The 56,388-nt window shown below is 63.7% G+C and carries 47 protein-coding genes, 1 tRNA gene and 1 pseudogene (1 of these 49 cut by a window edge); 29 read left to right on the forward strand and 20 right to left on the reverse strand.

The window, feature by feature from the left end; genetic code table 11:
* On the reverse strand, positions 1 to 1,365 hold the beginning of the coding sequence (gene mfd, locus ACQY39_RS11745) for a transcription-repair coupling factor (protein WP_428506398.1). Its footprint begins 2,112 nt before the window's first position; only the first 1,365 of its 3,477 coding nucleotides appear in the window; the start codon lies at positions 1,363 to 1,365; its stop codon lies off the left edge, out of view.
* 211 nt (positions 1,366 to 1,576) lie between these two features.
* Here mfd and ACQY39_RS11750 point away from each other — a divergent pair, with 211 nt between their 5' ends.
* Complete coding sequence (locus tag ACQY39_RS11750; RefSeq protein ID WP_428506400.1) at positions 1,577 to 3,133, forward strand: methyl-accepting chemotaxis protein; 1,557 nt, start codon at positions 1,577 to 1,579, stop codon at positions 3,131 to 3,133.
* A gap of 12 nt (positions 3,134 to 3,145) precedes the next feature.
* Here ACQY39_RS11750 and ACQY39_RS11755 read toward each other — a convergent pair whose 3' ends face one another.
* The 9 genes from ACQY39_RS11755 to ACQY39_RS11795 all read right to left on the reverse strand — a co-directional run bounded on the left by ACQY39_RS11755 (position 3,146) and on the right by ACQY39_RS11795 (position 14,355).
* The gene (locus ACQY39_RS11755) at positions 3,146 to 4,201 is read right to left on the reverse strand and encodes an RNA methyltransferase (protein WP_428506402.1); all 1,056 of its coding nucleotides are present in this window, start codon (positions 4,199 to 4,201) and stop codon (positions 3,146 to 3,148) included.
* Between the two features lie 60 nt (positions 4,202 to 4,261).
* On the reverse strand, positions 4,262 to 5,371 hold the full coding sequence (locus ACQY39_RS11760) for a hypothetical protein (RefSeq protein ID WP_428506404.1): 1,110 nt from the start codon (positions 5,369 to 5,371) through the stop codon (positions 4,262 to 4,264).
* Between the two features lie 35 nt (positions 5,372 to 5,406).
* Positions 5,407 to 6,720, reverse strand: a complete 1,314-nt coding sequence (locus ACQY39_RS11765; protein ID WP_428506406.1) for a sensor histidine kinase — start codon at positions 6,718 to 6,720, stop codon at positions 5,407 to 5,409.
* Positions 6,721 to 6,738: 18 nt separating this feature from the next.
* Positions 6,739 to 8,124: a sigma-54-dependent transcriptional regulator gene (locus ACQY39_RS11770; RefSeq protein WP_428506408.1), complete on the reverse strand. Its 1,386-nt coding sequence runs from the start codon at positions 8,122 to 8,124 to the stop codon at positions 6,739 to 6,741.
* Between the two features lie 126 nt (positions 8,125 to 8,250).
* Positions 8,251 to 9,498 (reverse strand): ABC transporter permease, encoded by a 1,248-nt coding sequence (locus ACQY39_RS11775; protein ID WP_428506410.1) that lies wholly within the window; start codon positions 9,496 to 9,498, stop codon positions 8,251 to 8,253.
* An 11-nt stretch (positions 9,499 to 9,509) separates the two neighbouring features.
* Positions 9,510 to 10,826 (reverse strand): ABC transporter permease, encoded by a 1,317-nt coding sequence (locus tag ACQY39_RS11780; RefSeq protein ID WP_428506412.1) that lies wholly within the window; start codon positions 10,824 to 10,826, stop codon positions 9,510 to 9,512.
* On the reverse strand, positions 10,826 to 12,172 hold the full coding sequence (locus ACQY39_RS11785) for a TolC family outer membrane protein (protein WP_428506414.1): 1,347 nt from the start codon (positions 12,170 to 12,172) through the stop codon (positions 10,826 to 10,828). Before ACQY39_RS11785 ends, ACQY39_RS11780 begins: the two co-directional genes overlap by 1 nt.
* 8 nt (positions 12,173 to 12,180) lie before the next feature.
* A complete protein-coding gene (locus ACQY39_RS11790; protein ID WP_263519220.1) occupies positions 12,181 to 12,909 on the reverse strand; it encodes an ABC transporter ATP-binding protein in 729 nt (242 codons plus the stop codon).
* Positions 12,910 to 13,074: 165 nt separating this feature from the next.
* Positions 13,075 to 14,355 carry an efflux RND transporter periplasmic adaptor subunit gene (locus ACQY39_RS11795; protein ID WP_428506417.1) on the reverse strand — a complete coding sequence of 427 codons (1,281 nt, stop codon included), beginning with the start codon at positions 14,353 to 14,355 and terminating at the stop codon, positions 13,075 to 13,077.
* Between the two features lie 204 nt (positions 14,356 to 14,559).
* Here ACQY39_RS11795 and ispD point away from each other — a divergent pair, with 204 nt between their 5' ends.
* Positions 14,560 to 15,270, forward strand: a complete 711-nt coding sequence (ispD, locus tag ACQY39_RS11800; protein WP_428506419.1) for a 2-C-methyl-D-erythritol 4-phosphate cytidylyltransferase — start codon at positions 14,560 to 14,562, stop codon at positions 15,268 to 15,270.
* A gap of 158 nt (positions 15,271 to 15,428) precedes the next feature.
* Positions 15,429 to 16,172, forward strand: a complete 744-nt coding sequence (locus ACQY39_RS11805) for a helix-turn-helix domain-containing protein (RefSeq protein WP_428506421.1) — start codon at positions 15,429 to 15,431, stop codon at positions 16,170 to 16,172.
* Between the two features lie 20 nt (positions 16,173 to 16,192).
* Here the strand turns inward: ACQY39_RS11805 and ACQY39_RS11810 are convergent, their stop codons facing one another.
* Complete coding sequence (locus ACQY39_RS11810) at positions 16,193 to 18,493, reverse strand: patatin-like phospholipase family protein (RefSeq protein ID WP_428506423.1); 2,301 nt, start codon at positions 18,491 to 18,493, stop codon at positions 16,193 to 16,195.
* 125 nt (positions 18,494 to 18,618) lie between these two features.
* On the opposite strand from ACQY39_RS11810, the gene ispF reads away from it, so the two are divergent.
* Positions 18,619 to 19,143, forward strand: a complete 525-nt coding sequence (gene ispF, locus ACQY39_RS11815; RefSeq protein ID WP_428506425.1) for a 2-C-methyl-D-erythritol 2,4-cyclodiphosphate synthase — start codon at positions 18,619 to 18,621, stop codon at positions 19,141 to 19,143.
* 51 nt (positions 19,144 to 19,194) lie between these two features.
* On the opposite strand, the gene ACQY39_RS11820 is transcribed toward ispF, so the two are convergent.
* Positions 19,195 to 20,538, reverse strand: coding sequence for an ATP-binding protein (locus ACQY39_RS11820; protein ID WP_428506427.1), 1,344 nt, complete (start codon positions 20,536 to 20,538; stop codon positions 19,195 to 19,197).
* Positions 20,539 to 21,273 carry a two-component system response regulator OmpR gene (gene ompR / locus ACQY39_RS11825; protein WP_428506430.1) on the reverse strand — a complete coding sequence of 245 codons (735 nt, stop codon included), beginning with the start codon at positions 21,271 to 21,273 and terminating at the stop codon, positions 20,539 to 20,541.
* A 186-nt stretch (positions 21,274 to 21,459) separates the two neighbouring features.
* Between ompR and ACQY39_RS11830 the strand changes: the two genes are divergently transcribed.
* Complete coding sequence (locus tag ACQY39_RS11830) at positions 21,460 to 22,197, forward strand: SIMPL domain-containing protein (RefSeq protein WP_428506432.1); 738 nt, start codon at positions 21,460 to 21,462, stop codon at positions 22,195 to 22,197.
* Positions 22,198 to 22,225: 28 nt separating this feature from the next.
* Here ACQY39_RS11830 and ACQY39_RS11835 read toward each other — a convergent pair whose 3' ends face one another.
* Positions 22,226 to 23,008, reverse strand: coding sequence for a 3-hydroxybutyrate dehydrogenase (locus ACQY39_RS11835; protein ID WP_428506434.1), 783 nt, complete (start codon positions 23,006 to 23,008; stop codon positions 22,226 to 22,228).
* 142 nt (positions 23,009 to 23,150) lie between these two features.
* Here ACQY39_RS11835 and ACQY39_RS11840 point away from each other — a divergent pair, with 142 nt between their 5' ends.
* The 7 genes from ACQY39_RS11840 (at position 23,151) to ACQY39_RS11870 (ending at position 31,174) form a co-directional block, all read left to right on the forward strand.
* On the forward strand, positions 23,151 to 24,035 hold the full coding sequence (locus ACQY39_RS11840; RefSeq protein WP_428506436.1) for an alpha/beta fold hydrolase: 885 nt from the start codon (positions 23,151 to 23,153) through the stop codon (positions 24,033 to 24,035).
* Positions 24,032 to 26,314, forward strand: a complete 2,283-nt coding sequence (locus ACQY39_RS11845; protein WP_428506438.1) for a RelA/SpoT family protein — start codon at positions 24,032 to 24,034, stop codon at positions 26,312 to 26,314. Before ACQY39_RS11840 ends, ACQY39_RS11845 begins: the two co-directional genes overlap by 4 nt.
* 61 nt (positions 26,315 to 26,375) lie before the next feature.
* A tRNA-Val gene (locus tag ACQY39_RS11850) sits at positions 26,376 to 26,452 on the forward strand.
* Positions 26,453 to 26,659: 207 nt separating this feature from the next.
* On the forward strand, positions 26,660 to 27,748 hold the full coding sequence (locus tag ACQY39_RS11855; RefSeq protein ID WP_428506440.1) for an adenylate/guanylate cyclase domain-containing protein: 1,089 nt from the start codon (positions 26,660 to 26,662) through the stop codon (positions 27,746 to 27,748).
* A gap of 87 nt (positions 27,749 to 27,835) precedes the next feature.
* Entirely contained in the window at positions 27,836 to 28,411 is a 576-nt protein-coding gene (phaR, locus tag ACQY39_RS11860) for a polyhydroxyalkanoate synthesis repressor PhaR (RefSeq protein ID WP_428506442.1), read from the forward strand.
* A gap of 43 nt (positions 28,412 to 28,454) precedes the next feature.
* Complete coding sequence (gene rimO / locus ACQY39_RS11865) at positions 28,455 to 29,876, forward strand: 30S ribosomal protein S12 methylthiotransferase RimO (RefSeq protein WP_428506444.1); 1,422 nt, start codon at positions 28,455 to 28,457, stop codon at positions 29,874 to 29,876.
* 77 nt (positions 29,877 to 29,953) lie between these two features.
* Complete coding sequence (locus ACQY39_RS11870; protein WP_428506446.1) at positions 29,954 to 31,174, forward strand: PLP-dependent transferase; 1,221 nt, start codon at positions 29,954 to 29,956, stop codon at positions 31,172 to 31,174.
* 2 nt (positions 31,175 to 31,176) lie between these two features.
* Here ACQY39_RS11870 and smpB read toward each other — a convergent pair whose 3' ends face one another.
* On the reverse strand, positions 31,177 to 31,707 hold the full coding sequence (gene smpB, locus ACQY39_RS11875) for an SsrA-binding protein SmpB (protein WP_428506448.1): 531 nt from the start codon (positions 31,705 to 31,707) through the stop codon (positions 31,177 to 31,179).
* 83 nt (positions 31,708 to 31,790) lie between these two features.
* On the opposite strand from smpB, the gene ACQY39_RS11880 reads away from it, so the two are divergent.
* Both ACQY39_RS11880 and ACQY39_RS11885 read left to right on the forward strand, forming a co-directional pair.
* Positions 31,791 to 32,252: a type II toxin-antitoxin system RatA family toxin gene (locus ACQY39_RS11880; RefSeq protein WP_428506450.1), complete on the forward strand. Its 462-nt coding sequence runs from the start codon at positions 31,791 to 31,793 to the stop codon at positions 32,250 to 32,252.
* Positions 32,239 to 32,595 carry an RnfH family protein gene (locus ACQY39_RS11885; protein ID WP_428506452.1) on the forward strand — a complete coding sequence of 119 codons (357 nt, stop codon included), beginning with the start codon at positions 32,239 to 32,241 and terminating at the stop codon, positions 32,593 to 32,595. The genes ACQY39_RS11880 and ACQY39_RS11885 overlap by 14 nt, the downstream gene beginning before the upstream one ends.
* A gap of 28 nt (positions 32,596 to 32,623) precedes the next feature.
* Here ACQY39_RS11885 and ACQY39_RS11890 read toward each other — a convergent pair whose 3' ends face one another.
* Entirely contained in the window at positions 32,624 to 33,202 is a 579-nt protein-coding gene (locus ACQY39_RS11890) for a DUF4124 domain-containing protein (protein ID WP_428506454.1), read from the reverse strand.
* A gap of 142 nt (positions 33,203 to 33,344) precedes the next feature.
* On the opposite strand from ACQY39_RS11890, the gene guaB reads away from it, so the two are divergent.
* The 5 genes from guaB (at position 33,345) to ACQY39_RS11915 (ending at position 40,951) form a co-directional block, all read left to right on the forward strand.
* Positions 33,345 to 34,814, forward strand: a complete 1,470-nt coding sequence (gene guaB, locus ACQY39_RS11895; RefSeq protein WP_263519239.1) for an IMP dehydrogenase — start codon at positions 33,345 to 33,347, stop codon at positions 34,812 to 34,814.
* Between the two features lie 144 nt (positions 34,815 to 34,958).
* On the forward strand, positions 34,959 to 36,236 hold the full coding sequence (locus ACQY39_RS11900) for an MFS transporter (protein ID WP_428506456.1): 1,278 nt from the start codon (positions 34,959 to 34,961) through the stop codon (positions 36,234 to 36,236).
* Between the two features lie 34 nt (positions 36,237 to 36,270).
* Positions 36,271 to 37,875 carry a glutamine-hydrolyzing GMP synthase gene (gene guaA, locus ACQY39_RS11905; RefSeq protein ID WP_428506458.1) on the forward strand — a complete coding sequence of 535 codons (1,605 nt, stop codon included), beginning with the start codon at positions 36,271 to 36,273 and terminating at the stop codon, positions 37,873 to 37,875.
* A 220-nt stretch (positions 37,876 to 38,095) separates the two neighbouring features.
* Positions 38,096 to 39,403: a tyrosine-type recombinase/integrase gene (locus ACQY39_RS11910; RefSeq protein WP_428506460.1), complete on the forward strand. Its 1,308-nt coding sequence runs from the start codon at positions 38,096 to 38,098 to the stop codon at positions 39,401 to 39,403.
* 786 nt (positions 39,404 to 40,189) lie between these two features.
* Positions 40,190 to 40,951, forward strand: a complete 762-nt coding sequence (locus ACQY39_RS11915) for an OST-HTH/LOTUS domain-containing protein (protein ID WP_428506462.1) — start codon at positions 40,190 to 40,192, stop codon at positions 40,949 to 40,951.
* 531 nt (positions 40,952 to 41,482) lie between these two features.
* On the opposite strand, the gene ACQY39_RS11920 is transcribed toward ACQY39_RS11915, so the two are convergent.
* Together ACQY39_RS11920 and ACQY39_RS11925 are read right to left on the reverse strand one after the other, a co-directional pair.
* Entirely contained in the window at positions 41,483 to 41,950 is a 468-nt protein-coding gene (locus tag ACQY39_RS11920) for a hypothetical protein (RefSeq protein ID WP_428506464.1), read from the reverse strand.
* Positions 41,951 to 42,064: 114 nt separating this feature from the next.
* Positions 42,065 to 43,000, reverse strand: coding sequence for a hypothetical protein (locus ACQY39_RS11925; RefSeq protein WP_428506466.1), 936 nt, complete (start codon positions 42,998 to 43,000; stop codon positions 42,065 to 42,067).
* A gap of 150 nt (positions 43,001 to 43,150) precedes the next feature.
* Between ACQY39_RS11925 and ACQY39_RS11930 the strand changes: the two genes are divergently transcribed.
* The 6 genes from ACQY39_RS11930 to ACQY39_RS11955 all read left to right on the forward strand — a co-directional run bounded on the left by ACQY39_RS11930 (position 43,151) and on the right by ACQY39_RS11955 (position 49,469).
* Complete coding sequence (locus ACQY39_RS11930; protein WP_428506468.1) at positions 43,151 to 44,014, forward strand: hypothetical protein; 864 nt, start codon at positions 43,151 to 43,153, stop codon at positions 44,012 to 44,014.
* A gap of 947 nt (positions 44,015 to 44,961) precedes the next feature.
* Positions 44,962 to 46,488, forward strand: coding sequence for a phosphorylase (locus tag ACQY39_RS11935; protein ID WP_428506470.1), 1,527 nt, complete (start codon positions 44,962 to 44,964; stop codon positions 46,486 to 46,488).
* A 61-nt stretch (positions 46,489 to 46,549) separates the two neighbouring features.
* Positions 46,550 to 47,503 (forward strand): CBASS oligonucleotide cyclase, encoded by a 954-nt coding sequence (locus ACQY39_RS11940; RefSeq protein WP_428506472.1) that lies wholly within the window; start codon positions 46,550 to 46,552, stop codon positions 47,501 to 47,503.
* Complete coding sequence (locus tag ACQY39_RS11945; protein WP_428506474.1) at positions 47,500 to 47,997, forward strand: hypothetical protein; 498 nt, start codon at positions 47,500 to 47,502, stop codon at positions 47,995 to 47,997. The genes ACQY39_RS11940 and ACQY39_RS11945 overlap by 4 nt, the downstream gene beginning before the upstream one ends.
* Entirely contained in the window at positions 47,994 to 48,884 is an 891-nt protein-coding gene (locus tag ACQY39_RS11950) for an AAA family ATPase (RefSeq protein WP_428506476.1), read from the forward strand. The genes ACQY39_RS11945 and ACQY39_RS11950 overlap by 4 nt, the downstream gene beginning before the upstream one ends.
* Positions 48,885 to 48,920: 36 nt before the next feature.
* Entirely contained in the window at positions 48,921 to 49,469 is a 549-nt protein-coding gene (locus ACQY39_RS11955; RefSeq protein WP_428506478.1) for an exonuclease domain-containing protein, read from the forward strand.
* Between the two features lie 474 nt (positions 49,470 to 49,943).
* Here the strand turns inward: ACQY39_RS11955 and ACQY39_RS11960 are convergent, their stop codons facing one another.
* Positions 49,944 to 50,189: a helix-turn-helix domain-containing protein gene (locus tag ACQY39_RS11960; protein ID WP_428506480.1), complete on the reverse strand. Its 246-nt coding sequence runs from the start codon at positions 50,187 to 50,189 to the stop codon at positions 49,944 to 49,946.
* A 238-nt stretch (positions 50,190 to 50,427) separates the two neighbouring features.
* Between ACQY39_RS11960 and ACQY39_RS11965 the strand changes: the two genes are divergently transcribed.
* From ACQY39_RS11965 to ACQY39_RS11975, 3 genes and pseudogenes are all read left to right on the forward strand, one after another.
* Complete coding sequence (locus ACQY39_RS11965) at positions 50,428 to 50,907, forward strand: RNA polymerase sigma factor (RefSeq protein ID WP_428506482.1); 480 nt, start codon at positions 50,428 to 50,430, stop codon at positions 50,905 to 50,907.
* Between the two features lie 128 nt (positions 50,908 to 51,035).
* Positions 51,036 to 51,131 (forward strand): annotated as a pseudogene (locus ACQY39_RS11970) (FecR/PupR family sigma factor regulator); the annotation flags it as partial.
* A 117-nt stretch (positions 51,132 to 51,248) separates the two neighbouring features.
* Positions 51,249 to 52,013 carry a FecR family protein gene (locus tag ACQY39_RS11975; protein WP_428510793.1) on the forward strand — a complete coding sequence of 255 codons (765 nt, stop codon included), beginning with the start codon at positions 51,249 to 51,251 and terminating at the stop codon, positions 52,011 to 52,013.
* A 791-nt stretch (positions 52,014 to 52,804) separates the two neighbouring features.
* Here the strand turns inward: ACQY39_RS11975 and ACQY39_RS11980 are convergent.
* Complete coding sequence (locus ACQY39_RS11980) at positions 52,805 to 54,853, reverse strand: P-loop ATPase, Sll1717 family (protein ID WP_428506484.1); 2,049 nt, start codon at positions 54,851 to 54,853, stop codon at positions 52,805 to 52,807.
* Between the two features lie 200 nt (positions 54,854 to 55,053).
* Between ACQY39_RS11980 and ACQY39_RS11985 the strand changes: the two genes are divergently transcribed.
* Positions 55,054 to 55,176: a hypothetical protein gene (locus ACQY39_RS11985; protein ID WP_428506486.1), complete on the forward strand. Its 123-nt coding sequence runs from the start codon at positions 55,054 to 55,056 to the stop codon at positions 55,174 to 55,176.
* Positions 55,177 to 56,388: the final 1,212 nt, after the last annotated feature.

Here is a 56,388-nt window from a genome sequence, read left to right on the forward strand (position 1 = left end):
CTCGGTGAAGATCTGAATCTGGTGACCGCCCTCGGGGTCGTTCCAGAAGAAGCCGGCCGCCAGAGGCGCTGCCGTGATGGCGAACTTTTCCGGGCTGGTCTCGAAATCGGCCAGGCCGCTGACCGAGGGCGGGTCGATCTTGTTGTCGCGCAGCAGCTCCAGCAGGCTCTCGCGCCGGCCTTCGCTTTCGGCCAGCAGCAGCACGCGGTGCGGTGTGCTCAGCAGGTGCGCAGCCAGGCGGGCCAGGGGCTCTTGCGCGCCGCGCTCGACGGACACATCGGGCAGGGGGCGGGCATAGTCCACCGCCTCCTTGCCGCGCACGGCCAGCACCGCGTGGCTGTGAGTCAGGGCGAAGAACTCCTCGCTCTTGAAGTAGATCTCCTCGGGCGGCAGGATGGGCCGCTCGGGGTCGTGCTGAATGAAGCGGTGACGCTCGCGGGTGTCGGTCCAGAAGCGGCCCAGGGCCTCGTCGATCTCGCCGTGCAGGGCCAGCGCGCATTGCTCGCCCAGGAACTCGAAGATGCTGGCCGTCTGCTCGAAGAACAAGGGCAGGTAGTACTCGATGCCGCCGGTGGCGATGCCCTGGCCCATGTCCTTGTAGATGCGCGAGCGGCTCGGGTCGCCCTCCATCTTCTCGCGCCAGCGCGAGCGGAAGGTCTGGCGCGCTGCCTCGTCCATGGGGAACTCGCGGCCCGGCAGCAGGCGCACCGCCGGCACCGGGTAGAGGCTGCGCTGGCTGTCCGGGTCGAAGGTGCGGATGGAATCGACCTCGTCACCGAAGAGGTCGACCCGGTAGGGCACCAGCGAGCCCATGGGGAAGAGGTCGATCAGGCCGCCGCGCACGGCGTACTCGCCCGGCGACACGACTTGCGCCACATGGTTGTAGCCGGCCAGGGTCAGCTGCGATTTGAGGCTGGCTTCGTCCAGGCGCTGTTTTTGCGCGAAGTTGAAGGTGGTGGCGGCCAGGAAGCTGGGCGGGGCCAGGCGGGTCAGCGCCGTGGTGGCGGGCAGCAGCACCACGTCCAGCTCACGCTCGGCGGCCGGCTTGCCGCGGCTTTGCAGCAGCTGCCAGAGCGTGGCCAGGCGCTCGGAGATCAGGTCCTGGTGGGGCGAGAAGGTGTCGTAGGGCAGGGTTTCCCAATCGGGGAACACGCCCACGCGCAGCTCGGGCGCGAAGAACTTGAGCTCGTCCTCCAGGCGCTGGGTGTCGCCCGGCTCGGCGGTGATGATGGCCGTCAGCCGGCCGGCGCCCAGTTGCTGCTGAGCGAAGCGCGCCAGCAGCAGCGCATCGGCCGAGCCCGTGGGTCGGGGCAGGCTGAACTTTTTTCCGGGCTGGATCAGGGGGAACTGCAGGGACGAGGGCATGGCGGGCGCACAAATGAGAGCAGCCCCGAATCGGGGCTAGCGGGATTGTAGGTTTGGCGCCGGGATCGAGCGGCGATCCGAACGATTGGCCCGCTCTCGGTAGCGTGCATTGAAATAATAGAAAAGACAAAAAATCACGCGCAACTGCCGAGTAAAAATGATTAAATTGATTCGTCACTGCATGCAAATCAAACGGACCAGGAGTCAGGCCATGAGCAATTGGAGTCAGAAGTACGGGATTGCCTCGCGCCTGTATGCCTTGGGCCTGGTTTTGGCGGTCGCCTTGAACGGGCTGGCGTGGGTGGCCTATGTCAATTTGTCACGCGTTGATGTGATTGCCGAAACCACCAGCGCCTTGCGAGTTCCTCAGCTGATTCGCATGGGGGATGTGGAGCTCAATGTCACGCGGGTGTCACTGCAACTTCGCCATGCGATGTTGGCCCGTGATCAGGCGGAGTTGCAGCACGCTTTGGCCGATGTGGCGCAGAAGCGCGTGGACATTGACGCCTTGTTGAAGGCATATGAAGCCGACCTGCATACCGCCGTGGGACGCGAGGGCTATGTGCAGCTGACCCAGGAGCTCGGGAACTTCTGGCGCGTCGGCGCCGCCAATGTGGACTTGATCAAGAAAGGTCAGAAAGACGAGGCCTTTGCCTTCTTGAACGAACAGACCATACCGGCTCGGAACTCACTGCTTGCAAGCCTGGCGCAGGCGGTCGAGCATCAAGAGCAGGAGCTCCACGCGGACATCGAGAGCATTCAGGCGCAGGCGCGCCGCACCTGGCAGCTTTTGCTGGCGCTGGTTGCCGCAACGGTGCTGACCCTCGTGCTGTTCTCGACGCATGTGGCGCGCTTGCTCAAGCGACGCGTCGCCCAGTCGCAGAATTTGGCAGAGCGAGTCCGTGATGGCGATTTGAACTCTGTCGAACACGATCCAAGACATGACGAATTCACCCCCTTGCTGGCCGCGCTGGGTGATATGCGCATGGCTCTCAGGCGGGTGGTGGGCGGCGTGCGTGGCAGCGCGGAGAGTGTGTCCACAGCCAGCGTGCAGATCGCCTTCGGCAACCAGGATCTGTCGGCGCGTACCGAACTGCAAGCTTCAGCACTTCAGGAAACAGCGTCCACCATGGACCAGCTGGGGCAAACCGTGCGTCATAACGCCGAGAACGCCCAGCAGGCGAAGAAGTTGGCGGAGAACGCCTCCTCGGTTGCCATGCAGGGCGGCCAGGTGGTCGGTCAGGTGGTCCACACCATGAAGGACATCAATGCGTCCTCGCGCAAGATCTCGGACATCATCGCCGTGATCGACAGCATTGCCTTCCAGACCAATATCCTGGCGCTGAACGCGGCCGTGGAAGCGGCGCGCGCCGGTGAACAGGGCCGCGGCTTTGCCGTGGTGGCCAGCGAGGTGCGCAGCTTGGCGCAGCGCAGCGCCGAAGCGGCCAAGGAGATCAAGAGCTTGATCACCGCCAGCGTCGAGCAGGTCGAGCAAGGCAGCAGCCTGGTTGATCAGGCCGGCCAAACCATGGACGAGATCGTCGGCGCCATCAAGCGAGTGGCCAATATCGTCGGCGAGATCAGCGTCGCCAGCCAGGAGCAGAGCCGCGGCGTCGAGCAGGTGGGCCACGCCATCACGCAGATGGACCAGAGCACGCAGCAGAACGCCGCCCTGGTGGAAGAATCAGCCGCCGCGGCCGAGAGCCTCAAGGGCCAGGCTGCTCAGCTGGTGCAAGCCATGGCGGTGTTCAAGCTGCAGCAGCGCTGAGCGCGCTGCGCTTCAGGCCGGCGCGCTGCGCCGCTGCACCCGAATCACCGCCTCGCTGGCGCTGCCATCGCTGGCCAGCGCCCGAGCGCGCAGCTGGCCACAGCCGCCGTCGACATCCTGGCCGGCCGAGTCACGCAGCTTGGTCAACACACCGCGTTGGTGCAGGGCGCGGGCAATGCCCTCGGCCTTGTCCCAGCTGGGCCGGGTGAAGGGTAACTCGGGCACGCTGTTGTAGGGAATCATGTTGAGGATGGCGTACTTGCCATGCAGCAGGCGGACGATGCCGTCCAATTCCTCGGCCGTGTCATTGATGCCGTCCAGCAGGGTCCACTGGTACTGGATCGGGTAGCCGGTCTGGCGCGCGTAGTCTTCGCCCAGCTCGACCAGCTCCTCGGGCGTCAGCCGCGGCGCGCGCGGCAGCAGGCGCTCGCGCAAATCGGCGCGGCTGGTGTGCAGGGACAAAGCCAGGGCCGGCTTGACCGGGCCCAGGGGCAGACGCTCGAACACGCGCGGGTCGCCCACAGTCGAGAACACCAGGCTCTTGTGGCCGATATTGCCTTCCAAGCCCAGCAGCTCGATCGCCTCCATCACATGCTCGAGGTTGTGGGCCGGCTCGCCCATGCCCATGAACACGACCTTCTTGACCGGCCGCAGGCTGCGCGCCAGGGCCACTTGCGCAATGATCTCGGCGCTCGTCACCTGGCGGATCAGGCCCTCGCGCCCGGTCATGCAGAACTGGCAGCCGACCGCGCAGCCGACCTGGCTGGACACGCACAAGCCATCGCGCGGCAGCAGCACGCTTTCCACCGTCATGCCGTCGCGCAAAGCCAGCAGCAGGCGGGCCGAGCCGTCTTCGCCGGGGTGGCTGGAGACAAGCCGGGTCAGGCCTTGCAGCTCGGCGTCCAGCGTTTCCAGGCCTTCACGCAAGGCCAGGGGCAGGAAGTTCTCGGGCTTGCGTCGACTGCGCTCATGCGGGCGCGCCCGCACCCAGTCACGCAGGAGGCGGAGTTCATGGGGCGGCTTGGCGCCCAGGGCGCGCAGGCGCTGGCGGATGTCTTCGATGCGCATGGGGCGGCGATTGTCGCTCAGGGCCGTCACGGCGCAGAGGGCCGAGCCGTGCGTCCGGGTTCAGCGCCGAAACTCTGCGCGCGGCGAGCGCGTGCCGCTTGGCGCCTGGAACATCAGGCCGACGTGGATGATGTCACCCTCGTGCCCGATCTTCGGGCGCTGGTAGCCGGGCAGGATGCAGTCGCTGTCCTGTGGGTCTTCGGGGTCATTCTGGCTCAGCGGCCTCATATAGGGCTCCTGTCCCGCTCCGCCGTCCATGCTCAGATACACACGGCTGCGCGGGATCGCGGCGCTGGGGTCCAGGCCGCGGGGACGGAAGCCGATCCGAAATTCCTCGGCCTCGCTGCCCTCCGCCGTGGGCCTGGTCGCCGGGGAATGCGCCGGGGAATGCGCCGGGAAGTGCGTCGGGAAGTGCGCCGCCTTGTGGTTCTGTCCGTAAGCGTCACGCCAGTGCAAGCGAAGCTGGGGTGTGGGCTCTTGCGATGACCACATCAGATGCAGATCGCCACCCCGGGTACAAAACTGCGGGTGGCTGACGCCTGCGCTGGGGTACCAGGGCCCGGCCACACGTTGGTCGATGCTGAGCAGGCGCAGGCCTTCGGGCGCGATCAGGCTTTGAGTCCAGACCAGGCCGACCCCGGGCATTCGGTAGAGCTTGGGCGGCAGCACCCGATGAGGCAGCGGCGATTCGTCGGGCGCTTGCTGAGGGCTGGCACTGAGCCGGCGCGCTTCCTTGGCGATCTCCATTTCCACCATCTGCGCGGCCATCAGGGGCAGACCGAGCAGCAGCACCAGCCCGAGCAAGGCCATCACCAGCGATTCCAGCCAGCTCATTGGCGGCCGCAGCCGCCGCCCCAGCCACGCATGGCTGCCGAACCACAGGCCCGGGCCGACGGTCAGCAAGAGCAGGTAGAACACGCCCAGGGCCATGGGCCCGGACACCGCCCGCGCGGGCAGCCAGACCACAGCGAAGCACAGCGGCGCCATCAGCAGGGACAGCAGGCGCAGCTTCAGCCAACTTCCCGCCTTGGCCCGGCGGCGGAAATACAGCAGCTCCAGCAGCAGGGGGGCCAGCAAAGCCAGGCCGAAGCCGACCGCACCTTGCCACCACAGCGCCCGGCGATCCGGCGCCATGGCCAGCCAGGTCTCTTGCATCTGTGCGAATTCCATGGACTCCCCCTTCGCCCAAGCTGTGGGCACCCAGTCTAGGCCGGCTGAGGCAGGCTCAAACGCACTTCCAGACCGCCACCCTCGCGGTTGCTCAGGCCGACGCGGCCGCCGTGCGCCTCGGCGATCTCGCGCGCCAGGGCCAGGCCGAGCCCGGTGCCACCCTGCTGGCCGCCGCTGCGCTTGGTCGAATAAAAGGGCAGCAAGGCCTGGGCCAGCACCGCTTCGCTCATGCCGCTGCCGCGGTCGCTGACGCTGAAGCAGAGTTCGCCGGCCCGCCATTGCACGGCCAGGCTGACCTCCTCGGCCGGGCCGCCGGCTTCCTGCGCGTTCTTGAGCAGATTGAGCAGGGCCTGGGCGATCTGGCCGGCGTCGAAACGGGCGGCTTGCGTCGGCGCCTCGCCGTCCAGGCGGTAGGGCTGCTGGGCCAGCAGGCCACCCAGAAAGCTCGGCCAGTCCACCGCCTGCCACTGCGGTGCCGGCAGTTTGGCGAACTCGGCATAGGCGGCCAGAAAGCTGTGCAGATGGCGCGAACGCTCGCCGATATTGCGGAACACCGCCTCCAGGCGCTCGATCTGGCCGCGCCGCGCCAGTTCGGCGCCGCTGTGGGCAAAAGAGGAGATCGGCGCCAGCGAATTGTTGAGCTCGTGGCTGATGACGCGGATCACCCGTTTCCAGCTCGCCACCTCCTGGCGCGAGAGTTCGCGCGTCATGCGCCGCAGCAGCAGCAGGCGCTGCGGCTGGCCTTGCAGCTGCAGGCGGCGCTGGGAGAGGTGGAAAAGCTCGTCCTGCCCGCCCTCGCTCATGGCAAACACCTGGTCCTGTTCGCTGGCCAGAGCCTGGCGCAAGCTCTCGGGTGCCTCGCACAGCAGCTCGGCCAGGCTGCGGCCAGCGAGGCTGCGCCCCTGGTCCAGCAGCTGGCGGGCGGCGATATTGGCATAACTGACCCGGCCCTCGGGCTCGCTGAGCAGCAGCAGGGCCAGCGGCGTGTTCTGCACCACCGTGTCCAGCAGCAGCTCGCGCCGGGCCAGCTGCTGGCGCTGCTCGCGCAGGGCCAAGCCCAGTTCCTGGTGGGCGCGCAGCAAGGCCGCCAATTCCTTGCCGCCCAGGCGGCCCATGCCGCCGGCAGCGATCGACATGCTGAAGTCGCCATCTCGGTAGTTCAGCACCGCGCCCTCGAGCGCGCGCAGCAGGCGGCGCAGCGGCGCGAGCAGCACGCCGCTCAGCCAGAGCAGGGGCAGCAGCACGAGGGCCAGGCTGGCGAGCGGCAGCTGCCACCGGGCCACCGCCGCCTGGGCCGCCATGCCGAGCAAGGCGGCCACGAGCAAGGCCAGGAAGAGACGCAGATGCATGGTGAGGCGTGCTCGGACTCAGAGCGGGTCGGCGATGCCGTAACGCTCCATCCGCCGGTACAAAGCCTGACGCGACAGACCCAGGGCCTGGGCGGCCCGACTGACCACGCCGCCACTGGCGTTCAGTGCGGCCTGCACCGCAGCGCGGCTGGGCTCATCGAGATTGCGGTGGTTGGCATTGGCGCCTGGGCCCACAGCTGATACTTGCGCGCTGAGCAGGCCCAGGTCGGCCGGCTGGATCAGGCCCTCGCGGCAGAGCAGGGCCGCGCGCGCCATGGCGTTCTTGAGCTCGCGCACATTGCCCGGCCAGGGGTGGGCGAGCAGGGCGGCGCGGCTGGCCTCGCTGAGTTGGGGTCGCAGGCCCTTGGCGGTCTGCGCCGCCGCCAGGAAATGCTCGGCCAGAGGCAGGATGTCCTCGCGCCGCTGGGCCAGGGGTGCCAGGCGCAGCTCGATCACATTGAGGCGGTAGAACAGGTCTTCGCGAAAGCTGCCGGCCGCCACCATGGCTTGCAGATCGGCATTGGTGGCCGAGAGCACGCGCACCCGGGTTTCGCGCGTGCGGTTGGAGCCCAGGCGCTCGAAGCGGCCGGTCTCCAGCACGCGCAGCAGCTTGATCTGGCCGGCCAGGGGCAGGTTGCCGATTTCATCCAGGAACAAGGTGCCACCATCGGCCGCCTCAAAGCGGCCCTCGCGCGCTTTGTTGGCGCCGGTGTAGGCGCCGCTCTCGGCGCCAAACAGTTCGGCTTCGAGCAAGTCGCCGGGCAGGGCACCGCAGTTGAGTGCGATGAAGGGCCCACCAGCCACCGCCGAGTTGGCATGGACGATGGCGGCAATGCGCTCTTTGCCGCTGCCGTTCGGCCCGGTGATCAGCACTGGCAGCGGTGCGCGGGCAACCTGGCAAGCAGTCTCCAGCGTCGCCAGCATGGCGTCGGAGCGGCAGACCAGGTCATCGAGGCGATAGCGCTGATGCAGCTGTTCCAGGCGCTGGCTGCGTGCCTGGCGGCTGAGCTGCAGCTCGCGCGTGGATTCCGACAGCTCCAGCAGGTTTTCCACCGTGGCCAGCAGCTTGTGGTCGTCCCAGGGTTTGGCCAGGTAGTCGGCGGCGCCGGCCTTGACCAGGGCCACGGCCTGCTCCAACTGGGTCCAGGCGGTCAGCAGGATCACAGGCAGGTCGGGGTGGGCCGCACGCACGCGCTGGAACAGGGCCCGGCCTTCCTCGCCCGAGGTGGTGTCGGCGCTGAAGTTCATGTCCTGGATCAGCAGGTCAACTTCGTTACGTGCGAGCAGCTCCAGGCCTTGCTCGGGGCTGGGCGCGTAGAGGGCGCGGATGTCGTGCAGCGAGAGCAGCAGGCTCAGTGCCTCGCCCACGCCCGGGTTGTCGTCAATGATCAGAATCGTTCGCATGGCGGGGCGGAGCATAGCCCGGGGGGAGGGGGGGACAGGTGAATGTGTGAACGGGTGAACAGGTGAGCGGAAGGGGGCGATCCATTCACGGGTTCCCCTGTTCACTTGTTCACCGGTATTCCACCCTCATGCCGCACGCAGCGCCGCCACCGGCGGCAGAGCGGCCGCGCGGCGGGCCGGGCCGAGCACGGCCAGCTGGCCCAGGGCCCAAAGCGTGAGCGCACCCACCGGCAGGTAGTAGGCCGGCAGCAAGGGCAGCTCGTAGCTGCGCATCAGCGCCAGATTGATGCCGTAGGCCGCGGCCATGCCCAGGCCGATGCCGAGCGTGGACAGCAGGAAGTTCTCGAGCTGGAAGTAGCGCAGGATCTGGCCTCGCGTGGCGCCCAGGGCGCGGCGCGTGCCAATCATGCGCGTGCGCTGTTGCACCCAGAAGCTGGCCAGACCGACGATGCCCAAAGCGGTGACCAGCAACAGGGCCACACAGACGCCGCCAAGCAACCAGATCATGGCGCGGTCCTGCGCGTAGTAGGCGCTGCGCATCTCTGCCAGGGTCTTGGCCTCGCGCACGATGCGGCGGCCGCCGATGCGTTCCAGCGCCGGGGCGACGGCCTTGAGCACTGCCTCGCGCTGCGCCGGGTCCACCCGCAGCACGTAGTAGCCGCCGCGGAAGCTGTTGCGCAGCGGCAGCAGCATGCCGTACTGGCCCGCGCCTTCGGCTGCGTCCGGGCCCTTCGCGTCCCGGCCGGGATGGACATTGCCCAGCGTCTGCACGACACCGATCACCTCGATCGGCGTATCGCCGAAGACATAGACCTGCCGGCCCAGGGCGGAACTGTCGGGGAACAGTCGCTTGGCCAGGGCCTGGCTGAGCACGATCTGGCGCGGCCGCGGCGGGTTTTCGCCGGGGCCGTTGAAGGCGTTGTCGAGCACGATTTCTTCGGTGCGGAAGTTGCGGCCCTCGACCAGCTTCAGGCCCAGGGTCGTCAGGCCATGCTCGTCAACCGAGTGCTGCGGCACGCCGAGGCTGCTGCCCTCTCGGTTGGGTTGCAGGCGCACGCCGCTGAAGGTGTTGCTGTTGCCGTACATCACTTGGTTGCTGATGCTGGCATCGCGCACGCCGGGCAGGGCGCGCAGGGCCTGCAGGTCCTGGCTGGTGATCTCATCGACATTGCCAGCCGCGCCAATGCCGCTAACCCGCAGGGTGACCAGCTCGGATTCGGCCTGGCCGCTGTCGACCTGGATGCGCTCCAGGCGTTGGTGGATCAGGTGCAGGGCATTGCAGACGATGGCGCAGCTCAAGGCCACTTCGAGCACGATCAAGCCGGCGGCCGTCTTGTGGCGGCGCAGGGTGGAGAGGATGGGCATCAGTTCCATGGATCGAAACCTCACTGTGTTTTCAGTTGTCGGGCGGGGCTGACACCGGCGGCATGCCAAGCCGGCAGCAGACCAGCGGTGAGGCTGGCCAGCAGGGCCAGGCCCAGGGTCAAGGCCAACATGGGCCAGTCCATCTCGGCGAAGCGGGCATAGGGCGCCGGGCTCAGCCGCACCAGCCACAGCCCCAAGGCCGCCAGGGCCAGGCCCAGCAGGCCGCCGATCAGGCCCAGCACCCCGGCCTCGACCAGGAACTGCTGGAAGATGGCGCGGCGGGTGGCGCCCAGGGCGCGGCGCACGCCGATTTCGGCCGAGCGACGCAGGCTCTTGGCCAACAGCAGGCCCACGGTGTTGGTCAGGCAGACCAGCAAGAAGCCAAAGGCCAGCCAGACCTGCAGCCGCACATCGTTGGGCAGCACCTGCTGCTGCTCCAGCCAGTCCATCACCGGGCGCAGGCGCACATTGCTCGGCCGCTCAAAACGCCCGGCGCGGCGCTGCTCCTCGGAGTACTGCTGCAGGTAGCGACGGTAGTCCTCGGCTTGCGAGGCCGACTCCAGCTCGACCCAATACTGCAGCCAGGCGCAGGGCACGTTCAGGTCGCGCGGATTCTTGCCGTCCAGATCGCCCCAGCAATTGAAATTGCCGGAGGCGCCCATGTTCAGGCGCAAGGAGGTCGAGATCGGTGCGAAGACCTCGGCCGGCAGGTTGTAGGAGCCCAGGGTCAGGTCGAAATAGTGCGGTACCGGCCGCCAAGGCTTGAGCACGCCGACGACGCGGAAACCTTGCTCGCGCAGGCGGATCTCGCGGCCCACGCTGTTGACGCCACCGAACAGCTTTTCGTTCAGACTGTGTGAGATCACCACCACCCGGGCGTCGGCCTGGTCGGCGGCTCCGTCCCAGCCGCTGCCGTACAGGAACGGTGCGTCGAACATGGTGAAGAAGTCGGCGCTGGTCCAGCGTGCCGAGGCGATAAAGGGTTGGAGCGCGGGGTCTTCCGGCAGCACCGCCGTCTGTGCGCCCGTCATCATGACCTGGCGCTTGCCCTTTTTGGCCCGCAGCAAGGCCTCGGCATCGAAGCGGGTCAGCTGCAGCGTCGGTTCGTCGCCGGGCTTGAAGCTGGGGTCGCTCCGCTCGGCGTCCAGCTGCACATTGAACAGCCGATCGCTCTTGCCCGGAATCGGGTCGCCGCCCAGCACATGGAAGACCGTCAGCGTGGTCATGCAGGCACCGATGCCCAGGCCCAGGGCCAGGATCATCAGCAGGCTCAGGCCTCGTGAGGCGCGGAAGCTGCGCAGGGCGAGGTCCAGGTAGTAGCCCAGCATATTCATCATCAGGAGTTCTCCTTGGCGCTGCTGGCTTTGCCAGGCGCTTGCAGCAGTTGATTGACGGCGGCCAGGCTGGCCTCGTTGAGCTGACCGGCGGCTTGTTGCAAAAGCACGGTGGCCAGCACATGGCGATGACGCGCCTGTTCATGGGCGCCTTGCGCGGCGGTCTGCGACTGAATCGCCAGCAGCAGGTCGGTCATGCTGCGGGTGCCCAGGGCTTGGCCTGCGCGGGTGGCGGCCAGGGCCTCGTTGGCGGCCTGCACGGCCGCGGCGGTGCTGTCCAGGAGCTGGGCGCTGAAGTGCACGGCCTGGTACTGGGCCTGGGTTTCGCGCTGCAGGGCGCGGCGCGCTTGCTCCAGCTGCTCGCGCTGAGCGTCGCGCTGGTGAACGGCGCGCTGACTCTGCGCCCGGGTGGCGCCGCCGGTCAGCAGCGGGATGGTCAGGCGCAGGGCCACGGTGTGCTCATTGCGGCCCTCCAGCGCCACCGGCACGGCCGCGCCCTGCAGGCGCTGGCTGTCCAGGCCCAGGCTCAGGCTGGGCAGATGGGCGGCGCGGCTGGCGGCGATGCGGTCTTCGCTGGCTTGCAGGCGCAGGGTTTCGGCGCGCAGGGCCGGGTTCTGGCGCAGGGCTTGCTCGACCCAAGCTTCGCGCGAGGCCGGCTGCGGGGGCTGGGCTTGCAGCTCGGGGCTCAGTCCTTGCAGGGTGGCCGGGGCCTGGCCGGTGATTTCGGCCAGGGCGGCGCGGGCGTCTTCCAAGGCCTCCAATGCGTGCAGGCTGTTGCCGCGCGAGAGCTGGTGGTAAGTGCGCGCCTGTTCGACATCGACTGCGGCTGACAAGCCCGCCTCGAAGCGCTTCTGTGCTTGCCCCACCTGGCCGGCAAAGGCCGCCTCATTGGCCTGCGCATTGCGCAGGGCGGCCTGGGCCGAGAGCACGCCGAAGTAGGCGCTGGCGACCCGGGCGCAAAGGGCTTGCTCGGCCGCCTGCAGCTGGGCCTCCTCGGCCGAGAGCAGGCGGCTTTCGGCGTCCCATTCGCGCAGACGGCTGAGGTCGAACAGCGCCTGGCTGATGCGGCTGCTCAGCTGCTGTTGGTGGGCACCGCCGGGCTGGCGCCTGGCGGCCAGCTCCAAGCTCCACTGCGGCAGCAAGGCAGCGCGGGCCTGGGCCACGCTTTGCTGTTGCACGCCGCGCAAGGCCTGGGCCTGGGCGAGGCGCGGGTCGGCGGCGTGGGCCTGGGCGTAGACCTGGAGCAGGTCCTGGCTCGCCTCGGCCCGCACCGAGCCGGCCAAGCCCAGGCCCATGCTCACAAGCGCCGCGGCGGCCAGCCGGCGCCAGGTCGGGTGTGATCGCTTCATCGTGTGGCTCACTGCGCTGCGTGCTCGGTGCTCTGGCCATGCAGCAGCTGCGGGTCCAGGCGCAGCTCGGCCGCCAGGTCGACCACCTGGCCGTCGATCACATGGACATTGCGCTGCGCGCGCGCGGCCAGCTGCATGTCATGGGTGACCATGACGATGGTGGCGCCGTCGCGGTGCAGCTCTTCCAGCAGATCCATCACGCTGCGCGCCATGCTGCTGTCGAGGTTGCCGGTGGGTTCGTCAGCCAGCAAGAGCTTGGGTTCACCGGCCAGGGCGCGAGCGATGGCCACGCGCTGTTGCTGGCCCCCGGACAGCTCGGCCGGGTAATGCTTGGCGCGTGCCGACAGGCCCACGCGGGCCAAGGCTTCGGTGGCACGCTTTTTACGTTCGGCCGCGCCCATGCCGCGGTAGCGCAGCGGCACCTCGATGTTGTCGAGCACGTTCAGATCGGGGATCAGATTGAAGGCCTGAAAGATGAAACCGATCTTCTGGTTGCGGATGCGCGAGCGGGCGTCGTCGTCCATGGCGCTGACGTCTACGCCGTCCAGCTCGTAGCGGCCGCCGCTGAAGGCTTCCAGCAGGCCGGCGATGGTCAAAAACGTGGTCTTGCCCGAGCCCGAGGGCCCGGTCACGGCGACAAACTCACCGGCCTTGACCTCGAGGTTGAAGTTGCGCAGGGCATAGGTCTCGACCATTTCGGTGCGGTAGACCTTGGCGAGCGATTGCATCTTGAGCATGGGTGGGTACCGGTTGGGTGTGAATGGGTGTGGGGCGGATGAGTGAACAGGTGAACGGGTGAACAGGTGAACAGGTGAACAGGTGAACAGGTGAACAGGTGAACAGGTGGTGGCAGGGGAGTGATTCACTTGTTCACTCGTTCACCGGTTCACCCAAGAGTTCAACTACTCACTCACCGTCCCCCGTTCTTTGCCTTGAAAGAGTTCGCCGCCGTTGCTGACGATCTGCTCGCCGGCTTGCAGGCCTTCCAGCACTTCGATGCGTGCCAGGCTCTGGGCACCAAGGCGGATGGCGCGGCGCTGCACCTGGCCGTCTTTCAACACGTAGACAAAGCGGCCGCCGCCTTCGTCGACAAAGCTGCCGCGGGCGACGCTGAGCACGCGTGCGCGCTGGTCCAGCTGCACACGCACCGAGAGGCGCTGGTTCTGGCGCAGCTGCTCGGGCCGCTGGCCCTCGAAGCGCAGACGCGCCGCCACTTCGTTGTTGACCACCTCGGGCGAGATCGAGCTGACCACGCCCTTCCATTGCTGGCCATTGCCCTCGATGGTGCCGGGCATGCCGGGCTGCAGCTCGCGGGCAAAGCTTTCGGCCACCTGCATCTGAACTTCCAGCGCGCTCAGGTCGACCACCGAAAGCAATTTGCCGTCCTTGGCCGTGCTGGCCCGGTCGGTGATGAAGAGCTGGCCGACCTGGCCGTCCACGGGCGAGCGCACGGCCAATTCCTCGACCTGGCGGCTCAGGTCCTGCACATTCAGCTGCTGGCGCTCGAAGGCCTGTCGCTTGGCCTGCAGTTCGAACTTGCTCGCCTCGTCCTTGAGGTCCAGCAGGCCGCGGGCCTGGCGCAGGGCCACCTCGGCGCGGGCCAGGGCGTCCTGTGCCTGGTCCACCTGCATGCGCGCGGTGGCGCCGGCCTCGAAGGCCTGGGTCTGGCGCCTGAGCTCGTTGCGCGCGCTTTGCTGGGCGATGGTGGCGGTTTCCAGATTGCTCTGGCTTTGGGCGCGCTGTTGGCGGGCGTCGGCTTCGGCGCGCAGCCATTCGCTCTTCAGCGCATCAGCATTTGATCGCTCCTGGGCCAGGCGGGCGGCCAGCTCGGGGCTTGCGATGCGGGCCAGGATCTGGCCCTGCTTGACCGGGTCGCCGGCCTGCACCGCCAGGCTGACACTGCCAGCATTGCCGGCGTAGAGCGTGGGGCTGACGGCGGCCACCACCTTGCCCTCGCCGCTGACTTCACGCGTCAGCGGGCCCCACTCGGCGGTGGACAGGCTCAGACGCGCGAGCTTCACCGAAGACGCGCCGCTGCCGCCGACCTGCTCGCGCAGCTTGGGCACGGTATAGCCCAGGGCCAGCACGGCGGCCAGGCCGATGCCGGCCAGCAGCCAGCGTCGGGCCCGGGTGTTGCGGCCCGGGCTGAGGATCTGGTCTTGTGCGGAAGTGTCTCGGATCATGGGGTCTGGCTCTCGCTGAAGCGGTTTTGCTCAGAACGTTCGCAAGCCCCGTGCCAGCTGGCGTCCGAGAGCCGGCGCCTTGTGAATCAAGCACTTGAAGGTGTGGACGCGGCGGCGGCAGTGTCCGCGGACAGTGAGGTGGACAGACGCGTGGACAGTCCGCCGGACAGGGTGACCCGGTGGTGGCCCCCTAGAATCCGCGCCATGAGCAATTTCCCCATCGGGCTGCAGCCGCGCTGCTTCGCCCTGGTGCCGGCCGCCGGCATCGGCGCCCGTTCCGGCGCGGCCGGCCCCAAGCAGTACGTGCCGCTGGCCGGTCGGCCCATGATGGCCCACACCCTGGAGGCCCTGGCCCAGGTGGCGGCGCTGGAAGCCACCTTGGTGGTGCTGGCGCCCGAAGACGATCAGTTCGAGGCTGCCATCCCGGAGTTCCAGGGCGGGCGCGCCTGGCTGGCCCGGGTCGGTGGTGCCAGCCGCGCCGAGACCGTCAGCGCCGGCCTGACCGAGCTGATGGCGCGCGGCGCCCAGGCCCATGACTGGGTGCTGGTGCACGACGCAGCGCGCTGCCTGATCCGCCCGGAATGGGTGCTGCGCCTGATCGAAGCCTGCGCCGAAGACGAGGTGGGTGGCCTGCTGGCCTTGCCGCTGGCCGACACCCTCAAGCAAGCCGAGGCCGGCCGCGTCGCCGCCACCGTGGACCGGCGCCACAAATGGGCCGCCCAGACGCCGCAGATGTTCCGCCTCGGCTTGCTGAAGCCCGCGCTGATGATGGCCGGCGATTCGGTCACCGACGAGGCCAGTGCCGTCGAGGCGCTCGGTCATGCGCCGCTGCTGGTCGAGTCACCGATGGAGAACTTCAAGGTTACGTGGCCGGCGGACTTCGCCCTGGCCGAGCGCCTGCTGAAGAGCCGCTGAAACTGGCCGGCAGGCCAGGATCGCACCGAACCGCAGTTCGTCGAGCCTGGCTGCAGTTCATGCCGAGGATTCGTAAAACTGAACTTTCATTGTTGAATTCTGTAATTTGGTATTACGATGCGCTACCAAATTGAGTTCAGCGAGAGGAGAGTTCCATCATGAGCAGCCCCGAAGTCCTGATCCAGGTCCTGCGCAGCGAGATGCGCGCTGCCGGCATCACCTACAAGCAATTGGGCCAGCGCCTGGAGATGAGCGAGTCCAGCATGAAGCGCATGTTCTCCCAAGGGGACATGAGCTTGTCGCGGCTGGCGCAGATCTGCAAGGCAGTCGGCGTGGCGATGGAGGATGTGCTGCGCCAAGCGGCCGACGCCACGCCACACGCCGATACGCTGACCCTGGCGCAAGAGCGCAGCTTGGTCAGCGACCCCAAGCTCTTGCTGGTGGCCATCTGCTGCCTCGGGCATTGGACGCTGGAGCAGATCGTCGAGACCTACACGATCAGCGAGACCGATTGCATCCGCTACCTGGTCAAGCTCGACCGCCTGGAGCTGATCGAGCTCAAGCCGCTGAACCGCTATCGCATGCGGGTGTCGATTGCCTTCCACTGGCTGCCCGACGGCCCGGTGCAGAACTTCTTCCGCAAGTACGTGGTCAACGACTACTTTGCCGGCCGCTTTGATGGCACGGGTGAGGCTTTGCTTTGTGTGCATGGCCGCCTGTCCAACCCGAGCGCTCAGGAATTGGTGCAGAAGATCCGCCAGCTGGCCGCTGAGTTGGCGCGTTTGCACCAGGACGATCAGCGCCTGCAAGCCAGTGAGCGTGATGGCTTCACCCTGCTGCTGGGTCTGCGCTCCTGGGAGTTCGAGCAGTTCACGGCCATGCGCCGCAGCAAGAACGACTGAGGGTCAGTGAGCCCGGCGCGCTACCAGGTTGGGCCGAGGAAGAGGTAGGCCGAGGTGTCGCCGCGGCGGGTGCTGCCGGCCCCCAGATAGAAGGGGCCGAAGCGGGTGTCGAAGGCCAGGAACGCGCTGCCCGCCAGCTTCAGCTGCTCGCGCGCAAAGGACTCGCGGTCCCGGATGATGCCGCCCAGCTCCAGCGACATGCCGGCGCGGATGGCACCGCCCAGACCGAGCGGCATGTCGCCAATGCGGCGCGCCATCACCAAGCGGGCGAAGCCGATGGTGCGGCCGCTGAGCGAGTTCTCCGTCGTGCCTGACAGACGCAGGAATCCGCCCAGGCTGCCGCCGGTGCTGCCCAGGGCTGCGTGGCTCCACTCGGTGTAGAGATGGCCGGCCCAGCGGCCGGCGCGGAAGGCGGCCATGCCGATGGCGTCGAAATTCAGGTAGTCGCTGCCGCTGTCGGACCTGACGTACTGGGCGCGTGTGCCCAGCAGGTAGCCGCGGCTCGGAAATGCCAGGGAATCGAGCGTGTCGGCGCGCAGCTGCAGGAAGCTGGCGCGGAAGCCGTTCCGCTCCAGGGTCCGCTCGTCCGGCTCGGGGATCAGCACCTTGCTGCTGCCGGAGACCCGAGCCAGGCCGAAGCGCACATCGCCCCAGTTGGACAGGCGCCGGCCGAAGGCAATCTGGGATTGCGTCTGCTCGTTGCTGATCCGCATGCGGCGCCGGCCATTGATGTCGTGCAGGTCGCCATTGCTCGCGCCCAGCTCCACACTCATGTCGACATACCAAGGCGAGCCGGCGCCCAGGGGCTGGATCAAGTCCAGGGACAGGCCGCGATCCTCGCCCAGGCTGGCATAGCTGCGCAATTCGGCACCCCAGCGGTTGAGCCAGGTGCTGACATGCATGGCGCTGATGCTGAAGCGGTTGGTGTCACCGAAATTACTTTGCAGGGCCAGGCCGAAGCGCAGGCGGTTGTGGGCCCATTCAGCCTCTTGCACATGCAGGGTTACATGGCGCTGATCGCCCTGGTCGCTGATTTGGGCGTCGATGCGTTCGAAATCTCCCAGGCCGTAGAGGGCTGCCGTGGCGCGCTTGATGTCCTCGGGGCCGGTGAGTTCACCCAGCTTGAGGCCAAGCTCTTCGCGCAAGGCCTTGGGGTTGCTGCGCTGCGTGCCCTCGATCTTCAAGCTGGCCAGGCGCAAGGCCATCTGCGACAGGGGTTCCGGTTCGCGCAAGCGCAGGCGCTCGAAGCTCGCGTACTGCGCGTCGTCCACGGCCAGGCCGAGCAGGCGCTCCTGGGCGGCCAGGGCCGAGCGCTGGCCCGAGGCCATGGCTTCGCCAAAACGGTCGAAGTCCATGAAGCCGATATTGCCCAGGTCGGGGTCGATCAACACATCCACGCCCTTGAGTTCGCGCAGGGACTGGGCCACGTTCTGGTTGGTCAGGATCTGCAGCATCTGGTTGGCCACGCCGACCGCGCTGGTGATCTCGCGCTCTTCCAGCAGGGGCGATCCGACATTGACGGCGATGATCAGCTCCGCCCCCATCTTGCGGGCGATGTCCACGCCCAAGTTGCGCACCAAGCCGCCGTCCACCACTGCGCGGCCGTTGACCCGCACCGGCGAGAACACGCCGGGCACGGCCATGGAAGCACGCATGGCCAGGAACAGCGGCGTGTCCACCATCTCGACCAGGTCGCCATTGAGCAGGTCGGTGGCCAGGGCGCGGAAGGGCAGGCGCAGGCGATTGATGGGGGTTTCGGCCTGCTCGCCGCGCACCAGGCTTTCCAGCGCGGCTTCCAGCGCGCTGTTGCCCGCCGCGGATGGCGGCAAGGTGGTGCGGCCGCCGCGCGGGTCAACGCCGAGTTCCAGGCGGGACGGAATCAACTGATCCTCTTCACGGCGCCGGTAGCTGAGGTTCTGGCGTGGCGGCCGGTCGGCCAGCACGGCGGGCCAGTCGGTGTGCTGGACGAACTCTTCCAGCTCCTCGATGCTACGGCCCGAGGCATAGGCACCGCCGACCACGGCGCCCATGCTGGTGCCGACCACCAGATCGACCGGGATCTTGAGCTGCTTCAGCACCTTGAGCACGCCGATATGGGCCAGGCCGCGTACGCCGCCCCCCGAAAGCACCAGGCCGACCTTGGGCCGTTGGCCCTGGGCGTTCATCAGCAGGCTGGGCAGCTGCGGGTCGCCGGGCAACACGGTCTGGGCCCAGGCGCCGCCGCTGCTCAGGAGGGCGCACAGGATGGCGCAACCGGTGGCCAGGTTCGGGCGGAGCAAGCGGTGGAGCAAACGGTGGCGCAAACGGTGAAGCAAGAGCATGGGCAGCGGTGCAAAAGTGGCGAGGCGTAGCAGGCGGACAGGTCGCCACGATAGCGCGTTCGAGGCTGGCGATACGCTAAGCTGCGCCGCATTGGAACTCCTGGCCGCCACTGCGCCCACTCGTCATGCCCCTGAACGACCCCGCCCCCGCTCCTTCAAACCCTTGGTCTGCGCTGCGCATTGGCGAGGGTTGGGACACCCATGCCTTGGTCGAAGGCCGGCCACTGGTGCTGGGCGGCGTGACCATCCCGCACAGCCACGGCCTGCTCGGTCATTCGGATGCCGACGCTTTGGCGCATGCCATCACCGACGCTTTGCTCGGGGCTGCCGCGCTGGGCGATATCGGCAAGCTCTTCCCGGACACCGCGGTGGAATTCAAGGGTGCCGATTCCATGGTTTTGCTGGCCGAGGCCTATCGACAGGTGAAGGCCGCCGGCTGGCAGATCGTCAACCTGGACAGCACCATCGTCGCGCAGGCGCCCAAGATGGCGCCGCACATCCTGGCTATGCGCAGCCGCCTGGCCGAAGTGCTGGGCATCGAGTTCGCGCGGGTCAATGTGAAGGCCAAGACGGCCGAGAAAATGGGCCCGGTGGGCGAGGGCAAGGCGATCGAGACGCGGGCGGTCTGCCTGCTGATGGCCGGGGGCTGAACGGCTCAGAGCTTGAGAATTTTTGTCGCGCAGTAAAAAATTTTCGAGCTCTCAGTTCGCGCGCTGCAGGCGAATCAGGGTCTGCAGGCCGCCGTCAACGGCATTGCCGATGCGCAATTGCCCGCCCAGGCGCAACACCGATTTCTCGACGATGGCCAGGCCCAGACCGGCGCCGTTGGCGGCCGTGCGTGCCGCATCACCGCGGAAGAAGGGTGTGGTCAGGCGCGCCAGCATCGCGGCGGGCACGCCCGGTCCGTGGTCGCGCACCTGCAACGTGACCCAAGGGCCGCTCTGGGTGCAGGTGACTTCCACCAAGGCCGCCACATCGGGGGCATGGCCGTAGCGGCGCGCGTTCTCGAAGAGGTTCAGCAACACCCGGGCCAACTCCGTTTCGTCGGCCCAGACCTTGGTGCCCGAGGGCAGGGCCACGGCGATGCGGATCTGCTCCGGCCAGCGGAAAGCTTGGGCCTCGCGCTCGACCAGGGCGGCCAGCTCCAGGGGCTCGCGCCGCAGCTCGTTGGGCCGCGCGTAGTCCATGAATTTGTGAATGATGGCATCGAGCTGGTCGATGTCCTGGGCCATGAATTGGCGTGCTTGCTCGTCGGGCACGCTCATCTCGGCCTCCAGGCGCAGCCGGGCCAGGGGTGTGCGCAGGTCGTGCGAGATGCCGGCCAGCATCACGGCGCGGTCTTCCTCGACCTTGGCCAGCTCGCGCGCCATGCGGTTGAAGCCGGTGTTGACGTCGCGGATCTCGCTGGTGCGGGTGGTTTCGTCCAGGCGCGAGTCGTACTCGCCCTCGCGGATGCGGTGGGCCGCTTCGCTGAGCGCGCGCAAGGGCTGGTTGATCAGCCGGGTGATGGCAGCCGAACCGAGCACGCTGGCGATCAGGGCGATCACCAGCCACCAGCCCTTGCCCGAGAGGCTGACCGAGACCGGCGCCGCGCTGGTCTGCAGCCAGTAGGCATCCGGGCCGATGCTGAAGCGAACCCACAGGCCGGCTTCGTCGTTGACGCTGCGTGCCACCACGGTGTTCGGCCCCAGGCTCTGGCGCAGCTCGGCGGCCAGGCGCATGGCAAAGGTGTTGATGTCATAGGCCAGCCAGCGGTCGGTCTCTTCCGCCACCCGCACCTTGACGGTGTTGCTGCGCGCCAGCGACTTGAGGGTGGTGACGCGGTTGATGGCGTCGCTGCCTTCCAGCGCCACCCGGCTCAGATTGACCAGGCCGGCCAGCTGCTGGGCGGCCTGCAAAGCCCGGGGCTCGGCCTCCAGCACCTTGAAGGTCTGCTGCCATGCCAGCACGCCACCGGCCAGCAGCAGGGCCAGCAGGGCAAACGTGCGCCAGAACAGGTTCAGTGCGAACTCCGGCTTGGGCAAGGACGCAGAGGCGATTGGCACTCAGCTGGCTTCATCAGGCACAAACACATAACCAACGCCCCAGACGGTCTGGATGTAGCGGGGCTGGGTCGGATCGGTTTCCAGCAGCTTGCGCAGGCGCGAGATCTGCACGTCCAGGCTGCGATCAAAAGGCTCGAAATCACGGCCGCGCGCCAGCTGGGCCAGCTTGTCGCGCGAAAGCGGTTGGCGCGGGTGCCGCACCAGGGCCTTGAGCATGGAGAACTCGCCGGTGGTCAGGGGCAGCACCTCGCCGCCACGGGCCAGGCGACGCTGCGCCAGATCGAACTCGAAGGGCCCGAAGCTCACCGTCATCGGCTCCTTCGAGGGCGCGCCAGGGGCTTCCAGGGCCGGACGGCGGCGCAGCACGGCGTTGATCCGGGCCAGCAGCTCGCGCGGGTTGAAGGGCTTGGCCAGGTAGTCGTCGGCGCCGACTTCCAGGCCAACGATGCGGTCCACCTCTTCGACCTTGGCGGTCAGCATGATGATGGGGGTGTTGTCGCTGGCCGCGCGCAGGCGCCGGCAGATGGTCAGGCCGTCTTCGCCTGGCAGCATCAGGTCGAGCACGATCAGGTCCACGGTTTCGCGGGTCAGGTGCTTGTTGAGGGCGCGGCTGTCTTCGGCCAGCAGCACCTCGAAACCTTCCTGAGTCAGGTAGCGGCGCAGCAGTTCACGGATACGGGCGTCATCGTCGACGACCAAGATGCGGTTGGGCCGGGGGTTGCTGGTGCTGGTCATGGCCGGGTCCTGAGTGCTTTGAATTTGTAACAGAGCCATTGTCAGCCGGTTTTTCGCACTTGCAGCTCGGCGGTGACCAGCGTTACAGCTCGTTAACAATTTTCCGGCCATCGGCCTTGCAAGCTTGTGCGTTGTGACCAGCTAAGCTGTTCCGGCTTGCCATGCCCCACAAGGAGAACCCGCATCATGAAGAAGCACAAGACCCGCAAGATCCTCGCCGCCGCCCTGGGCGGCCTGCTGCTGCAGGCCAGCGCCCAGGCGGCCCCGGGCGACCAGTTGCCGCGCGACCGACTCAATCTCTCGGCCACGGCCAGCGTCGAGGTGACCCGCGATGTGCTGGGCGTGGTCTTCAGCACCAGCAAAGAAGGCAGCGACGCCGGCGCCGTGCAGCAAGCGCTGAAGCAGGCGCTGGACAGCGCCCTGGCCGAGGCGCGCAAGATCGCCAAGCCGGGCCAGGTCGAGGTGCAGACCGGCAACTTCTCGCTCTATCCGCGCTATGCGGCCAAGGGCGGCATCAATGGCTGGCAGGGCAGCGCCGAGCTGGTGGTCGAGGGGCGTGACAGCGCCGCCATCGCCCAGCTGACCGGCCGCATCGGCAGCATGAGCATCGCCCGCGTCGGCTACAGCCTGTCCAAGGCCCAGCGTGAGAAGGTCGAGGCCGATGTGGTGGCTCAGGCCATCGCGCTCTACAAGACCCGAGCGGCCGACTACGCCAAGCAGTTCGGCTACCCGGGTTTTCAGATCGGCGAGGTCAGCGTCAACACCGGCGACAACGCGGCCCAGCCCATGGCGGCGCCACAGGTCCGCTACAAGGCGATGGGCGCTTCGGCTGAGATGGCCCTGCCGGTGGAAGCCGGCCAGGCCACGGTCAGTGCCACGGTCAATGGCTCGGTCTTGCTGGTGCGCGAGGCGATTTCACGCTGAAGCCTTGCCCGGGCCGGGCACGCCGGATTTATTGCGCTGTCCAGCCGCCGTCCAGGCTCCAGGCCTGACCCTGCACATTGCTGGCCGCGCCGGAGCACAGGAAAGCGGCCAGCTCGCCCAGCTGCTCGGGCGTGGTGAACTGCAGCGATGGCTGCTTTTCCGCCAGCAGGCGGCGCTTGGCTTCTTCGCCGTCCACGCCGTCCGCCAGCGCTCGCGCGTCCACCTGCTTTTGCACTAGCGGGGTCAGTACCCACCCGGGGCAGATGGCATTGGCCGTCACGCCGCTGGTGGCGATCTCCAGGGCCACCGATTTGGTGAAGCCCACCAGACCATGCTTGGCCGCCACATAGGCTGACTTCTGCGCCGAGGCCACCAGGCCATGCACCGAGGCCACATTGATGATGCGGCCCCAGCCCTTGCTCTTCATGCCGGGCAGGGCCAGGCGGGTGGTGTGAAAGGCCGAGCTCAGATTGATGGCGATGATGGCGTCCCAGCGCTCGACCGGGAAGCTCTCGACCGGCGCCACATGCTGGATGCCGGCGTTGTTGACCAGGATGTCACAGCCGCCGAATTCGCTCTGGGCATAAGCCATCAAGGCCTCGATCTCGGCCGGCTTGCTCATGTCGGCGCCGTGGTAGCCGACGCGAATGCCGTGAGCCTGTCCGGCTGCCTGCACCTCAGCGAGCGGGCCTTCATGGTCGCCAAATCCGTTCAGCACAATGTTCGCGCCCTGGCGTGCCAGTACCAGCGCCATGCCCAAACCAATACCGCTGGTTGAGCCAGTAATCACGGCGCATTTGCCTTGAAGCATCAGGATTCCTTTCGAGGGTTGCTAGGATGGACTGTAGTGGGACTTGCGAAAAACCGTTCCAGCGTCGTTCTGACGTACTGCCTGCGGCGTCATGCCTGGCTGGCACGGCTTTTCGCAAGTCCTCGTTTTTTGGATCTCAATCATGGCCGAACCACAACTGAATTTCGTGAAATGCCTGGGGCAGGGCGGACTGCACCGCATGGCCTATTGGGAGTGGCCCTGCCGCGCTGCCTTGCCGGTGGGTGAGAAAGCGCCGGTGCTGGTCTGTGTGCATGGCCTGTCGCGCCAGGGGCGGGACTTTGATCAGTTGGCGCAAGCCCTGAGCGAGCGCTACCGCGTCATCTGCCCCGATGTGGTCGGCCGCGGCCGCTCGGACTGGCTGGCCCAGCCGGCCGGCTACCAGGTGCCGGCCTATGTGGCCGATATGGTGACCTTGCTGGCCAGGCTGGACGTGGATCAGGTCGATTGGGTGGGTACCTCCATGGGTGGTTTGATCGGCATGGGCCTGGCCAGCTTGCCGGGCAGCCCTGTGCGCCGTTTGGTGCTCAACGATGTGGGGCCGACCATCCAGTTCGACGCCTTGCAGCGCATCGGCCGCTATCTGGGCCAACCGCGGCATTTCGCCAGCGTGGCGGAGGGCTCGGACTACCTGTTGAGCATCTCAGCGAGCTTCGGCCCGCACACGGCCGAACAATGGGCGGCCTTGTCTGCGCCCATGTTCAAGCCCGAGGGTGAGGGCTTCAAGCTGCACTACGACCCGCAGATCGCCCAGGCCTTCCATGCCGTGACGCCCGACTTGGCTCAGGCCGGCTCGGCCGCGCTTTGGTATGCCTTTGACGCGCTGCGCTGCCCGACGCTCTTGCTGCGCGGCGCCGAGTCGGACCTGCTCAGCACGGAAACGGCGCAGGCCATGACGCAGCGTGGCCCGCGCGCCCAGTTGCGTGAAATCGCCGGCGTCGGTCATGCGCCGACCCTGGTGCAGCCCGATCAGATTGCACTCGTGCGGGCATTTCTCGAGGCGGCATGAAAACAGGTTTGACCAGCCAGGCGCCGGCCCTGGATCAGGCGGCGCCCATCGTGGCATTGCTGGACACGCCCGCGAGCGGTCTGCCCTCCGAGGCCTTGCCCTTTGCCCGCGCCCGGGCGTTTGCTGAGCCATTGCTGGCCGGCCAGCCCTTGGATACCGGCGAGGACGCCCTGGCCCATGCCGATGGCGTGGCCGCCATCCTGGCCGGCATCGGCGCTGCGCCGACCATGCAGGCGGCCTCCTACTTGGTCTATGCCGGCGAGTATCTGCAGAAGCCCGAGGAAATCGTCGCCAAGGCTTTCGGCGAGTCTTACGCCAGCCTGGTGCTGCACACCCGGCGCCTGGTGCAGATCCAGCGCGCTGCGCGCGAGGCGCGGGTGGAGGACGAGCGCCGTGGCGAGCAGACCGAGCGCGTGCGCAAAATGCTGCTGGCCTTCTCGCGTGATCTGCGCGTGGTGCTCTTGCGCCTGGCTTCGCGCCTGCAAACTCTGCGCTACTTTGCCGCCTCCAAGCGGCCTTGCCCGGCCAGTCTGGCCCAGGAAACGCAGCAGGTCTTCGCGCCCCTGGCCAACCGCCTGGGCATCTGGCAGATCAAATGGGAGCTGGAGGACCTGTCCTTCCGTTTTTCCCAGCCCGAGGCTTACCGCGAAATTGCGCGGGCTCTGGACGAAACCCGGGTGCTGCGCGAGCAAGGTATCGAGGCCACCCGCGCGGCCCTGCAGGCCGATCTGCAAGCCCATGGCCTGCAGGCGCTGGTGCAGGGCCGGCCCAAGCACCTCTACAGCATCTACAAGAAGATGCAGGGCAAGAGCCTGCAACTGGAGCGGGTCTTCGATCTGCGCGCCCTGCGGGTGGTGGTGCCGACGGTGGCCGACTGCTATGCCGTGCTGAGTCGCTTGCATGAGCAGTTCACGCCCGTCGCCGGAGAATTTGACGACTACATCGCCCGGCCCAAGCCCAATGGTTATCAGTCTCTGCACACCGTGGTTCAGACGGCCGACGGCAGGGCCATGGAGGTGCAGATCCGCACGCAAGCCATGCACGAGCATGCCGAACATGGCGTGGCGGCGCACTGGGCTTACAAGGAAGCGGGGGCGCGCGGCTATGCCGGCGTCAGCGCCGCAGGTGAGTTCGAAGATCAGGTGGCGCAGGCGCGCAAGGCCGTGCTGCGTCAGCTGCTGGCCTGGGAGCGCGACTTTGTCGAAGGCCATCCGGAGGATGCGCGGCCTGAAGCCGGCGATGGGCAGGCTTTGTTCGATGAGCGCATCTATGTGTTCACGCCCCAGGCCACCATCATTGAGCTGAGCGCCGGCGCCACGCCGGTGGATTTTGCCTACGCCGTGCACACCGACCTGGGCCACCGCTGCCGCGGTGCCAAGGTCGATGGCGCCATGGTGCAACTGAACACGCCGCTGCAAAGCGGACAGACCGTGGAGATCACCGCGGCCAAGGAGGGCGGCCCCTCGCTGGACTGGCTCAACGCCGAGCTTGGCTACCTGCAAAGCCAGCGTTCGCGGGCCAAGGTGCGCGCCTGGTTCAATGTGCTGGCTCAGGCGCAGACGGCGGCGCGCGGCCGCGAGGCGGTGGAGAAGCTGCTGCAACGCGAAGGCAAGACGGCGGTCAAGCTGGAAGACTTGGCCGCGCGCCTGGGCTTCAAGAGCGCTGACGCTCTGTTCGAGGTGGTGGGCAAGGACGAGTACTCGCTGCGCAATATCGAGCTGCTGCTGCGCCCGCCCGTGCCCGAGCCCGACAACGACGAGCTGCTGGCCCAGCGCCGCACCAAGCCCACGCGGGGCGGCCCGCGCGGCGGCGTACTGGTGGTGGGCGTCGATTCGCTGCTGACCAATCTGGCCCGTTGCTGCCGGCCGGCGCCGCCGGATGCCATCGGCGGCTATGTCACCCGCGGCAAAGGCGTGGCCATCCATCGCCTGGATTGCAGCAATTTCCGCCAGATGGCCCAGCAGGCCGGTGAGCGGGTGATCGAAGTCGAGTGGGGTGGGGCGGCAACGGCCGGGAGCGGCGCCAAGGGGCCGGCCATGTACCCGGTCGATGTGGTGGTCGAGTCCAACGATCGCCAAGGCCTGCTGCGCGATGTGTTGGAAGTCTTCGCCAAGGAGAAGATGAACGTCATCGCCGTCAACACGCAGTCGGTCAAGTCGGCGCGCAGCGACACCGCCTGGATGAATTTCACGGTCGAAGTGGCCGACTCCGGCCGCCTGGCCCAGGTGCTGCGCAGTGTCGCCCAGGTCAGCGGCGTGAGGGCTGCGAGAAGAAAATAGAAGTTTTTTCAGCAAAGACTAGACAGACCTTAAAAACGTGGGCTATACTGCGAAGCTCTTGAGGCGCGTAGCTCAGCTGGTTAGAGCACCACCTTGACATGGTGGGGGTCGTTGGTTCGAGTCCAATCGCGCCTACCAAAATACGTAAGTAAGACGGTAGGCGTTACTCTCAAGTAACGTTGTTGCAGAAGCCCGGTAGATCCCAGATCTCCCGGGTTTTTTGCTTTTCGGGCCCGGCATCTGCGTGTCGCCTGGCTTGGGTCTGAAGAGGGGTGGTGAGCTGTGCTCAAATGCGGCGCCTCTCCTGTATCTTCACCGCTCTCGATTCTCTATCGCCGTATCCCGATGACTTCCGCGGACCACCCCAGTCGCCTCGATCAGTTGGATCAGCTGAGCATGACGGAGATCCTGCGTTGGCAGGCCCGGCTGGAGCAGGAGCTCAAGCGCCGGTTCGAATTCAGCCGGGCGCTCTTGTTTTCGGACATGGTTGGTTCCTCGAGCTATTTCCAGCGCTTTGGCGATGCGGCAGGGCGCCAGTTGCAGCAGATCCACCAAGATCTCTTGCAGGCTGCGGCAAGTCAGCATGGCGGGCGCGTGGTCGATACCGCCGGGGACGGCGTCTTCCTGGTCTTTTCCGACAGCGCACAGGCCTTGGCCGCGGTGCAGCAGGTGCAGGCGCAACTCAGCGAGCGCAATCTCGCCCATGCCCGGCCGCACCAGCTGCAGCTCCGTATGGGGCTGCATTGGGGGCGCGTGCTCAGCGACGGGCAGTCGGTGTCTGGCGATGCAGTCAATTTTTGCGCCCGGGTCTTGGCTTCGGGCGAGCCGGGCGAGGTGCGCTTGAGTCGCGAGGCCTTTCAGGAGCTGCCTGCTGCATGGCGCGTGCAATGCCGGCCGCTGGCGCCGACCTTGCTCAAGGATGTGGCCGGCGCGGTCGAGCTGATGGCTTTCGATTGGCGTGACCGCAGCACCTTTCCTACCCATGTCTTGATCGGGGACGCCAAGGAGCCCCAGGCCTTGCCTCTGCTGGACATCATCAGCTTTGGTCGTCTGCGTGAGCATGAGGGCGTGCCTGCCAATGATGTGGTGCTCTCTCATGTTGATCCGTTACAGGCTTTGCAGATCAGCCGCTGGCATTTCGAGCTGCGCTGCGGGGCGCAGTGCATGGTTCTGAGGGCCTTGTCCGACAGCGTCACCTTGGTCGACGGCCAGCCGGCGCCCAAAGGCCAGGACCTGCCGGTGCGGGTCGGTTGCCGCATTGACGTGGCCCATGTCCTCAGCCTGCGCCTGCTGGCGCCCTTGTCCCGTCATGCGCCTGATGCCGACCAGACCTTGGTCAGCCTGAGTCGCGCCCGACTTGATCTGGCGGCCGTGGCCGCCGCCGGCCCGCTTCCGGGGGAAATCCCCGCCGGTTTGAACCGCCCGGGCTCCTAGAATATTGCTGCACCTGCACAACATCCTGTGCCGGTCGGATAAGGAGCATCCATGGTGACGGCCCGTAGAGGCAGCAAGGCAGCAGGCATGGGGTCATCCCCGGCTGGCGGCAGCGATGAAGCACAAGCGCCCGCCGTGCGCGTGCTCAAGAAGTACCCGAACCGCCGTCTTTATGACACCCAGACCAGCAGCTACATCACGCTGGCTGATGTCAAGCGGATGGTGCTGGATGGGCAGACCTTTGAGGTTCGCGATGCCAAGACGGCTGAAGACCTGACGCGCAGCATCCTGCTGCAAATCATCCTGGAAGAAGAAACCGGGGGCGTGCCGATGTTCAGCACCGCCTCGTTGGAGCAGATCATTCGTTTTTACGGCCATGCCATGCAGGGCGTGATGGGCGACTATCTGGAGAAGAATGTCCAGACCTTTGGTGCTCTGCAGAGCAAGTTTGCCGAGCAAAGCCAGGGCCTGGCCTTTAGTCCGGAGCTCTGGACCCAGTTTCTCGGCGCCCAGGCGCCGGTGATGCAGAACCTGATGGGCGGCTATGTCGAGCAGAGCAAGAACCTGATCGAGCAGATGCAAGAGCAGATCAAGCAGGCCGGGGCCATGTTTCCGGTGATGCCAGGAATGCCGGGAATGCCCGGCTTTGGCGGCAAGAAGTAGGGCGCGGGCCGATGCCGGCGGCTGGCTCAGGCAAAATCGGGGGATGAGCGAAACCATCACCCCTAGCCCGGCCGCCGCGCCTGCCGCAGCCGCCCCCAAGATCGGCTTTGTGTCCTTGGGCTGTCCCAAGGCCCTGACCGACTCCGAGCTGATCCTCACCCAGCTGCGGGCCGAGGGCTATGAAACTTCCAAGACCTTTGCCGGCGCCGACCTGGTGATCGTCAACACCTGCGGCTTCATCGACGATGCCGTCAAGGAAAGCCTGGACACCATCGGCGAGGCCCTGGCCGAGAACGGCAAGGTCATCGTCACCGGTTGTCTGGGTGCCAAGGCCGGCGCCAGCAGCAGCGATGCCGGCAGCCTGGTGCGCGAAATGCACCCCAGCGTGCTGGCCGTGACCGGCCCGCATGCCACCCAAGAAGTGATGGATGCGGTGCACACCTATGTGCCCAAGCCGCACGACCCCTTCATCGACTTGGTGCCCGAGTCGCGCGGCATTGCCGGCATCAAGCTGACGCCCAAGCACTATGCCTACCTAAAGATCAGCGAGGGCTGCAACCACCGCTGCACCTTCTGCATCATTCCCAGCATGCGCGGCGATCTGGTCTCGCGCCCGGTCGGCGATGTGCTGAACGAGGCGCGCGCGTTGTTCGAGTCGGGCGTCAAGGAATTGCTGGTGGTCAGCCAGGACACCAGCGCCTACGGCGTGGACGTCAAGTACCGCACCGGTTTCTGGGACGGCAAGCCGGTCAAGACCCGCATGCTGGACCTGGTCGCACAGATGGGCGAGTTGGCCAAGCAGCACGGCGCCTGGGTGCGCCTGCACTATGTCTATCCCTATCCGCATGTCGACGAGGTGCTGCCCTTGATGGCCGAGGGCCTGATCCTGCCCTACCTCGATGTGCCGCTGCAGCATGCCCACCCCGATGTGCTCAAGCGCATGAAGCGCCCGGCCAGCGGCGAAAAGAATATGGAGCGCATCCTGCGCTGGCGCGAGACCTGCCCGGATATCGTCATCCGCTCGACCTTCATTGCGGGCTTCCCTGGCGAGACCGAAGAAGAATTCCAGTACCTGCTGGACTTCATGAGTGAAGCTCGCATCGACCGCGCCGGCTGCTTTGCCTACTCGCCGGTGACTGGCGCCACGGCCAATGAGCTGCCAGGCGCGCTGCCGATCGAAGTGCGTGAAGAGCGCCGCGCCCGTTTCATGCAGATTGCCGAAGCCGTTTCCATCGACAAGCTGCGCGCCCGCGTCGGCGCCACCATGCAGGTGCTGCTCGATTCCGCGCCGGCTCTCGGCCGCAAGGGCGGTGTCGGCCGTACTTATGCCGACGCGCCCGAGATTGACGGCACGGTGCGCCTGTTGCCGCCCGAGAAGGCCAGCAAGACGCTCAAGGTGGGCGAGTTCACTCGAGCACGCATCGTCGCGGTTGAGGGCCATGACTTGATCGGCATGCCGATCTGAGCCCTGTTCGATCTGAGTCAGAATCAAAGCGGGCTTCGGCCCGCTTTGTTTTTTCAGCGCCCTTCTAGGACCTCATCGTGAGCAAGCACGCCCCAGCCCCAGACCTCGCATTGGCCACTCAGCAAATCCACCATCCTTACCAGCCGCCTGAAGGCTGGGCGGCCCATCCGGTCGGCGTGTACAAGGCCTCGACGGTGCTGTTCAAGAACACCGCAGATCTGCATCAATACCGCCCGCGTGACGGCAAAAGCTACCGCTACGGCCTGCATGGCACGCCGACCAGCTACACCTTGGGTGCGCGCATCGCCAGCCTGGAAGGCGCCGAACATTGCCTGCTGGTGCCCAGCGGCTTGGCGGCCGTGACCCTGGTGTCGCTGAGCCTGCTGCGGCCCGGTGACGAGGTGCTGGTGCCGGACAATGTCTATGGACAAAACCGTTACTTGAGCGAATCGCTGTTGCCGCAGTTTGGCATCCAGCATCGTTTTTACGATCCGCTCGATGTGGAGGGCTTCAGTGCGCTGATCAACGAGAAGACCAAGCTGGTCTGGCTGGAGGCGGCGGGATCCATCACGCTGGAGTTCCCGGACCTGATCGGTCTGCTCCGGGTCTGCCGTGAGCGCGGCATCACCACGGTGCTGGACAACACCTGGGGCGCCGGAGTGGCTTTCAAGGCTTTCGACCTCTTGCCTGAGAGTGAACCCGGTTTTGGCGTCGACATCTCCATGCACGCGCTGACCAAATACCCCTCGGGTGGTGCCGATGTGCTGATGGGCTCGGTCTGTACCCGTGACCTGGCCCTGCACGAGCGCATGAACTACATGCACGAGCACCTGGGCTACGGCCTGGGGCAAAACGATGTGGAGCTGGTGCTGCGCAGCCTGCCAACGCTGGAGCTGCGCTACGGGGCCCAGGATGCGACGACGCGGGCGCTGGCCGCCTGGATGGAGGCGCAGCCGGCGGTGGCTCAGGTGCTGCATCCGGCCTTGCCCGGCTCACCGGGCCATGCGCACTGGCGCGAAGTCAGCAGCGGAGGTGCGGCTTGTTTGTTCTCGGCGGTTTTCCAGCCGCAGTACAGCGCGGCGCAGGTTGATGCCTTTGTCGATGCGCTGCAGTTCTTTGGCATCGGCTACTCCTGGGCGGGCCCCATGAGCCTGGCCGTGCCCTACAACATGAGCCGCAGCCGCTCGCTGGGTCTGCCCTATCGCGCGGGGCATCTTGTGCGATTTGCTATCGGCCTGGAGGCGGAGGCCGATCTGCGCGCCGATCTTGCGCAGGCCCTGTCGGTACTGGAAACCTGAGCTCAGCTGCGCGTCTTGGTGGCCTGCCGCATCAGCTGGCCTTTCTCTTTTTCCCAGTCGCGCTTCTTCTCGGTGTCGCGCTTGTCGTGCTCGGCCTTGCCCTTGGCCAGGCCGATCTCGGCTTTGACGAAGCTGCCCTTGTAGTGCAGGTTCAAAGGCACCAGGGTGAAGCCGCGCTGCTCGACCTTGCCAATCAGGCGGCGGATGTCGCCCTTGCTCATCAAGAGCTTGCGGGTGCGATCCGCCAGCGGGCTGACGTGGGTGGACGCCGTGCGCAGCGGGTTGATACGACAACCGATCAAGAAAAGCTCGCCATTCTTGATCAGCACATAGCCATCGGTCAGTTGCACCTGGCCGGCACGAATCGCCTTGACCTCCCAGCCTTCCAGCACGATGCCGCATTCATGCCGCTCGTCGATGAAGTAGTCGAAGCGGGCGCGCCGGTTCTCGGCGATCGGGGCAGTGGACACGGCGGCCTTGGCCTTTGGTGGCGGACGCGAGCCGTGGTTGTGAGCGGTGGCAGCAGTGGACATGAATCTCGATTCTGGGTGGGCGGCTTGGGTCAGCTTGGGCGGGCCTGGCGCGCCAATACAATCCGGCCATTGTATGAAGCGCTATGAAACACGTTAGGAAGTCTGTTTTGCTCTGGTACTCGCCGCGCGAGATGTACGAGCTGGTGCTCGGGATCGAACGCTACCCCGAGTTCCTGCCCTGGTGCGAACGCGCGGAGGTGCTCGATCGTCAGGACGAGTCGGTGACTGCCCGCCTGTCTTTGGCCTACGCCGGGGTGCGCCACGCCTTCACCACCCGCAACACCCATGTCAGCGATCGCCGTGTCGGCATGGCCCTGGTCGATGGGCCTTTCTCTTCATTGGACGGCGTCTGGAATTTCCTGCCTTTGAGCAAGCCGGGCAGCGACAGTGCGGAAGAGGTGGCCTGCAAGATTGAGTTCGAGCTCAGCTACGCGTTTTCCAGCGTGGCCTTGGAGGCTGTGGTCAGCCCGGTCTTCGACCGCATCGCCAACACCTTTGTCGATCGTTTTGTGCAGCGCGCGGAAAGCGTCTATGGTCCGCGTTGATCTGGAGCCGGCTGTCCTTTCCATCGAGTTGGTCTGGAGCTTGAAGGCGGGAGAGTTGTGCCGCGTCGATCTGCAGCTGCCTTCGGGCAGTACCTTGGGGCAGGCCTTGCAGGTCTGTCCAGAGTTCGCATCTGTGCTGCCGCGGCTCAGTGAATTCAAGCTGGGCATCTGGGGGCGGCAGCAGCCGCTTGCGACCCCGCTGCGTGACCGCGACCGCATCGAGGTCTATCGCCCCTTGACTGTCGACCCCAAGGAGGCGCGACGTCAGCGCTACAAGGACCGCGGCGAGCGCATCGTTTCGCGCCACCGGCCGCTGGCTGGCAAGACCAGCCGTCAGGCCTGAAAGCCGGCCGGCTGGCAGGCCTCCGGGCTCATTGGCATTCGCTGGCGATCGCGGCCCGGCTGCGTTGAATCTCTTCGGCGCGCTGCCGGTCGTCGATGATCACCGTTTCGCCGCGCTCATTGCGCCGGCTGATGCGCATGCCATCTTGCAACATACGCAGGTTCTCCTGGGCGCGGCTGCAGTTCTCGCGCTTTTGTTCGGCGAAGCGTCGGTCTTCCTGCTTCTGCTTTTCTTGGGCTTCGCGCTCTTGCTGTTTCTCCAGCTCCTTTTGGCGGGCTTGACGGTCCAGCTCGGCTTTGCTGGGGCTGCTGCTGGGCGCCGAGGCGGCGCTGGCGGCCGCATCGGCCTTGCTGCCGAAAGGAACGATGAAGACCGGCGGAGGCTTGTAGCCGGCCGGGCGTTGCAAGATATCCTTGTCCGGCGTGCCATGAGGGGGCGGCAGGTCGCTGATCTGCAGGCGACCCGAGCCATCGCGCCATTTCCACTGCGCCTGTGCGGGCAGGGCGATGCACAGCATGAGGGCCAGGCTCATCCAAGCTGCCCAGCGCTGGGTGCGAAGGGCGGTCGGAGCTTGGCCCGAATGAGTCGTAGAAAGGCTGATTTTCATGGGCGAAGTGTAGCGGCCCCGGTTGCTTGACGTCGCCTCGCAAACTGCGTCAATTTGCGCAAATTCAGCGTGTCACAGCCGTGCGCGGGAAAAGCAGGCCCCGTCCTCCGTATAATGCCGCTTTGCGACTGGAGCTTCCCTCATGCGCCTTTTAGGAAAAGCGCTCACCTTCGACGACGTGTTGTTGGTGCCAGCGTTCTCCCATGTGTTGCCTCGCGACACCTCTCTCGCCACCCGGCTGTCCCGCAATATCCGTCTGAACCTGCCCCTGGTCTCTGCGGCCATGGATACGGTGACAGAAGCGCGCCTGGCGATCGCCATCGCGCAAGAGGGTGGCATCGGCATCGTGCACAAAAACCTCTCGGCCGAGCGCCAGGCGATCGAGGTCGCCCGCGTCAAGCGTTATGAGTCGGGCATCGTGCTGGAGCCCTTCACCATCACGCCGTCGACCACGGTGCGCGAAGTGGTCGAGTTGCAACGTCTGCACGGCGTCTCTGGCTTCCCGGTGCTGGAAGGCAAGAAGGTCGTCGGCATCGTCACCGGCCGTGATGTGCGCTTCGAGACCCGCATGGACCTGGCCGTTCGCGAGATGATGACCCCGGCTTCCGCCCTGGTCACTGTCAAGGAAGGCGCCTCGCTGGAAGAGGCCAAGGCCTTGATGCACAAGCACAAGCTGGAGCGCGTGGTCGTCATCAATGACGCCTTCGAGTTGCGCGGCCTGATGACCGTCAAGGACATCACCAAGCAGACCAGTTTCCCCAATGCCGCCCGCGATGCCCAAGGCAAGCTGCGTGTCGGTGCTGCCGTCGGTTTCGGCGATGACACCGAAGAGCGCGTGGCCATGCTGGTCAAGGCCGGCGTGGATGCCCTGATCGTCGACACCGCCCACGGCCACAGCGCCGGTGTGCTGGAACGCGTGCGCTGGGTCAAGCAAAACTTCCCCGGCGTGGATGTGATCGGCGGCAATATCGCCACCGGTGCGGCTGCTCTGGCCTTGGTCGAAGCCGGCGCCGACGGCGTCAAGGTCGGCATCGGCCCCGGTTCCATTTGCACCACCCGCATCGTCGCCGGTGTGGGCGTGCCCCAGATCACCGCCATCGACAATGTCGCCACCGCCTTGCGCGGTACCGGCGTGCCGGTGATCGCCGACGGTGGCGTGCGCTTCTCAGGTGACCTGGCCAAGGCCATCGCTGCGGGCGCCGATTGCGTGATGATGGGTGGCGCCTTTGCCGGCACCGAGGAAGCCCCTGGCGACCTGATCCTGTACCAGGGCCGTTCTTACAAGAGCTACCGTGGCATGGGTTCCATGGGTGCGATGGCCAAGGGTTCGGCCGATCGCTACTTCCAGGACACCTCGGCCAACAATCCCAACACCTCCAAGCTGGTGCCGGAAGGCATTGAAGGCCAGGTGCCGTACAAGGGTTCGGTGGTGCAGGTCATCTTCCAGATGGCCGGCGGCTTGAAGGCTTCGATGCACTACTGCGGTTGTGCCACGATTGCCGACATGCAGAACAAGGCTGAGTTCGTGGAGATCACCTCGGCCGGCATGCGCGAAAGCCATGTCCACGATGTGCAGATCACCAAGGAAGCACCGAACTACCGTTCCGAGTGAGGCTGAAGTCCCGCCGCCTGCGCTGAGGCCTCAGGGCAGGGCGGGGCGTCGGGGAACTTCCAGAAAAGGGGCTTTGGCCCCTTCTTTCTTTTCTTCGTACGCGGCTTCAAGCCGTCAAAGCAAGGAAATCGATTGAGCGAGCGAGTGACAGAAGGCAGTGGCCAGCAGGGCGGTAAGGTCAGGTCGGCCGGCATGGGCTTCATCTTGATTGCCGTGCTGATCGACATGATCTCGATCGGCCTGATCATTCCCGTGCTGCCGCCCTTGGTGGGCACCTTCACCCAGGGCCCATCCGAGCACACGCTGGCGCAGCTGGCCGTGGCCTTTGCCTTCGGCATCGCCAATTTCTTCGGTTCGCCCATTCTGGGCGGCCTGTCGGACCGCTACGGCCGCCGCCGCGTCATGCTGATCGGCTTCTCGGGCCTGGCGCTGAGCTTCTTCGTCACTGCCATGGCCGATGCGCTGTGGATGCTGATCGTGGTGCGTCTGTTCTCGGGTGCCATGCAGGCCAATGCGGCCGTGGCCAATGCCTATGTGGCCGACATCACGCCGCCGGCCGAACGCGCCAAGCGCTTCGGCATGCTCGGCGCCGCCTTCGGCATGGGCTTCATCCTGGGGCCGGTCATGGGCGGCTTGCTTGGCGACATCAATCTGCACCTGCCCTTCTATGTGGCCGGTAGCATGGCGGTGCTGAACTGGATGTATGGCTTCTTCGTGCTGCCCGAGTCGCTGAAGCCCGAGAATCGCCGCGCCTTTGACTGGCGCCGTGCCAACCCGCTCAAGTCCCTGAGTCGCGTGCGCGATCTCAAGGGCGTGGGGCCTCTGGTTTATGTGCTGGCGCTCAGCGGCCTGGCGCAGATGATTCTGCAGAGCAGCTGGGTCATGTACACCACCTACAAATTCGGCTGGGGCCCCAAGGACAACGGCCTGTCCCTGTTCGCCGTCGGCGTGATGGCGGTCTTGGTCCAGGGCGTGTTCCTCAAGCACATCCTCAAGCGCGTGTCGGCTGCACGCCTGGTGCTGCTCGGCCTGGCTTCGGCCGTGCTGACCAACACCATCTGGGGCCTGTCCAGCGCCGGCTGGATGATGTACGCCGCCATTGGCGTGGGCGTGCTCAGTTATGCCGCCGGCCCAGCTTTGCAAAGCCAAATTTCCAATGCCGCCGATGCCCGCAACCAGGGCGAGACCATGGGCGCCATCTCCTCGCTGAACAGCCTGATGGCCGTGATCGCGCCGGTGCTGGGCTTGGGCCTGATCTACTTGGTCAGCGAGCTGCCCAAGGGCGACTGGCGCATTGGCGCCCCGTTCTATTTTTGCGCTGCGCTGCAGGCGCTGTCCCTGTTCTTCGCCTGGCGGCACTTTGCCCGTGTGCCGCAGGAGAGCCCCGTGGAAGCCGCACCTGCCGCCCCAGCCGGACCTTGAATTGAAAATCCAGACAGAGAGTGAAAGACCGACCATGCATGACAAAGTCCTGATCCTTGATTTCGGTTCCCAGGTCACCCAGCTGATCGCCCGCCGCGTGCGCGAGGCCGCGGTGTTCTGCGAAATCCACCCCAACGATGTCTCGGACGAGTTCATCCGCAGCTTCGCGCCCAAGGCCATCATCTTGTCGGGCAGCCACGCCTCCACTTACGAAGACCACGAGCTGCGCGCGCCGCAGGCGGTCTGGGATCTGGGCGTGCCGGTGCTGGGCATCTGCTACGGCATGCAGACCATGGCGGTGCAGTTGGGCGGCAAAGTCGAGTGGAGTGACCACCGCGAGTTCGGCTACGCCGAGGTGCGTGCCCATGGCCACACCAAGTTGCTGGACGGCATCCAGGACCACGCCACGCTGGAAGGCCACGGCATGCTCAAGGTCTGGATGAGCCACGGCGACAAGGTCACCGCGCTGCCGCCCGGCTTCAAGCTGATGGCCGAGACGCCCAGCTGCCCGATCGCCGGCATGGCCAACGAGGAAAAGGGCTATTACGCCGTCCAGTTCCACCCTGAGGTGACACACACGCTCAAGGGCCAGGCCATGTTGACCCGCTTCGTGCGCGACATCGCTGGCTGCAAGGGCGACTGGATCATGGGCGACTACATCGAAGAAGCTGTGGCCAAGATCCGCGAGCAGGTCGGTGATGAAGAGGTCATCCTGGGCCTGTCCGGCGGCGTCGATTCCTCGGTCGCCGCGGCCCTGATCCACCGCGCCATCGGCGACCAGCTGACCTGTGTCTTCGTCGACCACGGCCTGCTGCGCCTGAACGAAGGCGATATGGTCATGGACATGTTCGCTGGCAAGCTGCACGCCAAGGTGATCCGCGTGGACGCCAGCGAGCTCTTCCTGGGTCAGCTGGCCGGTGTCACCGACCCCGAGAAGAAGCGCAAGATCATTGGCGGCCTGTTCGTCGATGTGTTCAAGGCCGAGGCGGCCAAGCTCAAGGCGGCCGATGCGGGCGCCAAGGGCGCCAAGTGGCTGGCTCAAGGCACCATCTACCCCGATGTGGTGGAAAGCGGCGGCACCAAGACCAAGAAAGCCACCACCATCAAGAGCCACCACAACGTCGGTGGCCTGCCCGAGCAACTGGGCCTGAAGCTGCTGGAGCCTCTGCGCGAGCTGTTCAAGGATGAAGTTCGGGCCCTGGGTGTGGAGCTCGGCTTGCCGCCCGAGATGGTCTACCGCCATCCCTTCCCAGGCCCCGGCTTGGGCGTGCGCATCCTTGGCGAAGTGAAGAAGGAATACGCTGACCTGCTGCGCCGTGCCGACGCCATCTTCATCGAAGAGCTGCGCGGCTGGAAAGACGAGGCCAGTGGCAAGAACTGGTACGACTTGACCAGCCAGGCTTTCACTGTCTTCCTGCCGGTCAAGAGCGTGGGCGTGATGGGCGACGGCCGCACCTACGACTATGTCGTGGCCCTGCGCGCGGTGGTCACCAGCGACTTCATGACCGCCGATTGGGCCGAGCTGCCCTACGGCCTGCTGCGCAAGGTCTCGGGCCGCATCATCAATGAGGTGCGCGGCATCAATCGCGTCACCTACGACGTCTCGACCAAGCCGCCGGCGACCATTGAGTGGGAGTGAAATATCGTTGTGCCGGGTCGTCCAGAACGATTCGGTGTAACGGTAAAAACCTATGCGCGACAAGGACTTAGTGTCCAAGTTCGTCTAAGGTCTTCCCAGTTCAACCGACATTTGCTGACGGTACTGGTTGCGGTAGTGAAGCACTGGTTCTCGATGACCCGTTTTGATACCGTCAGGCTCGCTGACGGTACTGCTAGCGGTATCAGACGAGGAGAGCCAGATGCTCACAGACATGCAGTTGAAGGCGCTGAAGCCTGCTGAAAAGATCTTCAAAGTGGCCGATCAGCAGGGGCTGTATGCAGCGGTGACTCCCACCGGTGTGATCAGCTTCCGATTTGACTATCGGATACATGGCCGGCGTGAAACGCTGGTGATTGGGAAGTACGACGCCTCTCGGGGTGCTAGGAAGCCGCGGGAAGCGGCCGAGCTGGCCTACGGGCAGGCGGTGACTTTGGCCGAGGCGCGCTTGCTGTTGGCGAAAGCGCATCGATCTGTCGATGTCGGCGAGAGCCCATCACGTTCAAAGACTGACAAGCGACTGGAGGCGGCAGAAGCGCTGACCTTTGGCTCTTGGGCAGAGAAGTACTTTGCCGAGGCAGATTTGGCCGATTCGACCAAGGCAATGCGCAGGTCGGTGTACACAAGGAACCTGGCTGCCGAATTTGGTCGCTTGAAACTGGAAGAGATCACTCCTGCTCGCTTGTTGGCCAGGTGCGAGAAAATCAAGGAACGAGGTGCTGCAGCACCAGCGGTCCACGCCCGCGAAATCGTGCTTCAGGTGTATCGCTTTGTCCAGGCTCGGGGCTTGAAGATTGACAACCCAGCAGAGGACATTCGGCCGAGCGCGATCGCCACCTTCAAGGCGCGAGACCGAGCGCTTTCACCGTCTGAAATCCATGTGTTCTTCAACGCTTTGGAGCAGACGGCGACCATGCCAACCTTGCGTCTGGCCGTTAGGTTCTTGTTGCTGACCTTGGTGCGCAAAACAGAGTTCATCCAAGCCACCTGGGACGAGGTCGATTTCGAGGCGGCGGCCTGGTGCATTCCCAAGGCGCGCATGAAGGCAGGGCGGCCTCATAACGTCTATCTGAGCCAGCAGGCTCTGGACATCCTTGTCGCATTCAAGACCTGCTTCGGTGCCAGTGCCTACCTGCACCCCGGGCGCTACGAAACGAATCTGCCCATCAGCGCAGCGACGCTGAACCGCGTCATCGATGCGACCTTGAAACTGATCCGCGCTCGCGGTGAAGACTTCGAGCCGTTCACGGTCCATGACTTACGCCGCACGGCGAGCACTTTGCTGCATGAGGCTGGCTTCAATACCGACTGGATCGAGAAGTGCCTTGCCCATGAACAGAAAGGCGTGCGCGCCGTCTACAACAAGGCCGAGTACGCCGAGCAGCGACGAGCGATGATGCAGGCGTGGGCCGACATGCTTGACGGATGGATTCATGGGAAGACTGCGGTTGACGCGCCGAGCGAGCACCGGTTCGAGTTCGCGAAGAAAGGCTTGGTGTCTCACTCATAAGCAGGAGCGAGTCAGATGGCAGAGGTGTGCTGGTGTAAGGGGCTGGCTGATGTGGCGTCGAAATCCAAGTTGCATGGGGTGCAAGGGGTAGTGAGTTCGAATCCCACCGTTCCGACCATTTTATTGAAGTAAATCAACGGGTTAGCAGCGAAAGCAGCTAACCCGTTTTTCTTTTCCGGCAGCGATTACGCTCAATGGGTAAACCAATGGGTAAACCGGGGGGTGGCTGTTGGGGTGCTTCGCTGGACGTTTTTGGCCTCAGCCCAACGTACATTTTTGCTGGCGGTGACTTTTTTCTGCGATTTGCGCGGAGCCGGGCGCCGAACCTGGCGCGAGTTCGTGTCATCGGGGATGCCAGCCTCGTTCGTCAGCAAAAGTGCCCCATGCGACGCTTCAACAGGTCGTCGCGAGTGGATCACCATCGATGCTTTTCGGCATCGCCCCGGCGATGCTCGCTATTGAGCGTTCCCACGGTACGAATGCGGCAGCTTTGGTCGGAGCAGTCTTGGGTTATTGCCCGGTGTAGCAGGCCGTGGATACTTCACCAAGCCGCGTGAGTTGCACGATGCCGGCCCAGGCTTGCCTGTTTCTCAAAGAAACCAGCTTTGCCAAGGCTAACCTTGCGCATGCGCCGAGGTGCGCTCCAGCCGTCTGCATAAGGCCTTAGATACAGTTTTTTTCGTGACCCGATATGCGATGAGTGATGATCGACGTACTGAGCCACAAGTAGAGGTCGAGCGCCTCTTGGGCCGATGCATGCTGCGCCTGCAACAGTACGAGTGCTTGATGAAGGCTCTGCTGGTCCACCACGAGTTGGCGGGCCCTGCACGGACCATTGAGACGCAGCTTGCCACTCGCGTCGAGAAGTTTGCTGACAAAACCCTTGGCACGTTGGTCAAGTCTTTGTTCGAGACTTATGCCGTCCCTGACGGCTATGAGCGCGACCTGCTACCAGTAGGCGAAGTGCCCACCGACCATACCTCCCTGGCGGTGAGTCATCGGATCACGATGGAGCCTCAACGGCTGGCCATAACGCGGGCAGCTATCGAGGAATTGGTGGTCATGCGAAACCAGCTGGTGCACCATCTCATTGAGAAATTCGACCTTGGCAGCGACGCGGGTTGCACTGCCGCCCTGGAGCACCTCGAACACTGCTACGAGCGTATTGAACTCCACCACTGCGAGTTGCTCGCCTGGGCTCAGGGTATGGAGAAGGCACGCGCAATGATGGCGGCCTTCGCAGCAACTGAAGCCTTCCATGACATGGTGGTCAACGGCATCGCGCCAGACGGCAGCTTCAGTTGGCCTTTTTCCGGCATCGTTTCGGTGCTAAGGCAGGCTGCCACGGAGCTTTCTGAGGATGGCTGGGCGAGGCTGGAACGGGCCCAGGCTTGGATAGAGGCTGACCACGCCGAGCAGACTCCCGCCAAGTACGGCTGTCGGACCTGGCCGCAGGTGCTTTCGGAATCTCGAATGTTCGACTTGGAGTACCGGGTGAGCGACGATGGTCGTAGGGTGGCCTGGTTTCGCTTGCGGTCCGGGATGTGAATTCGGGGGCTCTTGACGCTGCAATCCAGCTTGCGATCAATTTGTGATGACGCTTCACATCTGACGGCTGTGGGTCGATGTCGACAGAAGCAAGACGGGGCGTTCAACAGTAATCGCTTGAACCGCCATTCGGCGAGCTCCGCACTGAGGGGCTGATTCCGGCGGGGTCCGGACGTTCAGACACCCAGACTGAGCGTCGGAAAAAATCCCAAAGCCGACAGGTGGGTTCATAGGCGGAGGTCAGCAGGCGATCAGCCGCCGAGTTCACGCTGCCCGGCAAGAAGCAACCGCTGGCGCTCTTGCCAGTTGACGGCTTCGACGACCGGAATCGAAGGTGCTGCTCTCGCGACGCTTGTCTGCCTGTGGCTGTCGGCGTCAAATCGCGCCGGAATGTCTGGTCCTCGAAGCTTTGGAATGGCACTTCCGACCCGGAGCGAAAGCTAGCGCTTCCGAAATGAATCGCTGCAATGCAGTCACTCAACCGCCCAACCGAAGGTGCCTACTCGTCACCTCGGCGCGAAGCGCGGGCAGTTAGCGCACATCCTTCGGTTGCATAGACCACTGCCTAAATCCAATGAAGGCCGCTGCAATGCCACCCAAGACGCAAGCGGAAGCAACAGTGAACCAGAGATTTCGAAGCAACTGAAGATGAGCCGCCAAATCCACGTGCTTGCGTGAATCGCCCAATATGCCATCCATCTCCCGCCCCAAACTCTCAGTGTCGGGATTCAATGCGTGAATCCTGGCGGCGATCTCCTTGCGCTCTTTGCCTGTAACAACACTGGCGACGGCTTCGTTGCTGATCCGGATCATCTCGTTCACCTTCTCAGCGTAGCGGCGATAGGCAGATGCGGCCTTTCGATCCTTGGCCTTTGCTTCAATCCGGTGGACATCAGCTTCGTGGTACTTCTGGAGCGGGACCGTGAAGCCAAGTGCGACCAAGGCAAGCCCACCCAGTGCGAGCAATTCATTAAGCCGATTAGTAGGTGGTGTAAGCATGCGTTCAAGCCTACTCGAAGGCCGTCAATCGTCGAAAGCCGCTTCTGGCCGGCACTTCGAATTCTCAGCGGATACCGACGTCATCCATCTAGCGATTTCGGACCGGATACATGCTCAAGTGCCAGGCCGAGTGACAGCGCCTGACTGATTTGCCTTTGAAGCGCTTTCGGGTTGGGGCACCGGAACTTGAACTCCCGCAGAACCAGGGGGCGCTGCGTTTGCTCTAGGAGATGCGCCCCCCGCGGAGGCCGCGCTGCTCGCTGCCGAGCCTGCGGACAGCTGTGTTGCAGTCGCTGCAACGCTGGTCCCAGTAAGCGCACTGCTGGTCAACGTGAGGACCTTTATCTCGGATGCCGCAATGAGCGATACCGAACGCGCGTCCGGATCATAAAATGCGAAGCGGTCACCGAGCTTGCCGATGAAACGCTGTTTATCAGCATGAGCAAGCCTCGCCGTTGCATCTTTGGTCGGCAGTTCAGAAGTCACGGTCTGATAGCTGGCTCCATCGACCACAGCGCTTCCTTCTGAGCGACCACGGTCGAACGCGACGGGCACCGCCATGATGAGCATAAAGATGATGATGGATCGAGCGCTGTCCGACGGAATTTCGTTGGCAAGCAATGCCGACTTCTTCAGCTGAAAGTAGACCGGGACCGCGACAAGCACTCCCACGACGAGCCACTTGTTCGGCCAGCTAAACATCACCGCAACGGCCAGCAAGACAACGTAAGCTGTTCCGAGAAATGGCAAGGAGTTATTGAGCAGCTTGCCAATGCGCGTGTTGGCGCCGGCACCCGGCTCTAGCCGCGGCGACATCAGCTCGCCCAGCAGCGCTCCTACGGCAAGGGCTATCAGTCCCGTCATGACGGGGTAGACCGCCGCCTTGACGATGTCGCTGATTCCGATGTAGTCCAGCACGTTGATTCCGAAGGTTCCCCAGTAGCCCCAGAGATAGAGGGTGGAGACCGCAAGTGCGTAAGGCGCGAGCCAGAACTTGACGGACAGAAGTGTGGAGGAAGTCAATTCAGAGGTAGGGGGCGACGTGGTCATGTGTCTTGTAGTTCGTTTGCGCGGGGTTGTGCCTGCGCTTCGGGCGATTCTTCCCTATGCGCGCCTGCGCACGCTACTAGCGGCGCCCGGAAACTTGGCGGTTAGCATCCCCGAATGAAACCGCCTCTGCGGCCGGCCTGACAGCCCGGCTTGACCCCGCCTCGTAATCTTCAGCTTCGACGTTGCGGCATCGCCACGCTGGAGGTCATGCCAGTAGGGGTGTCGTCGCACTGGGATAGCTGGCTCTCCCGAGGAGCGTCCATCTTCCAGATCGTGGGGATCGGGTTGGCCTTGGCAGGCTTGTTCTACACGGTTATACCGCTTTACCAGAGGGCTGCAGTCGACGAACAGCTGGCGCGCCCAGAGGCAGGGCTGAAAGCGGTTGAGAGTTCCCTGGCCGAGGCAAGGACGGAGACGTACCGGCTCAGCCGTGACAACTACCTACGCAATGCGACACGTGCCGCTGCTGATGAGTGCGCTGACGTGCGCCAAAGCTTCATGACGATTCCGCCCGGAGCACCTGAATCCGAATTCCGCCTTCGGTTGGACGTTGACGTGGTCGAGTGCGTCAATCGTTACCTCGCCCGCGCGGATGAAGTGAAAGTGCTGAACCCTGCTGACTTGGTAGTTTGGCGAGATTGGGCTACGTCCATTGCATCCGACCTCGAAGCGGAGCGGCAGTCTGCTGACGAGAAAGTCGTCGGTGTACGCCAGAAGGCCGCGGCAGACCTATCGGTGCTTGAGTCGCTCGGCGACTTCGCGCGCCGAATCGATGAATTTCTCTCCCGGTACGACGCACTTCGGACCCCGGAGCAACGCCAGGAACGGCTGCACCGACTTTTCGATCAACGGGTCGAAAGGACCCAGACAAGCATCGCGACTTCGTACCGCCAGCGTGCCTCCCTTCTGCTGTTTCGAGACCTTGAGCCTAAGCCCTGGAGGGGTGAGCGACGGATGCGTGAGGAGGCCACGCGGCCACCTGCGCCGGCGTCAGCCGCGAGCCGGCGGACGTGAATGCGGCGATGCGGGGCGCAAGGCAGTTTGGTTCGGTGGCCGCCTAAACCCCCGCCTCAGCCAAGCCCACTGGAGTGAATCTCGCTGCGCAGCAAAATTGTTGGGCTGCTGCTACTTCGGCTACGGCTAACGTCTACATCTTGAAAGATGCTGGTTGACCGCTCAGTGTCCACACTAGTTTGCCGCGGCGTGCTGAAGCTGCAGCTAGAGCTTGTGCGTGGCCTGTCCCGCAGGCGAGTGACTGGTTCCGCGGGTGAAACCGCCGGACGTCGCCGGCGCTGCCCAATGACCGGCGTTCACTATTGCTGCCGTCCAGGACTTACGCGAGGATGACTCAGGTCAGACTGAAGGTGTCGTTGGCCGTCGGCCGGCAGATATGCAGCGGGAGCAGCCTCGCACTCGCCAATAGCTAACTAATGCTGTCGGTCAAGTACCGGTCACTGATTGGCTCTGTTTGTCGTTGGGCCAGCGGCCGGTCCGAAGAGGTCTGGTGACATTAGCGGTGTCGTACGCCCCACCGGTGCATCGCGTCACGGCAAGGGACTCACAAGTCGGCACCAAAGGAAAGCCTCTGTTCATGTAGTCTTTCGACGCGCGATGGAACGGCCCTTTACGCTACGAACTGATAGGGGCAAATCTGCAGAACGATGCCAACGCAGCACTGGAGGATCTCTTCGGGATCGTTGGAGAGGTTGCGAAACGAGATCCTTAGTAGCATCCCTTGGCGAAGCGCGCACATAACGGCGAGTTGCCGCTGCTATAGTTGGTTGCTTCTGGTTACGCTCACTAATCCTCCAACAAGACAGAGCGAAGACACCGGCGACAGCAAGCGGAGGCTGTCAGCAAAGCGCCCAGGGCATCAGCTCGCAGCCGCACGCGGCGCGAGTGGCTTTGCTCTATTCGCTGCGCCTCCGATGGCTGATTGACAGGCAGTCTTCCGAAGCCGAATGAATCAGTCGAATTACAGGCCCAAGTATTTCCTACTCGCGGGAAGCGCATCGGAGTCCGCTGCAGCGACGTCCATCGATCGGGCACACGAGTTCGTACGCGAAGTCACCAAGAAGGTGCTAGAGGCTGGAGATGGATTCGTTGTCTACACCGCCTCTGAGCCGGTCAATGCGGCAAAGCAACCGCTGATCTTTGACTGGACGATCCTCCGTGAGATCGATGTTTGCCATCCTGGTCAGGCGACATCGCCCCGCGTCGTTATCGTCCTGGCTGAGCGGCATCGCCAAGCAAGCATGAACCCCGAACAGCGCGCACTGATCGCGCGTCTCTCGATGCGTGGGCTTGCCAAGGTCGATGTCATCCCCGATGAGGTCGTCACCGGTGGGAACATCGGGGACGCCCAGGCCTCTCACGCATCGGGGATGCTTGCGCTCGGCGGCGGCAAGGGGGTCTCCGATCGAGCCTACAAGATGGTGAAACTGGGCCTGCCGGTCTATCCGATGGATTTGAAGATCGGGGCCAATAGCGAGGACGGTGAAGGCGCGCTGGGTGTGTACAGGAAGTTCATGTCGGCGCCATTGTCCTACCTGAGCCATACCGGCGCAGAGGTCGTCTCCAAAACGCCCGCTCTGTCACTTGAGGAGCCGGCCCTGCCGGTCCCCGAGATCGCGGCGCATGTTGTCGCGATCCTGGAGAACGAGCTTGCGGCCGAGGCATACGCAGCGCCCACGGACGTGTTGGTGCTGACGGCGCTGCCGATCGAACTCAACGCGGCCCGCTTGGCCTTTGGGATCGATGAAGAAACCCCAGCCGCCAAAACCGATATCGGGCAGAACCACTGGCGCGCGCAAGTGCGGACGAACAAGGGCACGCTTGCCACCTGCACGATCGCCACGTTCGGCACCGCTGGCAATGTTGATGCCGCAGCCATCACCGCCACGCTACTGATGGAGTTCAAGCCCAAGCTCGTGGTCATGATCGGCATCGCGGCCGGCATGCGCGAAAAAACCGCACTGGGCGACGTCATCATCGCCGATCGGGTTGTCGCCTATGAAGGGGCGGCGCTGTTGGACGGCGGCAAGACCGAAGCACGGCCCGAGATTTATCGCCCGGAGTTTTCCGTGCAGCAGGACATCGCGAACTACCTCGCCTCAGCCAAGTCCGCCTCCGCACGCATCGATAGCGCGCGCGCGCACCAAGACCTGGTCTTCCCGGAGACCTCGGATGCCGGAGCGGTATCCAAGCGCTTGATGCCGCAGGCCGCAACCATCGGCAGTGGCGAGAAGCTGCTGCGGGATCCTGAAAAGTTCCGGCAGTTGCGTGATCTTCACGGCAAGGTGGAGGTGGCTGAAATGGAGGCCGCCGGTATCTTTGCGGCGTGCGCGCAGCACAGTGTCCCTTCGCTCATCGTTCGTGGCATCAGCGACTTCGGCGATACGAAGAAGGACAACACGTTCCACGATCTGGCGTCCAGAGCCGCAGCCATCGTTGCTGCAGACCTGGTCGTGTTCGGCATAGGCTCCTAGAAGCCATTAGATCTTTTCAACCCGGTCACGCGCGCCGTAGAGCGCCTTTGGGAGGACCACTTTGCCTTTGACAAATACACAACTGCTTTGGTACGACAGCAATGTGCTGCGCCTGACGCAGAAGAAGCGCACCGAGTACCACGAGCAGGTTGATCGCCTGATCAAGGAATTGCGAAAGCAAGTCGAGAACCGCGAAGAACTGAAGGTCACCAAGGTGGTCAAGGCAGGCTCGTTCGCGAAATACACCATCCTGCGCAAGACCAACGACGACGCGGTCGACGTAGACGTGGTGTTCTACATCACCGGCAAGGACGCGAACCACGAGACATTCAAGCAGCTGAGCGACACCATCTACGAGCTGCTGATCGCTATCTATCCGAACAAGAAGGTCGAGGACTTCGAGATCCAACGACGTGCTGCGACCGTCACCTTCGTGGGATCAGGCTTGGCCGTCGACATCGTCCCCTTGATCCAGGATCCAACGCGCCCAGACTACGGTTGGCAGTTCGACATCCAGGACGGCTCCAAGAGCGAAACCTGCGCACCCTGCTCGATCAAGTTTGTCGCCGATCGGAAGAACACCGATACGCACTTCAGAACTTTGGTCCGGATGGGTAAAAGGTGGAAAAACCATCACAAGCCGGCCGGCCTGAAGTCGTTCCACATCGAGCTAATCATGGCGCATCTACTGGAGAAGAACGGCACTGGCGGCAGCATCGAGAAGCGCTTCAGGGACTTCCTTCTCTACATTGCGCAATACGGCTTGAAGGATCGCATCGACTTCGTCGAGAACCGTAGAAGCTCAGCCGTGCAATTCAGCGACCCTGTCGTGATCGTCGACCCTGTCAACAACCGCAACAACGCGGCTTCTCGGATCACAGAGGCAGAGCGACTTGAGATCAAGCAGGCTGCCCACCAGTCGTGGGAAGACGCAGTGCACGCATCAGATGAGGACGACGTGGAACTTTGGAAAGAAGTATTTGGCCCACGCTTCAAAGTGGAGGATGACGAATGAGCGGCACCAGCAGCATTACCAAGACCTTCACCTTCACGCAGGAGGATGTCGCCAAGGTTGTCCGTCGATTCACGTCGGACTTGAGAATGATCGCGGAGAGCTCTAAGAGCATGACCGAGGCCGAGGCCGCTAAGTACGGCCATGACGTCGAGTACCTCGCCCAACGGGGATACCTCAAGATGGTCGATGTCACCCTTCTGAGTGCTGATGCGGAAGTGAAGGCCGTCCAGTACGTCGTCCAAGTAGGGAGCAACGATCTCACCCCATCCAAGCCCGGCGGCGTTCTTTGGCCGGAGGTGAACCAGCCATTCTTGCGGATCATCCTGAGCTACACCAACGACTACACCGCGGCGGTGAAGGAGAAGACTCTCCCGAACCTCAAGCTCGGCTGGGTTCCAACGGATGCAAGCACCGCCCACGTATCCCTCAAAGAATCCGGTGGGCGCGACTACAGCAGCAATGCGTTCGGTGTGACGCGAAAGGATTTCACATGAGCACCTCTGTCTTCGAAAGCAAGACCCCCCTGCCCGACCCAGACATCACCGCTCGCACGAAGGGGTTGCTTGGCTTCGAGAGCCTATATCTCAGGGTAAGCAAGCAGTTGCAGTTGCTTATCAATCTCGACCGTGTTGAGGCCTGGAGCAAGCAGCACCATGGCAAGCGCTTGGCGCTGGTGGATGTGCTTCGAGATCAGTACCCGTTTGCCATCTTCTACGGCGACGTCGGCACCGGCAAGTCGGCCATGGCCGAAGCGATCGGCAATCGCATTGCCAAGGACGCGAAGATCGAAGACTCGATGCTCTTCAAGCTAAGCAATCGCGTGCGCGGAACCGGCAGCGTTGGCGAAATGGGGACATTGATCTCCGAGGCTTTCGCTGAGATCAAGAAGTCCATTGGCAAGGATCGCCGCGCGATCCTGGTCATCGACGAGGGTGACTCCCTGGCGGCCTCGCGGACCCAGGAGCATAGCCATCACGAGGACAAGGTAGCGGTGAACACGCTCATCCAGGCCATCGATGAGCTGCGGTCCAGTAAGGGCCGGATCTTCACGATCCTGTGCACGAACCGGATGTCTGTTCTTGACCCCGCCATCCAGCGCCGAGCTGCGGTGGTCGAGCATTTCCGCCGGCCCAATGCTGGGCAGCGAAAAGACCTTTTCGACATGGATCTGGCGGACCTAGGCCTGACGCCGCCCCAGATCGCATCGCTCGTGGCTTCGACGGGCGCGTTGGCCGGTAAACCCTCTTGGACCTACTCCGACATTCGGACGCGCCTTTACCCGGCGGCCGTTGCGCTGGCCTTCCCTGAGACTGGCCTCACGTTCGCGCACTTCGAGCACGCGCTGCTGGTGACGTCGCCATCACCAGCGCTGGCCGATTGACAGCGTTCGGCAGCCACAACTGGAACAGGAGAGCCCATGACCACTAAGCAGGAAGTCTTCATCTCCGTCGACGTCGAAACCGCCGGCCCCATCCCCGGCGAATACAGCATGCTCACGCTGGGTGCTTGCTGCGTGGATGATCCGAGCAGGACGTTCTCGTGTTCGATCAAACCGATCAGCGACAAGTTCGTGCCGGAGGCTTTGGAGGTCACCGGCCTGTCGCTGCAAACGCTCGCCAAGGATGGGCTTCCGCCCGATGTTGCAATGCTGAATTTCGCCGCGTGGGTTGGCTCGCAGTGCACGCAGTGGGAACTCCCGGTCTTCGTTGGCCTCAACGCTCCGTTCGACTGGTCGTTCGTCAACTACTACTTCCATCGTTTCACCGGCTCAAACCCCTTTGGTTTCACGGCGGTGGACATCAAGGCGCTGTACATGGGCGCCACAGGCAGTACGTGGCAGGACACGCGATCCAGCGCCATGGCTCGCAGGTTGAATCCGACTCTCCAGGGCGACCATGACGCCTTGCATGACGCGCTGTACCAAGCGGAGCTCTTCCGTCTCGTACTCAAGTTGACTCAGCCCTAATCGGCATCAGCTCGGTACAGCTTAGCCGTCGCACCTCGCCTTTGTCTTCCAGGACCGCCCCCAACGACAGGAGTCCATCGAGTGTCGGGTCTGGGGGGTAGCGGACACACGAATGGTTGCTCGTCGAATGGCGGGAGCTGATCCCATCGGTCGTTTGAACTACCGATCGCGATTGACTCTCTTCAGCCTGAACCTGCCCATCAAATGTTGATAGGTGGGTCAGCAGCGGCTGCGGCCGGTCGGCTGGATCAAACTGACTGGCCGCTTTCGTCGATAGCCGCCCCTCAGTCGATTAGAGCCAGCAGACCGCTATCGGCTTAGTTCTGACGGTCGAGGAACTTTTGCTGTAGGTACATGCTGCCTCTAACGGCTGAAGACCGACCGGCCCCTATGGGTCAATTTGGGCCAGGTGCCTAGCCTACAGGAACGCCAGCTCCTAGCCTCAAGCCGATGCTCGGTATCAGTCGCTGGGCCTTAAAGCCGGGCGGCCGCGACCAAGGTCGCCAAACTGGTGTCTAGGGCCTGCGCGATTTGGGCTGCGAGTACAAGCCCCACGTTCTGCCCGCCGCGCTCGACGCTGCTCACGTAGGAGCGGTCGATTCCCGCCTCGTGGGCCAAGGCTTCCTGAGACAGGCCAAGACTCAGCCGACGTTCTCGGACAGCTGCGCCGAACGCCAACAGTGTTGGTGTTTGAGCGTGACGAGGAGACTTGCGCGGCATCCATAAATGGTTTGCTATTGACGTCAATAGCACCACGGACGATCATCCACATTCTACGGTTTTTGTACGAACGCGGTGCGCGGCACAGATCGAGGTGGCCGAGCTGCTTCGAGTGCCTTTTCTGTTGCATACGGAGGGGCGCGTTGTGGCTCGGGCTGCAGTCCGAGCTGCTGCTCGATCTGAACTGGCCGCCTTGGCTTTAGCCCTATCTGTCTGACCCTGCCTGGAGGGATATCCCATGCTCAAGAAACTACCCCCGGTCTTTTTCCGCATACGCACCGCGCTGATGCGCAGCGGTCGTTCCTCCCATGACGCGGACGACCTTGTGCAGGAGGCTTGGGTTCGCCTGGCTTGCTATGAAGACGCGCAGGTGGTTGCCAAACCTGAGGCTTTCATGATGCGAACGGCTCTGAATCTGTCCATTGATGCTCATCGGTCCAGCGTCTGCCACGGCGAACAGTTGATGGTGGATGAGGTGGTCCTGCTCGACACAGCTCCTGGCACTGAGGCGATCGTGCTGGCTCGGGAGCGCATGGCGCGTTTAAGCCTTGGATTAGGGCGCTTGACTGAGAAGACCCGGGACATTTTTCTGTCACACCGGATCGATGGTTTGACCTACCAAGAGATTGCCCAGAATCATGGCTTGAGCATCAGCACGGTGGAAAAGCATGTCGCCAAGGCCACCCTGCAGCTGACTTGCTGGATGGAAGGTTGGTAGTGGTTGCTGAGTTTGATGGGGAGCCCGGTAGGGCAGGGGGGGTGGGTAGTGGGCGAGACGAGTTGGCTGCAGAAGCCGGGGATCGGCTTCCGCCATTGGTGTCGGCTGACATCGCTGCCGAAGCTGCTGTGTGGATCGCCCGATTGCATGGCCCCAGCCGCACGCCAGCTATGGTGCGCGAGTGCTTGGCTTGGCAGGCCCAGTCACCCTCGCATCGGCTTGCTTTCGAGCGGTGCACAGAGACATGGCAGGAGGTTGCGAATCTCAGTCTCAGTGCGTATGCCAACACCTTGAGCAGTGCCAAAAGGGTTCCACCACAAAGAGTGAGAGTCACCAGGCCTATGCAGTGGGCCTTGGCAGGGGTTTTCCTGGTGCTGGCCTCCGTGCTGGTTTTGGCGCTGCAGCCTTGGCGCACTGGAGAGGTGTACGCCACGGGAGTGGGGGAGCACCGGGTGGTGATGCTGCAGGACGGCAGTCGCATGTCTCTGAACACCGCCACCAAAGTTCGGGCACGTCTGAGTTCGTCTCAGCGGCTCGTTGACGTCGAGTCCGGGGAGGCGCTGTTCGAAGTGGCCAAGGACGCAAGTCGCCCCTTCCTGGTGACGGCGGGCGAGACTGAGGTCAAGGCGACGGGAACGTCGTTTCTCGTGCGCTTGCAGTCGAGCAGTCAGGAGGTCAGCACCTCGCTCGAAGTGACTTTGATCGAGGGGCAGGTTGTCTTGCGGCCTCAGGCAGGTCTGGTGGGCGTAGCGGCGGGTGCTGATCCGGTCGTGATGACTGCTGGGGAACGTGTGCGCGTTGATGGCGCAATGGCCGCTTCAGGGGTCTCCAAGGTGCGAGTTGAAGGGCCAGGCCTGGACCGAGCTGTGGCCTGGACACGTGGTGAGGCCTCGTTTGACGATGTCACCCTCAATGAGGCCGTGGCCGAGATGAACCGCTACAGCTCGAAGCCCATCGTGATCGTCCATGCCGACAGGCTCAAGGCGCTGCGAGTCAGTGGCCTGTTCAGGACCGCTGACAGTGCAAACTTTGCGCGCGCGGTGGCGGCGCTGCATGGCTTGGACGTCAGGGACCACTCTGATAGTTTGGAGCTGGCTCCCCGCTAAAGCGCTGCTGTAGCAGTGGCAGGGCAGGGAAGAGGCGGCCCGCTCCCGTGTCAGCAGATGGGGGCTTCAATGCCTTCATGCGATGCATGAACGCGCCCCCGTGCCGGACAGGCCTTTGGCCAGACCGGCACCGCTGACACCCGCCACGCCCGATGCCAGGCCGCCGGAGCCCGTTCCGGCCGACTTGATGTCGTGCCTGGGAGGCCAAACGTGCACTGGGCTCAAAAGGGCCCGGATACGGTCCGGATATGGTCCGCTTTTGGTCCGGATACGGTCCGGATACGGTTCGCTTACGGTCCGGTTTTGGTCCGGATACGGTCCAGATACGGTCCGGATACGGTCCGGATATGGTCCGGTTTCGGCCCACATCCGCCAGGTTGCTGTCGGTTGGCTAGCGACCAAGCTCGCCGCGTGCTCGGAAAGTTAGGCATTGGCGATGACTTGAGCTCGAATTTCAGCGCTTGGCCGCAACTTTGAAGATCAAGAACAGTAGAGAAAGCTGAGTGCAGGATAGGCTAGCTGCCAGCATTTGGATGCCAATCTTGCCTTTCCGCGCGCTGCTGTGGTTTGGGGTTTTGGCGGACCCGGGCGCTATGTTGATCTGATGGATTTAGAACGCAGGTTTAGGCTGGTTGCAGCCAATTGGATTCGGCAATCGTGGGGCAGCAATGTGCCCAAAGCCGAAAATCACCGAGCTACAGGAACCGGCTGTCTGCCGACTTCGAGTTTGGCGCCTGAGGTCCAGTGAGAATGACAGCAGTGCAGCGCTGGCTGTCGTTCCGCTGTGCCTCTCAGGAGATGGACCGAACGAAAAAATCATAACGGTCCTGGATGTGTGCTTCCTTGAAGACACCATTGATTGCTTGTCGGAGAAATACCTCCAGGTCACGTTGCGTGAGTATTAATACAAAGCCCGCCCGGTTCTTATTGGCAACATTTCCAACATGCCGCAAATATGAGTCTTTAATCTCATTGCCTCGAAAAGCGAGAACACCAAACTTTCCAAATGTTTCGCTGAAATAGTAGTTGACTTGATGAAAATCATCTGCAGACAACTCCTCATAGTTCTTGCATTCAAAGACTACTTGAGTCGCACCGTACTTTGTTCGCACTACGTCCCAGAAGCCATCGCTGGCTCGATTTGATGCAATCCAGTCTCGAATTTGCGATCCGTCTATCGTGCGGGCCTTAGGCTGGATGTTCGTAAGGGAGCGGAAGAAGCAAAGTTTCACCACCTGGCCCACGATCTCTTCGAATTCTTTCGCCCCTGCATGACCCAGCGGTAGAGTTTTTAGATCTTCCAGCGTTTTCTTGAGCTCTTCCTTGTATTGGTCAAAGCGGTAATTCTCGGGGAGATCCTCAAGAATGCCTTCATGTTTAAGAGGCGTATCCTCGGAAACCTTTTGGATGAGAATACTTCTAAGATTCAGGGCCGGTTGGTAAGTTGGGTGGACGACGAAGTGGGTTGCTTGGTCGATGGGAAGTTTGGCGTTAGAGTCTTTGCCGGGTTCCTTGAAAATCGTTCGACCCGATCGACGAAGTCCCATGAAACCGATTCCGTAGAGCAATTCGACGAGACGGCTCGCGGTTGTGTAGTCGAAAAACCAGGTCGCGCAGTGCTTCTTTATCTTGTCGTTGACGATGAGTTTGGCAATGAAATCCTCCAATCCAAGCAGAGAGTACTCGTTTCCTAGCCCATAAAAAAGCTCGAGCAGCACGCTAATATTGGGATAGTTCTCAGCAAACTCGTCGCCAAGATCCTTCAGCCGGCTGGTGCTATATCGCTTGGCGGCAGCCTCCACATCAGCGATTTGAATAATTTGATGACTGCTATTCACTGCGGACTCAATGGCGTAACTAACCAACATCAAAATGTCTCGAGGACGGTGCTGGCATAGTGACATCACGGCGCTTCGACTGCTTCTGTCTGGCGTCTCTTCGAAAAAGCAGTTCCAAGCATCCCCTCCCAGTTTCGGCTTGGTTGGAAGCGCGCGAACGATGCGACGTTCCACAAGCTCGATTAACTTTTGCTCGGACCAATCTAGAAATACTACGGCTGTCTCGAGCCGCGAGAACTCGTTGTCTATTGCCCGAATTCGGTCATAGATATTTTCCCGAATAAAGATGTACGGGCGGACCGCTGGATACGAAGCACTCAGTCGAACAGTTGCATGCATCAGAGCCATTAGGCAAACTATGGCGGACTCAGATCCATCCCAAGATTCATCTAGACGGTCTACAAGAAGAGTAAAGTGATAATTCGATTGAGCGCTTATGGATTGAAGTTCAGCGCCCAGTTCCTTGCTCCGATTTATTTGACGAAGCCACAGCTTGTCTTGGGATTTTGAGTAGGCGTCAAATATTTCTTGAGTAAGGCTCAGCACCCGCTGATCAAAGTCGCAGTCTTCAATGAGATTGCGCTCCTTGGTGACAGTTGTCGGCAAAGCCTTATTCTTAAATCGTTGAGTTGCAAAAAGATGGCGGAAGCACTCATCGAGAAGTGCGCGCTCAAAGGTGTGCATGAGCGACTTAAATGGGCGCTGTCGAGTATCCCGAAACTCTTCGTGTGCAAAAGGTAGCTGCAGCAGGTCGAAAATCTGGGGAACGATCGGGATCGCATCGGCGGTGCGGCGGAGTAACTCATATGTGATCGCCGTCTTTCCAGCACCCCTTCGCCCCACGAAGAAGCACTTCTGCGCAGTTTGGTCGAGGGCGGCCAGCGCCGCTGGCGTCGAGACGAAGAGTTCGGGCTCGTCCCGGATGAGGTCGTACTCAGCGAATGCCTGGCCGATGTGAATGCGCTCCAAAGCGCGCTTTGGAAGGACGAACTTGGTGCTCATTGTTTGCCTTGTCGATCGGTGACCTGGCAAACGTGCGCTTGGCCGCTTGCCTCCCTTGTAGAGCAGGCTATCAGGTCCGTTGCCTCTAGACATTAGGGCGACCCTCAGGCTCCGCTCAGGGCATCCGCATTTCGACAATCACTGCCGCGTTTTCATCGGAAGGCGGCCGGCAAAGCTATTGGTTGACATGCATGTGGCAAATGACGGCATTCGGCGACTCCTGCTGCCGTCTGATCAATTTCGGCTTCGGGCACATTCCTGAAGCTCAATTCAACAGCCTCGTCAGCCGCTTTGTGCCCAAAGCCGAAATTCTCGGAACTTGAGCAATAAGCTGCTTGCAGACGCTCAACTTGGGCGGTTCAGGAGCCAGTTGGCAGGCCACTAGGTTCAACTAGGCGGCCACCATCAGCTTCGCAACGCGAAATGTTCATGTCCAGCCCATTGTCTCTGCGCCTTCCCACACCCTCCAGGTAGTGTTCGAACGGCATGAGCCTATATCGCATGACTGGAGATCCCGCTGGCACAGCCCTTACCGCGGGCCTTTCGCCGTTGACCATCCCCGTCCCAACGCCCCAATTGCCGTCCTTGGCGATAGCCGTCGCTTGTTCCCAGACCGACCAACTGTCGAACTCAATGTGGTTTGGCGGACGATAGACAAAATGATCTGTCCAAGAGCCGTCGGAATTGGGAAAGCGGACCAGGATGGCGCGAAGTTCGTTGGGGTGAGCTGTAAAGAACTCGAATACCGCCTGGGAAGAGCTCGTTCGCCCAGTAAGTTTCTGGCCGCCACCGCCGACGGAATACGCCGTGACAGTCTGAACAGAAATGAAATTGCGATCAACGCCAATTGGGACGCACAACTGCGCAATAACTCTGACCGCTGCAGGTACCGCATCTCCCTGAATTGGCCCGTGTGTCACCGGCTGAGCACATCCGGCTAGGGCCAAGACCGTGCAGGCCACGGCCGAAATTGACATTTTCATTCCGAATCCCCGATCTGAGAGCGTCAGCACCCCCATGCCGACCATCGTAGCTTTCCCATGTGCGCACGGTGCCGCCCTTCGACATCTATCTCGGATTTCCGCTTTGGGCACATTGCGGCCACATGCTTGGCGGATCCATGCGCCTACAACCAGCCCAAAGGTGCGTCTTCCGAGGCTGGTTAGTACGAGTCAGTACAGGCAAGCAAAGTGGGCAGTAGGAATCGGCACGGATGATCAATGAGGCCGAAAGCCCCAAGCTTTGTCCCTGTGAAGCTGGTCGGATCGCCTAGGAGATGAGCATTGTGCTCAGTGGATAGAGGCTGGAGGAGCAGCGGGGCGCCACCGCCGAGCTTCGTACACAGGTAAGCAAGTCAGTTGAGCGCCGCAACAAGGCTCGCGAAGAAATCGATAAAGCCCGAAGTTTCGAGCCGCTCAACGCAGAGGGGGCAATTGCCGTCCTACAAGAGACCCTCAAGGTCGCCTACATCCACGATCTGCACATCACAGCGAAGTACGCCAGCCTGATATCGACCAAAGGGACCCGCCCCATGT

Origin of the sequence: Roseateles sp., assembly GCF_965262435.1 — a bacterium.
Classification (GTDB): Bacteria; Pseudomonadota; Gammaproteobacteria; order Burkholderiales; family Burkholderiaceae_C; genus Paucibacter_A.

Bases quoted from the DNA above. Each gene is read 5' to 3' on its own strand.
- ACQY39_RS11750 (WP_428506400.1), top strand. From the start codon at position 1,577: ATGAGCAATTGGAGTCAGAAGTACGGGATTGCCTCGCGCCTGTATGCC.
- ACQY39_RS11755 (WP_428506402.1), bottom strand. From the start codon at position 4,201: ATGCGCATCGAAGACATCCGCCAGCGCCTGCGCGCCCTGGGCGCCAAG.
- ACQY39_RS11760 (WP_428506404.1), bottom strand. From the start codon at position 5,371: ATGGAATTCGCACAGATGCAAGAGACCTGGCTGGCCATGGCGCCGGAT.
- ACQY39_RS11765 (WP_428506406.1), bottom strand. From the start codon at position 6,720: ATGCATCTGCGTCTCTTCCTGGCCTTGCTCGTGGCCGCCTTGCTCGGC.
- ACQY39_RS11770 (WP_428506408.1), bottom strand. From the start codon at position 8,124: ATGCGAACGATTCTGATCATTGACGACAACCCGGGCGTGGGCGAGGCA.
- ACQY39_RS11775 (WP_428506410.1), bottom strand. From the start codon at position 9,498: ATGGAACTGATGCCCATCCTCTCCACCCTGCGCCGCCACAAGACGGCC.
- ACQY39_RS11780 (WP_428506412.1), bottom strand. From the start codon at position 10,826: ATGATGAATATGCTGGGCTACTACCTGGACCTCGCCCTGCGCAGCTTC.
- ACQY39_RS11785 (WP_428506414.1), bottom strand. From the start codon at position 12,172: ATGAAGCGATCACACCCGACCTGGCGCCGGCTGGCCGCCGCGGCGCTT.
- ACQY39_RS11790 (WP_263519220.1), bottom strand. From the start codon at position 12,909: ATGCTCAAGATGCAATCGCTCGCCAAGGTCTACCGCACCGAAATGGTC.
- ACQY39_RS11795 (WP_428506417.1), bottom strand. From the start codon at position 14,355: ATGATCCGAGACACTTCCGCACAAGACCAGATCCTCAGCCCGGGCCGC.
- ispD (WP_428506419.1), top strand. From the start codon at position 14,560: ATGAGCAATTTCCCCATCGGGCTGCAGCCGCGCTGCTTCGCCCTGGTG.
- ACQY39_RS11805 (WP_428506421.1), top strand. From the start codon at position 15,429: ATGAGCAGCCCCGAAGTCCTGATCCAGGTCCTGCGCAGCGAGATGCGC.
- ACQY39_RS11810 (WP_428506423.1), bottom strand. From the start codon at position 18,493: ATGCTCTTGCTTCACCGTTTGCGCCACCGTTTGCTCCACCGCTTGCTC.
- ispF (WP_428506425.1), top strand. From the start codon at position 18,619: ATGCCCCTGAACGACCCCGCCCCCGCTCCTTCAAACCCTTGGTCTGCG.
- ompR (WP_428506430.1), bottom strand. From the start codon at position 21,273: ATGACCAGCACCAGCAACCCCCGGCCCAACCGCATCTTGGTCGTCGAC.
- ACQY39_RS11830 (WP_428506432.1), top strand. From the start codon at position 21,460: ATGAAGAAGCACAAGACCCGCAAGATCCTCGCCGCCGCCCTGGGCGGC.
- ACQY39_RS11835 (WP_428506434.1), bottom strand. From the start codon at position 23,008: ATGCTTCAAGGCAAATGCGCCGTGATTACTGGCTCAACCAGCGGTATT.
- ACQY39_RS11840 (WP_428506436.1), top strand. From the start codon at position 23,151: ATGGCCGAACCACAACTGAATTTCGTGAAATGCCTGGGGCAGGGCGGA.
- ACQY39_RS11845 (WP_428506438.1), top strand. From the start codon at position 24,032: ATGAAAACAGGTTTGACCAGCCAGGCGCCGGCCCTGGATCAGGCGGCG.
- ACQY39_RS11855 (WP_428506440.1), top strand. From the start codon at position 26,660: ATGACTTCCGCGGACCACCCCAGTCGCCTCGATCAGTTGGATCAGCTG.
- phaR (WP_428506442.1), top strand. From the start codon at position 27,836: ATGGGGTCATCCCCGGCTGGCGGCAGCGATGAAGCACAAGCGCCCGCC.
- rimO (WP_428506444.1), top strand. From the start codon at position 28,455: ATGAGCGAAACCATCACCCCTAGCCCGGCCGCCGCGCCTGCCGCAGCC.
- smpB (WP_428506448.1), bottom strand. From the start codon at position 31,707: ATGTCCACTGCTGCCACCGCTCACAACCACGGCTCGCGTCCGCCACCA.
- ACQY39_RS11880 (WP_428506450.1), top strand. From the start codon at position 31,791: ATGAAACACGTTAGGAAGTCTGTTTTGCTCTGGTACTCGCCGCGCGAG.
- ACQY39_RS11885 (WP_428506452.1), top strand. From the start codon at position 32,239: ATGGTCCGCGTTGATCTGGAGCCGGCTGTCCTTTCCATCGAGTTGGTC.
- ACQY39_RS11890 (WP_428506454.1), bottom strand. From the start codon at position 33,202: ATGAAAATCAGCCTTTCTACGACTCATTCGGGCCAAGCTCCGACCGCC.
- guaB (WP_263519239.1), top strand. From the start codon at position 33,345: ATGCGCCTTTTAGGAAAAGCGCTCACCTTCGACGACGTGTTGTTGGTG.
- guaA (WP_428506458.1), top strand. From the start codon at position 36,271: ATGCATGACAAAGTCCTGATCCTTGATTTCGGTTCCCAGGTCACCCAG.
- ACQY39_RS11910 (WP_428506460.1), top strand. From the start codon at position 38,096: ATGCTCACAGACATGCAGTTGAAGGCGCTGAAGCCTGCTGAAAAGATC.
- ACQY39_RS11915 (WP_428506462.1), top strand. From the start codon at position 40,190: ATGAAGGCTCTGCTGGTCCACCACGAGTTGGCGGGCCCTGCACGGACC.
- ACQY39_RS11920 (WP_428506464.1), bottom strand. From the start codon at position 41,950: ATGCTTACACCACCTACTAATCGGCTTAATGAATTGCTCGCACTGGGT.
- ACQY39_RS11925 (WP_428506466.1), bottom strand. From the start codon at position 43,000: ATGACCACGTCGCCCCCTACCTCTGAATTGACTTCCTCCACACTTCTG.
- ACQY39_RS11935 (WP_428506470.1), top strand. From the start codon at position 44,962: ATGAATCAGTCGAATTACAGGCCCAAGTATTTCCTACTCGCGGGAAGC.
- ACQY39_RS11945 (WP_428506474.1), top strand. From the start codon at position 47,500: ATGAGCGGCACCAGCAGCATTACCAAGACCTTCACCTTCACGCAGGAG.
- ACQY39_RS11950 (WP_428506476.1), top strand. From the start codon at position 47,994: ATGAGCACCTCTGTCTTCGAAAGCAAGACCCCCCTGCCCGACCCAGAC.
- ACQY39_RS11955 (WP_428506478.1), top strand. From the start codon at position 48,921: ATGACCACTAAGCAGGAAGTCTTCATCTCCGTCGACGTCGAAACCGCC.
- ACQY39_RS11960 (WP_428506480.1), bottom strand. From the start codon at position 50,189: ATGCCGCGCAAGTCTCCTCGTCACGCTCAAACACCAACACTGTTGGCG.
- ACQY39_RS11965 (WP_428506482.1), top strand. From the start codon at position 50,428: ATGCTCAAGAAACTACCCCCGGTCTTTTTCCGCATACGCACCGCGCTG.
- ACQY39_RS11975 (WP_428510793.1), top strand. From the start codon at position 51,249: ATGCAGTGGGCCTTGGCAGGGGTTTTCCTGGTGCTGGCCTCCGTGCTG.
- ACQY39_RS11980 (WP_428506484.1), bottom strand. From the start codon at position 54,853: ATGAGCACCAAGTTCGTCCTTCCAAAGCGCGCTTTGGAGCGCATTCAC.
- ACQY39_RS11985 (WP_428506486.1), top strand. From the start codon at position 55,054: ATGACGGCATTCGGCGACTCCTGCTGCCGTCTGATCAATTTCGGCTTC.